33 protein-coding genes and 1 tRNA gene (1 of these 34 cut by a window edge) are annotated in these 41,699 nt (G+C 73.1%); 19 read left to right on the top strand and 15 right to left on the bottom strand.

Annotation, left to right across the window (positions count from 1 at the left end):
* Together ACIQZN_RS06425 and ACIQZN_RS06430 are read left to right on the top strand one after the other, a co-directional pair.
* Positions 1 to 45: the 3' portion of an ATP-dependent RecD-like DNA helicase gene (locus ACIQZN_RS06425; protein ID WP_403988930.1), read on the top strand. 2,277 nt of this gene lie to the left of the window's left edge; the window shows 45 of its 2,322 coding nt (coding positions 2,278-2,322); the start codon falls outside the window, past its left edge; its stop codon occupies positions 43 to 45.
* Positions 46 to 174: 129 nt separating this feature from the next.
* Positions 175 to 1,473: a citrate synthase gene (locus tag ACIQZN_RS06430; protein ID WP_018105990.1), complete on the top strand. Its 1,299-nt coding sequence runs from the start codon at positions 175 to 177 to the stop codon at positions 1,471 to 1,473.
* Between the two features lie 522 nt (positions 1,474 to 1,995).
* On the opposite strand, the gene ACIQZN_RS06435 is transcribed toward ACIQZN_RS06430, so the two are convergent.
* The 4 genes from ACIQZN_RS06435 to ACIQZN_RS06450 all read right to left on the bottom strand — a co-directional run bounded on the left by ACIQZN_RS06435 (position 1,996) and on the right by ACIQZN_RS06450 (position 6,421).
* Positions 1,996 to 4,410 carry a heavy metal translocating P-type ATPase gene (locus ACIQZN_RS06435; RefSeq protein WP_403988932.1) on the bottom strand — a complete coding sequence of 805 codons (2,415 nt, stop codon included), beginning with the start codon at positions 4,408 to 4,410 and terminating at the stop codon, positions 1,996 to 1,998.
* 104 nt (positions 4,411 to 4,514) lie between these two features.
* On the bottom strand, positions 4,515 to 4,817 hold the full coding sequence (locus ACIQZN_RS06440) for a heavy-metal-associated domain-containing protein (protein WP_403988934.1): 303 nt from the start codon (positions 4,815 to 4,817) through the stop codon (positions 4,515 to 4,517).
* Between the two features lie 122 nt (positions 4,818 to 4,939).
* On the bottom strand, positions 4,940 to 5,404 hold the full coding sequence (locus ACIQZN_RS06445; RefSeq protein WP_403988936.1) for a peptidoglycan-binding protein: 465 nt from the start codon (positions 5,402 to 5,404) through the stop codon (positions 4,940 to 4,942).
* A 99-nt stretch (positions 5,405 to 5,503) separates the two neighbouring features.
* Positions 5,504 to 6,421, bottom strand: coding sequence for a sugar phosphate isomerase/epimerase family protein (locus tag ACIQZN_RS06450; protein WP_403988937.1), 918 nt, complete (start codon positions 6,419 to 6,421; stop codon positions 5,504 to 5,506).
* Between the two features lie 122 nt (positions 6,422 to 6,543).
* Here ACIQZN_RS06450 and iolC point away from each other — a divergent pair, with 122 nt between their 5' ends.
* Genes iolC through ACIQZN_RS06470 form a run of 4 tightly spaced genes read left to right on the top strand, consistent with a single transcriptional unit; the run spans position 6,544 to position 11,818 of the window.
* The gene (iolC, locus tag ACIQZN_RS06455; RefSeq protein ID WP_403988939.1) at positions 6,544 to 7,530 is read left to right on the top strand and encodes a 5-dehydro-2-deoxygluconokinase; all 987 of its coding nucleotides are present in this window, start codon (positions 6,544 to 6,546) and stop codon (positions 7,528 to 7,530) included.
* Complete coding sequence (gene iolB, locus ACIQZN_RS06460; protein ID WP_403988941.1) at positions 7,527 to 8,408, top strand: 5-deoxy-glucuronate isomerase; 882 nt, start codon at positions 7,527 to 7,529, stop codon at positions 8,406 to 8,408. Before iolC ends, iolB begins: the two co-directional genes overlap by 4 nt.
* Entirely contained in the window at positions 8,405 to 10,306 is a 1,902-nt protein-coding gene (gene iolD, locus ACIQZN_RS06465) for a 3D-(3,5/4)-trihydroxycyclohexane-1,2-dione acylhydrolase (decyclizing) (RefSeq protein WP_403988943.1), read from the top strand. The genes iolB and iolD overlap by 4 nt, the downstream gene beginning before the upstream one ends.
* A 12-nt stretch (positions 10,307 to 10,318) precedes the next feature.
* Positions 10,319 to 11,818 carry a CoA-acylating methylmalonate-semialdehyde dehydrogenase gene (locus ACIQZN_RS06470; RefSeq protein ID WP_403988945.1) on the top strand — a complete coding sequence of 500 codons (1,500 nt, stop codon included), beginning with the start codon at positions 10,319 to 10,321 and terminating at the stop codon, positions 11,816 to 11,818.
* A gap of 38 nt (positions 11,819 to 11,856) precedes the next feature.
* Here the strand turns inward: ACIQZN_RS06470 and ACIQZN_RS06475 are convergent, their stop codons facing one another.
* Together ACIQZN_RS06475 and ACIQZN_RS06480 are read right to left on the bottom strand one after the other, a co-directional pair.
* Positions 11,857 to 12,327 (bottom strand): GNAT family N-acetyltransferase, encoded by a 471-nt coding sequence (locus tag ACIQZN_RS06475; protein WP_403988947.1) that lies wholly within the window; start codon positions 12,325 to 12,327, stop codon positions 11,857 to 11,859.
* Positions 12,328 to 12,425: 98 nt separating this feature from the next.
* Entirely contained in the window at positions 12,426 to 13,145 is a 720-nt protein-coding gene (locus ACIQZN_RS06480) for a VC0807 family protein (protein ID WP_403988949.1), read from the bottom strand.
* Between the two features lie 251 nt (positions 13,146 to 13,396).
* Between ACIQZN_RS06480 and ACIQZN_RS06485 the strand changes: the two genes are divergently transcribed.
* Together ACIQZN_RS06485 and ACIQZN_RS06490 are read left to right on the top strand one after the other, a co-directional pair.
* Entirely contained in the window at positions 13,397 to 14,218 is an 822-nt protein-coding gene (locus tag ACIQZN_RS06485) for a hypothetical protein (RefSeq protein ID WP_403988951.1), read from the top strand.
* Positions 14,219 to 14,285: 67 nt separating this feature from the next.
* Positions 14,286 to 14,900 (top strand): DUF4291 domain-containing protein, encoded by a 615-nt coding sequence (locus ACIQZN_RS06490; RefSeq protein ID WP_403988953.1) that lies wholly within the window; start codon positions 14,286 to 14,288, stop codon positions 14,898 to 14,900.
* Here ACIQZN_RS06490 and ACIQZN_RS06495 read toward each other — a convergent pair.
* Both ACIQZN_RS06495 and ACIQZN_RS06500 read right to left on the bottom strand, forming a co-directional pair.
* Positions 14,852 to 15,331: a hypothetical protein gene (locus ACIQZN_RS06495; protein WP_403988955.1), complete on the bottom strand. Its 480-nt coding sequence runs from the start codon at positions 15,329 to 15,331 to the stop codon at positions 14,852 to 14,854. The two genes, ACIQZN_RS06490 and ACIQZN_RS06495, sit on opposite strands and share 49 nt — an antisense overlap.
* A gap of 126 nt (positions 15,332 to 15,457) precedes the next feature.
* On the bottom strand, positions 15,458 to 15,994 hold the full coding sequence (locus tag ACIQZN_RS06500; protein ID WP_403988957.1) for an AAA family ATPase: 537 nt from the start codon (positions 15,992 to 15,994) through the stop codon (positions 15,458 to 15,460).
* A 165-nt stretch (positions 15,995 to 16,159) separates the two neighbouring features.
* On the opposite strand from ACIQZN_RS06500, the gene ACIQZN_RS06505 reads away from it, so the two are divergent.
* From ACIQZN_RS06505 to ACIQZN_RS06515, 3 genes are all read left to right on the top strand, one after another.
* Positions 16,160 to 18,823 carry an alpha/beta fold hydrolase gene (locus tag ACIQZN_RS06505; RefSeq protein WP_403988959.1) on the top strand — a complete coding sequence of 888 codons (2,664 nt, stop codon included), beginning with the start codon at positions 16,160 to 16,162 and terminating at the stop codon, positions 18,821 to 18,823.
* Positions 18,820 to 19,698: an ABC transporter permease gene (locus tag ACIQZN_RS06510; RefSeq protein ID WP_403988961.1), complete on the top strand. Its 879-nt coding sequence runs from the start codon at positions 18,820 to 18,822 to the stop codon at positions 19,696 to 19,698. The genes ACIQZN_RS06505 and ACIQZN_RS06510 overlap by 4 nt, the downstream gene beginning before the upstream one ends.
* Positions 19,699 to 19,830: 132 nt before the next feature.
* Complete coding sequence (locus ACIQZN_RS06515) at positions 19,831 to 21,387, top strand: von Willebrand factor type A domain-containing protein (RefSeq protein WP_403988963.1); 1,557 nt, start codon at positions 19,831 to 19,833, stop codon at positions 21,385 to 21,387.
* Positions 21,388 to 21,538: 151 nt separating this feature from the next.
* Here the strand turns inward: ACIQZN_RS06515 and ACIQZN_RS06520 are convergent.
* Positions 21,539 to 21,611 (bottom strand) — tRNA-Arg (locus ACIQZN_RS06520).
* Between the two features lie 318 nt (positions 21,612 to 21,929).
* Here ACIQZN_RS06520 and ACIQZN_RS06525 point away from each other — a divergent pair.
* The 7 genes from ACIQZN_RS06525 (at position 21,930) to ACIQZN_RS06555 (ending at position 30,904) form a co-directional block, all read left to right on the top strand.
* Entirely contained in the window at positions 21,930 to 23,582 is a 1,653-nt protein-coding gene (locus ACIQZN_RS06525) for a dynamin family protein (RefSeq protein WP_403989174.1), read from the top strand.
* Complete coding sequence (locus tag ACIQZN_RS06530) at positions 23,579 to 25,528, top strand: GTPase (RefSeq protein WP_403988965.1); 1,950 nt, start codon at positions 23,579 to 23,581, stop codon at positions 25,526 to 25,528. The genes ACIQZN_RS06525 and ACIQZN_RS06530 overlap by 4 nt, the downstream gene beginning before the upstream one ends.
* A 100-nt stretch (positions 25,529 to 25,628) precedes the next feature.
* The gene (locus tag ACIQZN_RS06535; RefSeq protein WP_403988967.1) at positions 25,629 to 26,240 is read left to right on the top strand and encodes a single-stranded DNA-binding protein; all 612 of its coding nucleotides are present in this window, start codon (positions 25,629 to 25,631) and stop codon (positions 26,238 to 26,240) included.
* 304 nt (positions 26,241 to 26,544) lie between these two features.
* Positions 26,545 to 27,915, top strand: a complete 1,371-nt coding sequence (locus ACIQZN_RS06540; RefSeq protein ID WP_403988969.1) for a Cys-Gln thioester bond-forming surface protein — start codon at positions 26,545 to 26,547, stop codon at positions 27,913 to 27,915.
* Positions 27,916 to 28,131: 216 nt separating this feature from the next.
* On the top strand, positions 28,132 to 29,796 hold the full coding sequence (gene ettA, locus ACIQZN_RS06545; RefSeq protein WP_073863553.1) for an energy-dependent translational throttle protein EttA: 1,665 nt from the start codon (positions 28,132 to 28,134) through the stop codon (positions 29,794 to 29,796).
* A gap of 5 nt (positions 29,797 to 29,801) precedes the next feature.
* The gene (locus ACIQZN_RS06550; protein WP_026171908.1) at positions 29,802 to 30,224 is read left to right on the top strand and encodes a thioesterase family protein; all 423 of its coding nucleotides are present in this window, start codon (positions 29,802 to 29,804) and stop codon (positions 30,222 to 30,224) included.
* Positions 30,221 to 30,904 carry a hypothetical protein gene (locus tag ACIQZN_RS06555; RefSeq protein ID WP_403988971.1) on the top strand — a complete coding sequence of 228 codons (684 nt, stop codon included), beginning with the start codon at positions 30,221 to 30,223 and terminating at the stop codon, positions 30,902 to 30,904. The genes ACIQZN_RS06550 and ACIQZN_RS06555 overlap by 4 nt, the downstream gene beginning before the upstream one ends.
* 33 nt (positions 30,905 to 30,937) lie before the next feature.
* Here the strand turns inward: ACIQZN_RS06555 and ACIQZN_RS06560 are convergent, their stop codons facing one another.
* From ACIQZN_RS06560 to ACIQZN_RS06580, 5 genes are all read right to left on the bottom strand, one after another.
* Entirely contained in the window at positions 30,938 to 31,987 is a 1,050-nt protein-coding gene (locus ACIQZN_RS06560) for a DUF2804 domain-containing protein (RefSeq protein ID WP_403988973.1), read from the bottom strand.
* A gap of 42 nt (positions 31,988 to 32,029) precedes the next feature.
* Positions 32,030 to 32,992, bottom strand: coding sequence for an ABC transporter ATP-binding protein (locus ACIQZN_RS06565; protein WP_403988975.1), 963 nt, complete (start codon positions 32,990 to 32,992; stop codon positions 32,030 to 32,032).
* Positions 32,989 to 35,790, bottom strand: coding sequence for an ABC transporter permease (locus tag ACIQZN_RS06570; RefSeq protein ID WP_403988977.1), 2,802 nt, complete (start codon positions 35,788 to 35,790; stop codon positions 32,989 to 32,991). The genes ACIQZN_RS06565 and ACIQZN_RS06570 overlap by 4 nt, the downstream gene beginning before the upstream one ends.
* A gap of 1 nt (position 35,791) precedes the next feature.
* Positions 35,792 to 39,115, bottom strand: coding sequence for an FtsX-like permease family protein (locus ACIQZN_RS06575; protein ID WP_403988979.1), 3,324 nt, complete (start codon positions 39,113 to 39,115; stop codon positions 35,792 to 35,794).
* A gap of 172 nt (positions 39,116 to 39,287) precedes the next feature.
* Positions 39,288 to 39,692, bottom strand: a complete 405-nt coding sequence (locus tag ACIQZN_RS06580) for a globin (RefSeq protein ID WP_020207350.1) — start codon at positions 39,690 to 39,692, stop codon at positions 39,288 to 39,290.
* Positions 39,693 to 39,857: 165 nt separating this feature from the next.
* Between ACIQZN_RS06580 and ACIQZN_RS06585 the strand changes: the two genes are divergently transcribed.
* The gene (locus ACIQZN_RS06585; RefSeq protein ID WP_403988981.1) at positions 39,858 to 40,967 is read left to right on the top strand and encodes an NAD(P)/FAD-dependent oxidoreductase; all 1,110 of its coding nucleotides are present in this window, start codon (positions 39,858 to 39,860) and stop codon (positions 40,965 to 40,967) included.
* Between the two features lie 22 nt (positions 40,968 to 40,989).
* Here ACIQZN_RS06585 and ACIQZN_RS06590 read toward each other — a convergent pair whose 3' ends face one another.
* Entirely contained in the window at positions 40,990 to 41,451 is a 462-nt protein-coding gene (locus ACIQZN_RS06590) for a MarR family winged helix-turn-helix transcriptional regulator (protein WP_403989176.1), read from the bottom strand.
* Between the last annotated feature and the right edge of the window lie 248 nt (positions 41,452 to 41,699).

The raw sequence follows: 41,699 nt of genomic DNA on the forward strand, positions 1-41,699 counted from the left end.
CACGGAGGTCTTCCGGAACCGCAGTCAAGGGGGCAGGATGGCTAAGTTCGCGGCACTCAGTGCCGCGAGTAGGTCCAATGGACGACCCCGAGTGCACTCTCCTGAGCCAAATGGGGGAGGGTGGAGACAGTCAGGGAACCTCGAAGAAGAGGCACTACGTCGGTGAGGGATGACGTGAGCGAGCACACCAACAACGCTGTGGTACTGCGGTACGGCGATGGCGAGTACACCTACCCGGTGATCGACAGCACCGTCGGCGACAAGGGCTTCGACATCGGGAAGCTCCGGGCGAACACCGGCCTGGTGACGCTGGACAGCGGATACGGCAACACCGCTGCCTATAAATCGGCCATCACCTACCTCGACGGCGAGCAGGGCATCCTGCGCTACCGCGGCTACCCGATCGAGCAGCTCGCGGAGCGTTCGACCTTCCTCGAGGTCGCGTACACGCTGATCAACGGTGAGCTTCCCAAGGTCGACGAGCTGTCGACCTTCAAGAACGAGATCACCCAGCACACGCTGCTGCACGAGGACGTCAAGCGGTTCTTCGACGGCTTCCCGCGCGACGCCCACCCGATGGCCATGCTGTCCTCGGTCGTCAGCGCGCTGTCCACGTTCTACCAGGACAGCCACAACCCGTTCGACGAGGAGCAGCGCCACCTCTCGACGATCCGGCTGCTCGCCAAGCTCCCGACCATCGCCGCGTACGCGTACAAGAAGTCGATCGGTCACCCGTTCGTCTACCCGCGCAACGACCTGGGCTACGTCGAGAACTTCCTGCGCATGACCTTCTCGGTCCCGGCCCAGGAGTACGAGCTGGACCCGGTCGTCGTCTCGGCGCTCGACAAGCTGCTCATCCTGCACGCGGACCACGAGCAGAACTGTTCGACCTCCACCGTGCGCCTGGTCGGCTCTTCGCAGGCGAACATGTTCGCCTCGATCTCCGCCGGCATCTCGGCGCTCTGGGGCCCCCTGCACGGCGGCGCCAACCAGTCGGTCCTGGAGATGCTGGAAGGCATCCAGGCCAACGGCGGCGACGTCGACTCCTTCATCCGCAAGGTGAAGAACAAGGAGGACGGCGTCCGCCTGATGGGCTTCGGCCACCGGGTGTACAAGTCCTTCGACCCGCGCGCCAAGATCATCAAGGCCGCCGCGCACGACGTGCTGTCCGCCCTCGGCAAGTCCGACGAGCTGCTGGACATCGCGCTCAAGTTGGAGGAGCACGCGCTCAACGACGAGTACTTCGTCTCGCGCAACCTCTACCCGAACGTGGACTTCTACACGGGCCTCATCTACCGCGCGATGGGCTTCCCGACCGAGATGTTCACCGTGCTCTTCGCGCTCGGCCGGCTCCCCGGCTGGATCGCCCAGTGGCACGAGATGATCAAGGAGCCCGGCTCCCGCATCGGCCGCCCGCGCCAGATCTACACCGGCGAGGTCCTGCGCGACTTCGTCCCGGTCGAGGGCCGCTGAACGCCCCCTCACGCATCACCCGGCCCTGACTGACGCCGGAACCCGCGCCCCCGCCTGCCGCGCCCTCCCCCCGAGCGACGCGGCGGTCGGGGGCGTGTGGCGTTCCGGGGGGAGTGCGTGGGGGCGTACGCCGGGCGCGCGCTGTCCGGGAGCGCTCCCGCGCAAAGAGAGAAGCGCCTCGCCATCGATCCCCCCACGGGCCGACAGCGAGGCGCTTCCCATGTCCCGGAGCGGATTCCCCCCACGGGATCCGGCCGGGCGTTCAGTGGGAGCCGTAGCTCCTGGGCTGTGCCTCGGTACTGCTTGTCCTGCTCCTGCGCTGTGGTCTGCCGGGGTACGTACCGACGGGAGGGCCGCTCAAAGCTCCCCGGTGTACGTGCCCCGGCCCACTCTTGCCCGGAGCATCCCCCAAGACGCTCCGCCGGACGTCCCCCAAGACATCCTTGGCATCGCACTCTAAGACTTACGAACCCATCGAATGGTTACCCTGAAACCGATGTGATCTGAATCTCATTGTGGAAATTACGTGAAGGACCGCAGGCGCAGGCTGTTCGTCACGACGAAGACCGATGAGAAGGCCATCGCCGCTCCGGCAATCATAGGGTTGAGCAGCCCAAATGCCGCAAGGGGTAGGGCGGCCACGTTGTAACCGAATGCCCAGAAAAGGTTGCCCCTGATGGTGGTGAGGGTGCGTCGGGAGAGGCGGATGGCGTCTGCTGTCACCTTGAGATCTCCACGAACCAGGGTCAGATCGCTCGCCTCGATCGCGGCGTCCGTGCCGGTGCCCATCGCCAGACCGAGGTCGGCGGTGGCCAGCGCGGCCGCGTCGTTGACCCCGTCGCCGACCATGGCGACGACCCGACCCTGCTCCTGGAGACCCCGGATGACGTGCGCCTTCTCCTCCGGCAGCACCTCGGCCCGGACCTCCTCGATCCCGGCCTCGCGGGCCACGGACTCGGCGACGGCGCGGTGGTCTCCGGTCAGCAGGATGGGCGTGAGGCCGAGTTCCCGGAGGGCGGCGACGGCCTCCGCGCTGGTCTCCTTGATCGCGTCGGCGACTTCCAGGATCGCCCGTGCCTCGCCGTCCCAGCCGACCGCGACGGCCGTACGCCCTTGAGCGGCGGCGTCCGCGACGGCGGCGGCCAGGGCGTCGGGGAGGGCGATCCCGGCCTCGGTGAGCAGCCGGGGGCGCCCGACGAGGACGGTGTGGCCCTCGACGGTGCCCCGGACGCCGAGCCCGGGGACGTTGGTGAAGCCCTCCGGGGCGGGGAGGGGCGCGCCGGTGCGCTCGGCGGCTCCGGTCGCCACCGCCCGGGCGACGGGGTGCTCGGAGGCGTGCTCCAGGGCGCCGGCGAGGCGGAGGGCGGCGGTCTCGGTGGTTCCGGGGGCCGTGTGGACGGCCTGGAGGGTCATCCGGCCCGTGGTGACCGTGCCCGTCTTGTCGAGGACGATCGTGTCGACGCGGCGGGTGGACTCCAGGACCTCGGGGCCCTTGATGAGGATGCCGAGCTGGGCGCCGCGCCCCGTACCGACCATCAGCGCGGTCGGCGTGGCGAGGCCCAGCGCGCAGGGGCAGGCGATGATCAGGACCGCCACCGCCGCCGTGAACGCGGCCGTCGCGTCGTCGGTGGCCAGCAGCCACCCGATGAGCGTGGCGAGCGCGAGGAGCAGGACGACCGGGACGAACACAGCCGAGATCCGGTCCGCGAGGCGCTGCACCTCGGCCTTCCCGTTCTGCGCGTCCTCGACCAGCTCGGCCATCCGGGCGAGCTGGGTGTCGGCACCGACCCGGGTCGCCTCCACGACGAGGCGGCCGGAGACGTTGAGCGTTGCGCCGGTCACCGTGTCGCCGGCGCCCACGTCCACGGGGACGGACTCGCCGGTGAGCATGGAGGCGTCCACGGCCGAGGTGCCCTCGACCACGGTGCCGTCCGTGGCGATCTTCTCGCCGGGGCGGACGGTGAAGCGGTCGCCCACGACGAGCCGGGCGACGGGCACCCGGATCTCGGCGCCGTCGCGCAGGACGGTCACGTCCTTCGCGCCGAGGTGCATCAGGGCGCGCAGCGCGGACCCGGCCCTCCGCTTGGACTTCGCTTCCAGATAGCGGCCCAGCAGGATGAAGGTGACGACGCCCGCCGCGACCTCCAGGTAGAGGGTGGACGAGGCGTCGGCCCGGGAGGCCGTCAGGTCGAAGCCGTGCCGCATGCCGGGCATCCCGGCGTCCCCGAGGAACAGCGCCCACAACGACCAGCCGAAGGCGGCGAGGGTCCCCACGGACACCAGGGTGTCCATGGTCGCCGCGCCGTGCCGCAGATTGGTCCAGGTGGCCCGGTGGAAGGGCAGCCCGCCCCAGACCACGACGGGCGCGGCGAGGGTGAGCGAGAGCCACTGCCAGGAGTCGAACTGGAGGGCGGGGATCATCGCCAGGGCGACCACGGGGGCGGCGAGCACGGCGGAGACGACGAGCCGCTGCCGGAGGGCGGTGAGGGCGGTGAGGGCGGGGTCGGGGGTGTCGTCGGGAGCCTCGTCCGGGTGGGGCGGGGCTTCCGCTTCCGGTTTCGCTTCCGGTTCCGGTTCCGGTTCCGGCCGGGGTGCGCGGGGCGCGGCCTCGGGGGCCTGCGGGGCGTCATCGGTGGTGGCGGCGGGCCCCGGGGCCCGCGCGGCGGCCCCGGGCAGCGGCTTCGCCGTGTAGCCGGTCCGTTCCACCGTGGCGACGAGATCGTGCACGGAGACGGCGGCGCCGTCATAGCTGACGCGGGCCTTCTCCGTGGCGTAGTTCACGGTGGCCGTGACGCCGTCCATCCGGTTGAGCTTCTTCTCGACGCGGGCCGCGCACGAGGCGCAGGTCATGCCGCCGATCGTGAACTCGGCCCGGGAGGGCTCCGCCGCCGGGACGTCGGCCTCCGTCGCGCTGTGGGTGTCCGATGCGCTGTGCATGTCCGAGCTCCTGGAACGCCGACCGGGCCGTACCCCACCAGTATCTGCTGGTCGGTGCGGCCCGGTCGGAACGGGGTGACGCGGGTGGGTGTTCCCCGGGGCGGTCAGGCGCGCCCGGTCAGCTCGTAGCCCGCCTCGTCCACGGCGGCGCGTACGGCCTCGTCGTCCAGGGGGGCCTGCGAGACCACCGTCACCTGCCCGGTGGACGCCACGGCCTTCACGGAGGTGACACCCTCGATGGCGGAGACCTCCTCGGTGACGGCGCCCTCGCAGTGCCCGCAGGTCATGCCGGTCACCTGGTAGACGGTGGTCACGCCGGACCGCCCGGCGTCCGCGCTGTCGTGGCAGGAACCGCTGGGCGAGCAGCAGGAGCCGGTCGCCTGGGGGAGCTGGGTCTCGGCGGTCATGGTGTTCTCCTCTTCGACGGGCACACGGGGCGGAGGGGCGCACGGGTGCTCGCACACCGGTGCGCCTCCACGATCCCCACTTTATACCCCTAGGGGGTACCGGGCGAGCCGGGTCCGGCGTGTCACGCCGCGGCGTCGACCGGGACGTCGCCCCGCCACAGCGCGGCCCAGGTGTCCGCGTCGACCAGGCCGGTGCCGAACAGGGGCGGGTGGTCGGCCTGGAAGCGTCGGACGGCGTCCAGGGTGCGCAGGCCGAACGTGCCGTCCACCGCGTCCCAGGGCAGGTAGCGCCGGTTGGCCAGCATGCACTGCACCTGGAAGGCGCGGTCGCCCTGGTCGCCGAAGACGGTGAGCCCGTCCCCGTCGTAGAAGGCGCACACGGGGCTGGAGCCGGCCGGCGGCACGTTCTCGGCGTCGGCGGCGGCCCCCGGGGCCCCGGTCACGGCGGCGGCCAGCGCGAGGGCGGCCAGAAGCCCGCCGGTCAGGACCGAGGCACCGGCGGACCGGCGCGGGGGCTGCGGAGGATTCGGGGACTGCGGGGACTGCGGGGACGGCGCGGACATCGGGGACATCGGCGTTCGGGGCATGGAAGTGGCTCCTCGGTGAGTGCGGGGGGCGGGCCCGGGGGCCCGGTCTCACCGAGGACAACAGCCCGGGCCGGCCTCACGTCACTGCCCGGGGAAGGGTCAAAACCTCCCGCAGGAGCGGAGGTAGTCGCGGGTGCGGCGGGCGATCGGGAACGGGCGGTCCGGCGGGCAGGGGTACATGTCCTGCTCGACGATGGCGAACAGATCGACGTCCAGCCGGCGGGCGGCGGCCAGGACGGGCTCCAGGGCCGGGACCCCGCCCGGCGGTTCGCACATCACGCCGCGCGCCACGGCGGGCCCGAACGGCACCTCGTCCGCCACCACCTCGGCGAGGACCGCCGGGTCCACCTGCTTGAGGTGGAGGTAGCCGATGCGCTCCCCGTACGTCTCGATCAGCTCGACGCTGTCGCCCCCGCAGTACGCGTAGTGCCCGGTGTCCAGGCAGAGCGAGACCAGGTCCGGGTCGGTGGCGTCGAGGAAGCGGGCGACGTTCTCCTCGGTGTCGATGTGGGTGTCCGCGTGCGGGTGGACGACGACGCGCAGCCCGTAACGGTCCCGGACCTCGCGCGCCAGCCGCTCGGTCTGCGTGGTGAGGTGGCGCCACTGCCCGGCCGTGAGGACCCGGTCCTCCAGCACCTCGCCGGTCTTGTCGTCGCGCCAGAAGGAGGGGATGACCACGAGGTGTTCGGCGCCCATCGCCCGGGTGAGTGCCGCGATACCGGCGACATGCTCCCAGGTCCGGTCCCAGACGTCCGGCCCGTGGTGCAATCCGGTGAAAACGGTGCCCGCCGAGACGGAGAGCCCCCGGCTGCCCGTCTCGTCCGCGAGGCGGGCCGGATCGGTCGGGAGGTAACCGTACGGACCCAGCTCGATCCACTCGTAGCCCGCGGCGGAGACCTCGTCGAGGAAGCGCCGCCACGGCACCTGCCGGGGATCGTCGGGGAACCACACCCCCCAGGAGTCCGGCGCGGAGCCGATGCGGATGCAGGGCGGAGCGGAGGCCGAGGAGGACGTCATGCCCCAGCCTCACCACGGGGGCGGAGCGGTGTCAAGAATACGTCCGTATGTCCGTACAAATGATTGACGATGATCCAAGCGGAGATGATCCAGGTACAGGCGCCCAGCCGAAGGGACGTTGCATGCCTGAGCAGCCGTACGACGTGATCACGATGGGGCGGATCGGGGTGGACCTCTACCCCTTGCGGACGGGTGTGCCGCTGGCCCGGGTCGACACCTTCGGGAAGTTCCTCGGCGGCTCCCCGTCCAATGTGGCCGTCGCCGCCGCCCGCCTCGGCCGACGCACCGCCGTGGTGACCCGCACCGGCGAGGACCCCTTCGGCGACTATCTGCGCGAGCAGTTGCGGGAGTTCGGGGTGGACGCCCGGTGGGTGACGCCCGTCGCCGTCTACCCGACCCCGGTCACCTTCTGCGAGGTCTTCCCGCCCGACGACTTCCCCCTCTACTTCTACCGGCAGCCCAAGGCCCCCGACCTGGAGATCCACGCCTTTGAGCTGGACCTCGAAGCGGTCCGCGCCGCCCGGGTGTTCTGGATGACCGGCACCGGCCTGTGCGCCGAGCCGAGCCGTACGGCGACCCTCGCCGCGCTGCGCGCCCGCGACCGCTCCGGCATCACCGTCTTCGACCTCGACTGGCGCCCGATGTTCTGGCCCCCCGGCGTCTCGGAACCGAGCCCGTCCGCCCGTTACCGCGAGGCCCTGGCCCACGCGACCGTCGCCGTCGGCAATCTGGACGAGTGCGAGATCGCCACCGGCGAGCGCGAACCGTATGCGGCGGCCCGCGCCCTCATCGAGGCCGGCGTCGAGCTGGCCGTCGTCAAGCAGGGTCCCGCCGGGGTCCTCGCCGTCCACCGGGACGGGACCGTCGCCGACGTGGAGCCGCTCCCCGTCGACGTGGTCAACGGCCTCGGCGCGGGCGACGCGTTCGGCGGCGCCCTCTGCCACGGGCTGCTGAGCGGCTGGGACCTCGCGCGCACCATGCGGTACGCCAACGCGGCGGGCGCCATCGTCGCCGCCCGGCTCGCCTGCTCCTCCGCGATGCCGTTCCCGCACGAGGTCGAGGCCGCGCTCACCGAAGGCGCGGTCACCGCACACGGCGAAAGGGCATGAGCATGCGAGGCGAACCGGCGTACCACCTCCCGGCGGGCTCCACCGCGCACGGCCCCTACGCCCTGGACATCGGCCCCGAACAGGCCGGCTGGGAGCGGTCCGGCCTGCGTGTGCTGGAGCTGGAACCGGGAGGAGTTCACACACTTGTCACCGGGGAGAGCGAGTGGATCGTACTGCCGTTGACCGGCAGCTGTACGGTGCACATCTCAGATGAGATCTTTGAACTGCTGGGCCGTAGGAGCGTGTTCAGCGGCGTTTCCGACTTCGCCTATGTACCGCGCGACGCCCACGCACAGATCGCCTCCGGCGCAGGCGGCCGCTTCGCCCTGGCAGGAGCGAAGTGCGAGCGACGACTCCCCGCTCGCTACGGCCCCGCGCCGGAGGTACGCGTGGAACTGCGCGGCGCCGGCACCTGCTCCCGACAGGTCCACAACTTCGCCGCCGCCGACGCCTTCGACTGCGACCGGCTCATCGCCGTGGAAGTCCTCACCCCCGGCGGCAACTGGTCCTCCTACCCGCCGCACAAACACGACGAGCACCTCCCCGGCGAGGAGTCCGTCCTGGAGGAGATCTACTACTTCGAGGTCGAGGACGGCGGCCTCGGCTACCACCGGGTCTCCCCGTCCCGCCCCGGGGGTACGGACGTGCTCGCCGAGGTCCGCAGCGGCGACACGGTCCTCATCCCGGACGGCTGGCACGGCCCCTCCATCGCCCCGCCCGGCCGCACCCTGTACTACCTCAACGTCATGGCGGGCCCCGGCGAGAAGCGGGAGTGGCTGATCCGCGACCACCCCGACCACCGGTGGGTGCGCGACACCTGGCCGTCCCAGCCGGTCGACCCCCGGCTGCCGCTCCACGGACCGGAGGACCACGCATGACCGCGACGCCCGGCACGACCGGGGAGGCCGTCCGCCGCCTCACCACCGCCCAGGCGCTCGTCGCCTTCCTCGCCCGCCAGTACGCCGAGCGCGACGGCGAGCGGCACCGCCTGATCGCCGCCACCTGGGGCATCTTCGGCCACGGCAACGTCGCCGGCATCGGCCAGGCGCTCCTGGAGACCGGCCCCGCGATGCCGTACCTCCAGGGCCGCAACGAACAGGCCATGGTGCACGCGGCCACCGGCTACGCCCGCCAGTCCGGCCGGCTGTCCGCCCACGCGGTCACCACGTCCATCGGCCCGGGCGCCACCAACCTCGTCACCGGCGCCGCCCTCGCCACGGTCAACCACCTCCCCGTCCTGCTGCTGCCCGGCGACACCTTCGCGACCCGCCCCGCCGACCCCGTACTCCAGCAGCTGGAGGTGCCGTACGCGGGCGACATCTCCGTCAACGACTGCCTGCGCCCCGTCTCCCGCTACTTCGACCGGATCAGCCGCCCCGAGGCCCTGATCCCGGCCGCGCTGCACGCCATGCGGGTCCTGGCCGACCCGGCGGAGACCGGTGCGGTCACCCTCGCGCTGCCGCAGGACGTGCAGGCGGAGGCGTACGACTGGCCGGCGGAGTTCTTCGCGGAGCGCGTCTGGCACGTACGCCGCCCGGCCCCCGACCCGTACGAACTCGACGCGGCCGTACGGGCGGTGCGCGCCGCCCGCCGCCCCCTCGTCGTCGCGGGCGGCGGGGTCCACCACAGCGCCGCCGAGGACGCGCTCGCCGCGTTCGCGGAAGCCACCGGCATCCCCGTCGCCTCCACCCAGGCCGGGAAGGGCTCGCTGCGCCACGACCACCCCGCCGACGTCGGCGGCATCGGCCACACCGGGACCGCCACCGCCGACGACCTCGCCCGCACCGCCGACCTCGTCATCGGAATCGGCACCCGGTACACCGACTTCACCACCGCGTCCGCGACCCTCTTCCAGCACCCCGGCGTCCGCTTCCTCAACGTCAACCTCACCGGCTTCGACGCCCACAAGCTCGCCGCGCTCCCGCTCGTCGCCGACGCCCGCACCGCCCTGGACGCCCTCACGGAGGCCCTGGCCGGACACCGCGCGGACCCCGCGTACGAGGCCGAGTACACCGGGGCCAAGGCCCGCTGGGAGCGGCGCGTCGACGCCGCGTACGCCACGCCGGACCCGCAGGCCCGCCCCACCCAGACCCAGGTCCTCGGCCTCCTGGACGAGCTGGTCACCGACGAGGACATCCTCGTCAACGCGGCCGGTTCGCTCCCCGGAGACCTGCACAAGCTCTGGCGGACCCGCTCCCCGCGCCAGTACCACGTGGAGTACGGCTACTCCTGCATGGGCTACGAGATCCCGGCCGCGATCGGCGTGCGGATGGCGGCCCCGGACCGGCCCGTCTGGGCGCTCGTCGGCGACGGCACCTACCTCATGAACCCCACCGAGATCGTCACCGCCGTCCAGGAGGACGTCCCCGTCAAGCTGGTCGTCCTCCAGAACCACGGCTACGTCTCGATCGGCGGCCTCTCCGAGGCGACCGGCGGCGAACGCTTCGGCACGGACTACCGCCACCGGTCGGCGGACGGTGACTTCACCGGCCCCCCGCTTCCGGTGGACCTCGCCGCCAACGCCGCGTCGCTCGGCATGCGGGTCCTGCGCGCCGGGACGGTGGCGGAGCTGCGGGCGGCCCTCGCTGAGGCCCGCGCGGCGGACCGGCCCGTATGCGTACACGTGGAGACCGAAACGCCCGGCGACGGACAGGGTCCGCCCGAGGCGCAGGCGTGGTGGGATGTTCCCGTGGCCGGGACGGCCACCCGCCCCGCGGCGGTCGAAGCACGGAAAGAGTACGAACGACACAGCGCCGGCCGACGCCGTCACCTCTGAAGGAGCCACAGCATGAAGACCGTGAACCACTGGATCGGTGGCAAGACCGTCGAGGGCACCTCGGGCAACTACGGCGAGGTCACCGACCCCGCCACCGGCGCCGTCACCACCCGGGTCGCGTTCGCCTCCCCTGACGAGGTGGACACGGCGGTGGCCGCCGCGAAGGACGCGTACCGGACGTGGCGCGACTCCTCGCTGTCCGCCCGTACGGCGGTCCTGTTCCGCTACCGCGCGCTGCTGGACGCCCACCGGGACGAGATCGCCGCGCTGATCACCGCCGAGCACGGCAAGGTGCACTCCGACGCGCTGGGCGAGGTGGCGCGCGGCCTGGAGATCGTGGAGCTGGCCTGCGGGATCACGACGCAGCTCAAGGGCGAGCTGTCCACGCAGGTCTCCCAGCGGGTCGACGTCTCCTCGATCCGCCTGCCGCTGGGCGTCGTCGCGGGGATCACCCCGTTCAACTTCCCGGCCATGGTGCCGATGTGGATGTTCCCGCTCGCCATCGCCTGCGGCAACACCTTCGTGCTGAAGCCCAGCGAGAAGGACCCGTCCGCCGCGAATCTGCTGGCCGAGCTGGCCGCCGAGGCGGGGCTTCCGGACGGGGTGCTCAACGTGCTGCACGGGGACCGGGTCGCCGTCGACGCCCTGCTGAACCACCCGGACGTGGCCGCCGTCTCCTTCGTCGGCTCGACGCCCATCGCCCGCCACATCCACGCCACCGCCTCGGCCAACGGCAAGCGGGTGCAGGCGCTCGGCGGCGCGAAGAACCACATGCTGGTGCTGCCCGACGCGGACCTGGACGCCGCCGCCGACGCCGCCGTCTCCGCCGCGTACGGCTCGGCGGGGGAGCGCTGCATGGCGATCTCCGCCGTCGTCGCCGTGGGCGCGATCGGCGACGAGCTGGTCGCCCGCATCAAGGAGCGGGCCGCCCGGATCACGATCGGCCCCGGCACGGACCCCTCGTCCGAGATGGGCCCGCTGATCACCGCCGCCCACCGCGACAAGGTCGCCTCCTACGTCATCGGCGCCGCCGCCCAGGGCGCCGAAGTGGTCCTCGACGGAACCGGATTCACCGTCGACGGCTTCGAGGACGGCCACTGGATCGGCCTCTCGCTCCTCGACCACGTCTCCACCGACTCCGACGCGTACAAGGACGAGATCTTCGGGCCTGTCCTGTGCGTGCTGCGCGTGGGGACGTACGAGGAGGGCGTCGCCCTCATGAACGCCTCGCCGTACGGCAACGGCACCGCGATCTTCACCCGCGACGGAGGCGCGGCCCGCCGCTTCCAGCTGGAGATCGAGGCCGGCATGGTCGGCGTCAACGTGCCGATCCCGGTCCCCGTCGGCTACCACTCCTTCGGCGGCTGGAAGGACTCCCTCTTCGGCGACCACCACATCTACGGCAACGACGGCGTCCACTTCTACACCCGGGGCAAGGTCACCACGACCCGCTGGCCCGACCCGGCGGACGCCCCGGCGGGCGTGGACCTGGGCTTCCCCAGGAACCACTGACCCGACGCCCCGAGTACGGGCCGGACCCCGGCCCGTACTCAGCCCAGCTCCAGCACCCCGACCGTCTGGTCCCCGCTCGTCTCGCCCGTGGTCCGGAAACCGAGCCCCAGATAGAAGCCCTCGGGCCCGTCGTCGCCCGGGTGCCAGGTGACGTACATGCGCGTACCGCCGCGCCGCCGGATCTCGTCGGCCACGCACCCGACCGCGAACCGCCCGTATCCGCGCCCCTGTTCGCCCGCCGCGATGTTGAGGCGCCACAGTCCCGAGCGGATGTCCCGCCCGGTGCCGTCGCCCGCGAAGTCGATGTCCAGGAAGGCCATCAGGAACCCGACGAGCCGGTCCCCGTCGAGCACGAGCCGGGGCCAGGCGGCCTCCTGATGCGCGTACGCCTCGGCGAGGGACTTCACGACCGGGGCCACCAGGTGCTCCTGGTCGGGCCGGACGCGCAGGCCGATCGCGGCATCGACATTGGCGGCGGTGACCTCGGCCAGCCTCGGTGAAGTAGTCATGCGAGAACGGTAAACGCCGAGGTCAACCGGTTTTCCGGCCGCACACATGACCGCAGGGCCACTCCCCCGGAGTGGCCCTGCGGCGTTCTGGTGGGCGGTCAGCGGTCCGAGGAGGCGGCGGTCTCCGCCTCGATCATGCGCTCCATCGGGACGACCCCGAAGCGGCCCGAGACCAGGAAGGCCAGCACCATCGAGGCGACCATGAGCACCGTCCCCGCCCACACCATCGTCTCGACCGGCACGGTGTACGCGCCCACGGCCCGCACCGCGCACTCGGTGAGCAGCGCCCCGCCCCAGATGGCCGAGAACCGGATCTCGGCCCGGTGGAAGGCAGGCGAACCGGCGGAGAGCCGTTCCCAGGCGGCCGTCTTCCCGGCCTCGCCCCGGGTCAGCCACGGCCGCAGGCCCGCCGACAGCATCGGGCGGCCCCGCAGCGCCGTCACCAGGAACGCCAGGCCGATGACGCTGCTCACCGCGCTGTCCTTGAGGAGCATCAGCCGGGGGTCCCCGGACACCAGGCCCAGCAGCAGCGAGACCGCGTTGACCGACACCATCAGCGCCGCGAGGCCGTTGAGCCGGCGCTCGCGCACCGCGCCCCACACCGTGCGGAGCGCGGGGACCACGCTGCTCCAGGCCAGTGCGCCGAAGGTGGAGAGCCCCGCCGCCTTCAGCGCGTAGTACGCGGCGAGCGGCAGCGCGACGTCCACCAGCAGCGGCTTCAGGCTGTCCACGAGGGCCTTGCGGCGCTCGATCGGGGCGGTGGCGCCGGCCGGGGCGTCGACGGCGGGGGCGGTGAGTGTGGCGGCCGGGCTGCTCATGTCGGTTCCTCCCGTTGCGGCGGCGCCTCCGTGGCTCCCGCTCTCGACACGTACAAGACTGCCGATCCGGGCCCCCTCCCCGGCAGAGCCGCGTGTACTGACCTCCGCATGACGAATGTCATGGCCTTCGCCATGCGGTTGTACGGCTCCGAGCGCGTGACCCGATCGTTGCCGTACGGCGTACAACCGCGCCGGGTCCTCCCTGGTCCCCATGACGTTCCGGTTTTCAAAGGGAGGGGACGGTCTCGCGTATGACGAAGACGATGTGGAACGCGGTGGTGGCCGGGGGAGCGGCGGCCGTGTTCACGGCGATGGCGGCAGTACCTGCGGGGGCGGCGGAGGGAGGCGCGTCCTTCTCCCGGGTGTCGTTCAACGGCGGCAAGCCGATCGTGATCGGGGTGCACGATGTGGTCGAGGTGCACGGCACCTTCCGCATGACGACCACGCGCACGTTCGACTTCGGGCCGACCGTGTATCCGTACCGGGGGAGCCTCGAAGGCGGGGACACCCTGTGGAACGTCATCACAGGAAGCGACTGCCGCCCCGTGGCGAAGGGGGTCTGCGACTTCCAGGAGTGGCTCGAGATCGACCCGCGGCACATCGACTTCGGCAACGAGGACGCGGGCACCTGGAAGTTGGCCGCCGAGGTCTCGTACGTCGGTGACGACTACGACAAGGACGACCTGAACATCCCGATCCAGGTCCAGCGCGCCACCCGGGTCACCGTCAACGCCGCCCCGGAGCCGGCCGTGTTCGGCAAGACGATCACGATCACCGGCAAGGTCACCCGGGCGAACTGGGACACGCACACCTACCAGGGGTACGCGGGCCGCACGGTCAGCCTGCAGTTCAAGGCGGACGGCGCGTCCTCGTACAAGACGGTCAAGAAGGTGACGTCCGGTTCGACGGGGGCGCTCAAGACCACCGTGAAGGCCACCGACTCCGGCACCTGGCGGTGGAACTACTACGGGAACTCCACGGCCGGCGCGAAGGCGTCGACCGGCGACCACGTCGTCGTGTCGTCCGGTGTCCGCGTGATGCACGGTCCGCGCGTGATGCACGCCGCCCGCTAGCGCCACCGGCGGGGCGCCGCCGGAAACTCGTTCGCCGTCCGCCCGCCGCCGGTGCTGGGATGGCTGCATGACCGCATCCGCAGCCATCCCGCCCCAGCACGAGATCCGCGCGCTCCACACCGGCGAGACCGTGACCGTCTATCAGGCGTACACCCCGTCGCTCGGGCTGCCCGCCGCCCGCGACGGGCGTTTCCCGGCCGCCTGGAAGCGCGACCGGATGACGTGGATCAAGCCGAGCTTCCTGTGGATGATGTACCGCTGCGGCTGGGGGACGAAGGAGGGCCAGGAGACCGTCCTCGCCGTCGAGATCACCCGCGAGGGCTTCGACTGGGCCCTCGCCCACGCCGAACTCTCCCACTACGAGAGCGGCGTGCACCCGGATCGCGCCACCTGGCAGCGCGACCTGCGCCGGGCCCCCGCCCGCGTCCAGTGGGACCCCGAGCGCGACCTCCACCTGAACCGGCTCCCGTACCGCTCGCTCCAGCTCGGCCTGTCCGGCGAGGCGGCACGGCGTTACGCGGACGAGTGGACGGTCTCGGTCCGCGACGTCACCCCGCTCGCCCGGGAGATCCACGCGCTGGTCCGGGCGGGCGGGACGGAGGCCGCGAGCGCGCTGCTGCCGGACGAACGGGTCTACCCGGCGCCGGTGGCGGTCCCGGGCTGGGCATCCTCGCCGTCGTAGGCGGCCAGCGCAGCCTGGCGGCATTCCAGCAGCTCGTCGAGGTTCTCGTGGGACACGTGCTCGCGGGCCAGCGCCACCATGGCCCTGGCCTCGACCGAGGCCCACGCGTGCCGCGCACGTTTGTTGGCGCGGCGCCTGGTGTCGCCGCGCAGGAAGGCCGCTCCCGCCGCGAACCCGGCGGAGGCGAGGGCGGATAGAGCGGCGGCCACGCGCACATCCGCCGAGGCCAGCCCTGCCGCTCCCGCCGTGCCCGCCAGCAGGGCAGCGGGGAGCCCGAGGGCGATGTCCGTCCTGGCCCAGAACTCGGCCCGACGGTGCGCGAGTTTCCTCTGCTGCGTCGCCTCGTCCCTCATCCGGACGATCTCGGCACGCAGCCGCTGCGCGAGATCGTCCGGCCCCAGGCGCGTGATTCCGTCAGTGGAATTGACCATAGAGGCATTCCAACACGCCTTCTTTGAAAGGGATTTGGCGAGCATGGACAGCCTTCGGGCGGGCGGGGAGTGAGCTTCCCACAAGGCCGCGGACACGGCCGCGCCAAGTCGTCGTACCTCCAGGGGTCAGGCCCCGGCCCACCCCGTCAGCTCCACGATCTCCCGCGCGATGTCCGGCACCGTCCGTCCGTCCGTCGCCAGCCGCGCGGTGTCCGCCGGGGTCCGGGCGTCGAGCATCCGGGCCTTGCGGTGGCTGCTGTGCAGCTCGTGGTCCAGCTCGGAGCCGATCTCGCGGCCGGTGAGCCGCCGAGCGGCCGTCGCGTCCGACGCGGTCAGCAGGACCCGTACGCACCGCACCCCGGCCCCCATTGCCCGCTCGAACATCGGCGCCGAACCGGACAGCACGCTCACCGTGTTCGTGTAGACGAGGCGGCGCACGCCCAGGGCCGCGTAGTTGGCCCAGACCGCCGCCAGATTGCGTTCGGTGATCAGGGAGCGGTGCGGGTCGTCGTCCGGCGCGGGATGCACGGCGCACATGAAGTCCCCGTCGACCACCGCGTGCACGGTCCCCGCCTCGCGCAGCCGCGCCGACACCTCCCAGGCCACCGTGGTCTTCCCCACGCCCGCGCGGCCGCCTATGAGCAGTACTTCCGGCTGTTCCATGGCGGCAGCGTTCCAGAGCGCGGGGGCGTCGCGCGACGCAATTGCCCGGCCCCGGCGCATACCGCGTCCGGAGTACGAGGGCCGCTTCCGTACGCCTTGAGGATGCCCGGGAGTTCCGCCCGGCGGCAGGTGGGACGGGGTGGCGGGCCGCATAGGGTCGTACGCATGGACTCCCCTGTTGCGCGTACGTCCCGGTGGCGGCGCCTGCTGCCCCGCACCCGAGGCCGGTGGGCGGCGGCCGGTGCCGCGCTCCTCGTGCTCGCCGGTGCGGGCACCTGGACGGCCGTTGCCGACGACAGCGGCCCCGCCGTGCACCGCCAGGACCGGATGATGCGCGTCGACGGGGTCTCCCTCGACACCTCGTACTTCACGGCCGGGGGCGACGGGCGCCGGCCCGCCGTGCTCATCGGCCACGGATTCGGCGGCAGCAAGGCGGAGACCCGGGCGCAGGCCGAGCAGCTGGCCCGCGACGGATACGCCGTCCTCACCTGGTCCGCGCGCGGCTTCGGCAAGTCCGGCGGCAGGATCGGGCTGAACGCGCCCGACCGCGAGGTCAAGGACGTGTCCGGGCTGATCGACTGGCTCGCCGGCCGCCCCGAGGTCCGGCTCGACGCCAAGGGCGATCCCCGCGTCGGCATCACCGGGGCGTCCTACGGCGGCGCGGTCTCGCTGCTCGCCGCCGGGTACGACCACCGCGTCGACGCCATCGCCCCGCAGATCACCTACTGGAACCTCGCCGACGCGCTCTTCCCGGACGGCGTGTTCAAGAAACTCTGGGCCGGGATCTTCGTCAACTCCGGCGGCGGCTGCGCCAACTTCGAGAAGGAGCTGTGCGACCTGTACGAACGGGTCGCCGTCAGCGGCAAGCCGGACGCCGCCGCCCGCGACCTGCTCACGAAGCGTTCCCCGAGCGCCGTCGCCGACCGCATCAAGGCCCCCGCGCTCATCGTGCAGGGCCAGACCGACTCCCTGTTCCCGCTCGGCCAGGCCGACGCCATGGCGAAGGCCATCGCCGCCAACGGTGCCCCCGTCTCCGTCGACTGGGCGGCCGGCGGGCACGACGGGGGCGACATGGAGACCGGCCGGGTACAGAAGAGGATCGCCGGCTGGTTCGACCGCTACCTGAAGGGGGAAGAGGGCGCCGACACCGGCCCCGCCTTCCGCGTCACCCGGACCGGCGGCATCGACTCCACGGACGGCGCCGCCCTCACCCGGGGCGCCACCAGCGACACGTACCCGGGCCTGCACAGCGGACCCGAGGCCGTCGAACTGCGCGGGCGCACCCAGAAGATCAGCAACCCCGCGGGGGCCAACCCGCCGTCGATCTCCGCCGTACCCGGCGTCGGCGGCTCGCTCGCCCAGCTCTCCTCCCTCGGCGTCGGCGGCCTCGCCCTCGACTTCCCCGGCCAGTACGCCCGCTTCGACTCCGCCCCGCTGCCCACCGCCCGCCGCGTCACCGGCGCCCCCACGGTCCGAGTGACGGTGAAGGCCGACCACGGCGACGCGGTCCTGTTCGGCAAGGTGTACGACGTGGCGCCGGACGGGAAGCGGCAGGTGCTGCCCGCCCAGCTCGTCGCGCCGTACCGGATCACGCCGGAGCAGCAGGGCAAGCCGATCGAGCTGACCCTGCCCGCCGTCGACCACGAATTCGACGCGGGCCACCGCCTCCGCCTCGTCCTCGCCGCGACCGACCTCGGCTACGCGTCCCCGGCCGAGCCCGCCACGTACACCGTCTCCCTCGACGGGGCCCTCGCGCTTCCCACCGCGCCCGGCCTGAAGACCGCCTCGGCCGCACTGCCCTGGTGGACCTGGGGACTGCCGGCCGCCGCCCTCGTGATCGCCGCAGCCCTGCTGCTCACCGCCCGGCGCCGTACCGCGACGCCCGCACCCGATCCCGCGCTCGCCGACGTACCGCTCCAGATCACCGGCCTGTCCAAGAAGTACGCCAAGTCGGCCGACAGGTACGCCGTGCGCGACCTGTCCTTCCGCGTCGAGAAGGGGCAGGTGCTCGGCCTGCTCGGGCCCAACGGCGCCGGGAAGACCACCACCCTGCGCATGCTCATGGGGCTCATCACCCCCGACGACGGCGAGATCCGGGTCTTCGGGCGGGCCATCCGCCCCGGCGCGCCCGTGCTGTCCCGGGTCGGCTGCTTCGTGGAGGGCGCGGGGTTCCTGCCGCACCTGTCCGGGCGCGCCAACCTGGAGCTGTACTGGAAGGCCACCGGCCGCCCCGACGAGGACGCGCGCATCGACGAGGCGCTGGAGATCGCCGGGCTCGGCGACGCCCTGGCCCGCGCCGTGCGCACGTACTCGCAGGGCATGCGGCAGCGGCTCGCCATCGCCCAGGCCATGCTCGGCATGCCGGACCTGCTCATCCTGGACGAGCCGACCAACGGTCTCGACCCGCCGCAGATCCGCGAGATGCGGGACGTGATGATCCGGTACGCGGCCGGCGGCCGCACCGTGATCGTCTCCAGCCACCTCCTGTCCGAGGTGGAGCAGTCCTGCACGCATCTGGTCGTCATGGACCGGGGCCGGCTCGTCCAGGCGGGCCCCGTCGCCGAGATCACCGGCTCCGGCGACATGCTCCTGGTCACCGCCGCCGACCCGCTCACCGAACCCCTCGTGGAGAAGGTCGCCGCCCTGCCGGGCATCGGCTCCGCCGTCCGCACCGACGACGGCCACGGGCTCCTCGTCCGGCTCGACGGGGCGAGCTCCCCGGAGCTGATCGCCGAGCTGGTCCGCCTCGACGTGCCGCTGACGGGCGTCGGCCCGCACCGCCGCCTGGAGGACGCCTTCCTCACCCTGATCTCCGGAGGCTCCGCATGAGCACCGCAGCCGGCCTCCCCGAGGCCCCCGAGGCGCCCGGCTACCGCGCCCGCCACACCCTCCCGCTGCGCGTCGAGGCGGTCCGGCAGCTGCGCCGGCGCCGGACCCTGCTGATGGGCGGGGTGCTGGCCGCGCTGCCGTTCATCCTGATCATCGCGTTCGCGATCGGCGGCACCCCGGACGGCGGCCCCGGCGGCGCCGACCGGATCACGCTGATGGACACGGCGACCGCGTCCGCCGCGAACTTCGCCGCGACCTGCCTGTTCGTCTCGGCGGGCTTCCTGCTCGTCGTCCCGGTCGCGCTGTTCTGCGGCGACACCGTGGCCTCCGAGGCGAGCTGGTCCTCGCTGCGCTATCTGCTGGCCGCGCCCGTGCCCCGGGCCAGGCTGCTGTGGAGCAAGCTCGTCGTCGCGCTGGGCTTCAGCCTCGCCGCGATGGTGCTGCTGCCGCTCGTCGCGCTCGCGGCCGGAGCGGCGGCCTATGGCTGGGGACCGCTCCAGCTGCCGACCGGGGGAGCGCTGTCGGCCGGGGACGCGGTGCCGCGCCTCGCGCTCGTCGTCGCGTTCATCTTCGTGTCGCAACTGGTGACCGCCGGGCTCGCGTTCTGGCTGTCGACGAAGACGGACGCCCCGCTGGGCGCGGTGGGCGGGGCGGTCGGCCTGACCATCGTCGGCAATGTGCTCGACGCCGTCACCGCGCTCGGCTCCTGGCGCGACTTCCTGCCCGCGCACTGGCAGTTCGCCTGGGCGGACGCGCTCCAGCCCACCATCGAGTGGGGCGGCATGGCGAAGGGCGCGGCCGTATCGGTGACGTATGCCCTGATCCTGCTCGCTTTCGCGTTCCGAGGGTTCAGCCGTAAGGACATCGTGTCCTGACCTTGACATTCCGCCGGTTTCGCGCTCGTCGTTGCCGCATCGAGATCGTTCCGCAACGCTTTCGTCCGGTCCGGACCGCCCGCTCGCACGTCACATTCACAAGTGCTGACGTGACGACACAGGGGGTACGGGATGGAACACCGCACACGGAAGTACCGAGGCGCAGTAGGGCTGTTGCTCGCGACGGGCGTGCTGCTCACCGGCTGCACGGGGACGGACAGCGGCGGCGGCAAGGCGACGTCCGACCAGCGGCGCGCGGGGGCGCCCGCGCCCGCCTACACGGGCGGGGCGAAGGAGGGGGGTGAGGCGGACCGGCTGAAGGAGACCCCCCGGCCCGATTACCTCTCCACCTTCGCGCTGGACGTCGACACCGCCTCGTACGGCTACGCCCGCCGCACCCTCGCCGAAGGCCGGCTGCCCGGAGCGGAGACCGTGCGGCCCGAGGAGTTCGTCAACAGCTTCCGCCAGGGCTACCACCGCCCCGAGGGCAACGGCTTCTCGGTCTCCGTCGACGGGGCCCGGGCCGCCGGCGAGGACGGCGACTGGTCGCTGGTCCGGGTCGGCCTGGCCACCAAGGCCGCGCCCTCCACCGCCGAACGGCCCCCGGCGGCGCTCACCTTCGTGGTGGACGTCTCCGGCTCGATGAACTCGCCCGACCGGCTCGGCCTGGTCAAGACCTCGCTGGGCATCCTCACGGACGAACTCCGCGACGACGACTCGATCAGCCTGGTCACCTTCAGCGACGACGCGGAGACCGTCCTGCCGATGACCCGGCTGAGCGGCCACCGGAGCAAGATCCGCGACGCGGTCGACTCGCTGGAAACCGCCGCCTCCACCAATGTCGGGGCGGGCATCGAGCGCGGTTACGAGGAAGCGGTCGAAGGCCGCCGCAAGGGGGTGAACAACCGGGTCGTCCTGCTCTCCGACGCGCTGGCCAACACCGGCGACACCGAGGCGGACGACATCCTCGAACGGATCGACTCGGCCCGCCGCGAGTACGGCATCACCCTCTTCGGCGTGGGCGTCGGCAGCGACTACGGCGACGCGTTCATGGAGCAGCTGACCAACAGGGGCGACGGCCACACCACGTACATCGCCGACGAGGAACAGGCCCGCAAGGTCTTCGTGGACCAGCTCCCCGCCCACCTCGAACTGACCGCCCGGGACGCCAAGGCGCAGGTCGCCTTCGACCCGAAGACCGTCGAGAAGTTCAAGCTGATCGGCTACGAGGACCGCAAGGTCGCCGACGACGACTTCCGCGACGACACCGTGGACGGCGGCGAGGTCGGCCCCGGCCACACCGTCACCGCCCTGTACAGGGTGCGGCTGCGCGACGGCGCCTCCGGCCATGTCGCCACCGCGACCGTGCGCTGGCTCGACCCGAAGACCCGCACGCCGCACGAGGAGACCGGTTCCGTGGCGACCGGGGCGATCACCGGCAAGCTCTGGGGCGGCCGGAGCACCCGCCTCCAGGTGGCGGCGGTGGCCGCCTACTTCGCGGAGGACCTGTGCGGCGCCGACCTGCCCGGCACCCCGGGCCTCGGCGAACTCGCCGACCGGGCCGAGAAGCTGGCCACGACGACCGAGGACGCCTCGGTCACGAAGCTGGCCGACGCGATCACCCGCGCGGACCGGCTGAAGGGCGACCGGTACCCGGTGGAGGACACGGGAGAGGGCGAGATGGACTGACGGGGAGGAGCCCCGGGGGGACGGCGCGCTCCCCCCGGGGCTCCGGCGGTGTTTACGCCGTCACTACACGGACCGCGCTAGCGTGCTGTGCCCCGCGAAAAAAAGGGACCTCCCTCGGGGGGAGGTCCGGCGCGGGCGGCTGGGGCCGATGCGCCCCCGGCAGGACTCGAACCTGCGGCCAAGTGCTTAGAAGGCACCTGCTCTATCCACTGAGCTACGGGGGCCGGGTGGTGGCTGCGGTGGTCAGGAGCCCCGGGACCCGGGCGGTCCGTGACCTTGCCGGGACAAGGATAGGGCTCCTATCGGCTCGACCTCGTTGCTTCACCTGCGTGGCACGATGTGGAGGTTCGGTGAAGCGAGACGATAATCGCAGGTAGGCCCGGATCACGCACCGCTTTTGGCGCTTCACGCCACGGGTGTTGTGCACTCGTTATGCCTGCGCCCCACTCATCCCCTCTGTCCGGACGGGGGAACCGGCGCGCAGAGGTGGCTATACGCTTCAAAAAGGCGCCAAAATTGGGCATTCTTCGCATGTGGTGACCTTGGACGTACGGCCTCAGCTCATCGACGCACTCTCCGCCCTGCGCGACTGTGTCGCCGCCGTGCGTCTCCCACTCCCGCTCCCAGGGGCCCCGCGCGCCAGGCAGACCAGGACCGAGCTGCTCGCCCAGCTCGACGACTACCTGCTGCCCCGGCTCAAGGACCCCGAGGCGCCCCTGCTCGCCGTCATCGGCGGGTCGACCGGCGCCGGCAAGTCGACGCTCGTCAATTCCCTGGTGGGGCGCCGGGTCAGCGAGGCCGGGGTGCTGCGGCCCACCACCCGCACGCCCGTCCTGGTCTGCCACCCGGACGACCAGCACTGGTTCGCGGGCGTACGGGTGCTGCCGCAGCTCACCCGGGTCTGGCTGCCGCCCGAGGAGTACGCCGAGCCCGGCCAGTGCGACGACCTCGACGGACCCGACGGCCACGCGGCCGAGGAGGGCACCGCGCTGCGCGTCGAGACCGCGCCCGGGCTGCCGCGCGGGCTCGCCCTGCTGGACGCCCCCGACATCGACTCCCTCGTCGTCCGCAACCGGGTCCTGGCCGCCGAACTCATCTGCGCCGCCGACATCTGGGTCATGGTCACGACGGCCTCCCGGTACGCCGACGCCGTGCCCTGGCATCTGCTGCGTACCGCCAAGGAGTACAACGCCTCGCTCGTCACCGTCCTCGACCGGGTCCCGCACCAGGTGATCGCCGAGGTCTCCCGCCAGTACGGGGCCCTGCTCACCAAGGCCGGCCTCGGCGAGGTGCCCCGCTTCACCATCCCCGAGCTGCCCGAATCGGCGGGCGGCGGCAGGGGCCTCCTGCCCACCACCGCCGTCGCCCCGCTCCGCGCCTGGCTCGCGCACCGCGCCCAGGACCCCGCCGCCCGCCAGCAGGCCGTCGGCCGGACGGCCGCCGGGGTCATCGACTCCCTGGACGTCCGGATGCCCGCGCTCGCCGGCGCCGTCGCCGCCCAGTACGCCGCCTCCGTACGGCTCACGGGTGTGGTCGAGGAGGCGTACGGGAAGGAGGGCGCCCGCCTCCGGCGCAGGCTGAAGAACGGCGGCGCGCTCGCCGGCGACGCCCGGACCAGGTGGCGCGGCTACCCCACGTACAGCAGCTCCGAGGAAGTGCTCGACGCCCTGGTCGAGAGCCTGGCCGCGCTCCTGGAGTGCGGCGTCGCCGCCGCCGACGAGCAGATCCGCGCCGTCTGGCGCAAGGAGCCCGCTGCCTCGGCCTTCGCCTTCGAGGCGGCGGGCCGCGAGGAGGGCGGCTGGGGACCGGCCGAGGACATCCGGGGCCGGATCGACATGACCGTACGCAGATGGCGCCGCATCCTCGAAGAACTGGCCGAGGAGGAGCTGCGCCTGATGGAGCGCAACACCGCCCCGGACCCCGAGACCGTCGCCGCCCTGCTGGCCGCCGCCCTGCTCGGCGGACGCCGCGCCCGCACCGCCGGCGAACAGCTCGCCGAACGCATGGGGGCGCAGGGTGCGCTGCGGCTGCGCGACAAGGGCGGCGCGCTCCTCACCAACTGCCTCGACCACGTGCTGAACGGCGAGCGCGACCGGCGGCTCGCCCCCCTGGACGCCCTCGACGTGGCCCCCGAGCCACAGGCCGAACTCATCGCCGCGCTGTCCCTACTGCAGAAGGAGAGGTGGCAGCGATGACTGCCGTCACTGACGAGAATCCGGGGCAGGGCGGGACCGGGGAGCAGCTGTCCGACACCTCCGACACCTCCGACGCCTCCCGTGCCGACACATCCCGTTCCGACGCCTCCCGCTCCGGCACCGGCTGGGACGACGGGCTGATCGCCCGGCGCGCGCAGGCCGGCCGCAAGGAGGTCGAACAGGCCCCCGACGAGGCCCCCGAGGAGGAAGAGGACGACGGACGGCCGCAGGTCGAGGCGTACGTGGACTCCGGCAGCCCGCTCCGGCCGCGCCTGGACGCCCTGCGCGAGCTCGTCGGCCTCTCCCGGGCCCGCCTGGACCGGGCCGCGCTCGCCGAGGCGGGCCGGGTGCTGGACGAGGCGGCGGCCCGGCAGCGGCTCTCCTCCCGGCACACCGTCGTCGCCATCGCCGGGGCGAGCGGCAGCGGGAAGTCGGCGCTCTTCAACGCGCTCGCCGGCGCCCAGCTCTCCGAGACCGGCCTGCGCCGCCCCACCACCTCGTCCCCGCTCGCCTGCTCCTGGACCGACGGGGCCGCCGGACTGCTGGACCGCCTCGCCGTGCCCGGCAGGCTCCGGCGCAGGCCGGCGCCGGGCGCGGCGGCCGACGAGGCGCTCCAGGGCCTGGTCCTGGTCGACCTGCCCGACCACGACTCGGCGGCGAAGGGCCACCGCGACCAGGTGGACCGGGTGCTCGCGCTGGTCGACGCGGTGATCTGGGTGGTGGACCCGGAGAAATACGCGGACGCCGCCCTGCACGAGCGCTACCTGCGCCCGCTCGCCGGCCACGCCGAGGTCACCTTCGTCGTGCTCAACCAGATCGACCGGCTCCCGGGCGAGGCCGCCGACCAGGTCCTGGACGACCTGCGCCGGCTGCTGGACGAGGACGGCATGGCCCTCGGCGAGCACGGCGAGCCCGGCGCGACCGTCCTGCCGCTGTCCGCCCTGACCGGCGAGGGCGTCGGCGAACTGCGCGAGCTGCTGGGCCGGTTCGTCCAGGACCGCACGGCCGCGACCCGCCGCCTGTCCGCCGATGTGGACGCGGCGGCGGCCAGGCTCCGCCCGGTGTACGTCGCCGAGGGGCGGCCGGGTCTGGGGGAGCGGGCCCGGGAGGAGTTCGCGGACCGGCTCGCGGAGGCCGTGGGCGCGGCGGCGGCGGGGCAGGCGGCCGAACGCGAGTGGCGCCGCAACGCCGGACGGGCCTGCGGCACGCCGTGGCTGCGGCTGTGGCGCTGGTACGAGGCCACGCGGCAGCCCGGCAGCCGGGACCGGGTCCCGCTCGCCGCCCCGCCCGAGGAACGGCTCACCGCACGCCAGCGCGTGGAGCAGGCCGTGCGCACGGTCGCGGACGACGCCGCCGCCGGACTGCCAGGGCCCTGGGCGCAGGCGGTGCGGGAGGCCGCGGTGCACGGGGCGCAGGGGCTGCCGGACGCGCTGGACGAACTGGCGGGGCGCGTGGCGGGCGGCGAGGCGGCCGCGCGGGGCGCGGGCGGCGGTGTGGTGTGCGCGACGGCTTCGGAGCCTGCGGGAGGCTCGGCGGGCGGGGGCGCGGGTGAGAGCCGGGGCGGTCGGGCCGCCGGGAGGCCGCCGCGGCCGGCGTGGTGGCCGGCGGCGGTGCTGGCGCAGGTCGCGATGACGTTGTTGCAGATCTTCGGGGGCCTGTGGCTGGCCGGCCAGATCATCGGGGTGCTGGAGCCGGGGCTGCTGACGCCCGCCCTGGTGATGCTCGCGGGCATCGTGGGCGGCCCGCTCGTCGAGTGGTCGTGCGCGGCGGCGGCCCGGGGGCCCGCCCGGCGGTACGGGCAGGAGGCCGAACGGCGGTTGCGCGAGGCGGCGGCGGCCTGCGGGCGGGCCCGGGTGCTCGACCCGGTCGCGGCGGAGCTGATGCGCTATCGCGAAGTGCGGGAACGCTATGTGGCGGTGACGGAGTTTTCCACAACGGGCCGTTAGTCCACAGCCCTCGGCAGGATTTCCGCCTCCCCTTCAGCATGGGACCGGTGACCGCGCGTACGGCGCGGCCACGGGATCCGGGCGAAGGGGAGGCGGAGTCATGAACGAGACCCTGGTGACGCTGGTGGGCAACGCGGCGACGGCGGTGGAGTTCCGGGAGACGGCGAGCGGGGCCATGGCCCGGTTCAGGTTCGCGGTGACGCCCCGGCGGTGGGACCGGGTGAAGGAGGTCTGGGCCGACGGGCACACGAGCTTCTACACCGTGTGGGCGTGGCGCACTCTGGCCGCGAATCTGACGGGCTCGGTCGCGGTGGGGGAGCCACTGGTGGTGCACGGCAGGCTGAAGGTGCGCGAGGAGGAGTTGGAGGGGCAGCGCCGGACCTTCGTGGACATCGAGGCGGTGGCGGTGGGCCATGATCTGACCCGGGGCACCGCCGCGTTCCGCCGGGTGGTCAGGGGCGAGCCGGGGCTGACATCGAGGTACGGTCCGGCGCCGGTCACGGCGGGGGCCGATCCGTGGGCGGTGCGGGAGGCGCCGGAACAGCCGGGCGGGGAGCCGGTGGAGGGTGGTGGACCGGCGGGCGGCGCGGAGCCGTCGGAGGAGGCGCCGGAGGAGGTGCCGGTGCGGGAGCGGCCCGCACGGCGGCGGACGGTGCGTCAGAAGGGCGGTGCGGCGCCCCGGAAGCCCGACTCCGATCTGGTGACCGCGTGACGACCGGGCGCGCCGGGGCGGGTGGTCGCAACGGGGCGCGAGGCGTTCGGGATAACGATTGCGATTCGGAATGGTTGTCGGATGGTATGACGGGGGACTGTTCATGGCTCGCTCCATAGGATCTCCCCGTACTCACAAGGCACTTGAGTAGCAGGCGGGACAATCCCCACACGCGTACCGGGCGCGAGGGTCTCGCCCGGAGGGGAAATAAGTGTTTTCTGCTTCTTCAGCGACCGCTTCGTCATCCAGGGCGACGGCCCCGACCGCACGGCGCGGGCGCATAGCCCGGCTGACCGCTTCCGCGATGGCGTCCGGCCTGGTCGTGGCCGGAGCCCTCATCGGCGCCGGCACCGCGACGGCCGACGAGGTGCCCGCGCACCAGGGCGGGGCCACCGCCGTGCTGGACGGCCTCAAGACCTATGACACCGCCTACGTCCACGCCGACGGCAAGCAGGACAAGGTGTCCGCCGGCCTGTTCGAGATGAACGTCGACGGCGGCGGCACGCTCAAGACGTACTGCATCGACATCCACAACCACACCCAGGACCAGGCGAAGTACCTGGAGACTCCCTGGGACCAGACCTCGCTCGGCAGCAACAAGGACGCCGGCAAGATCCTCTGGATCCTGCAGCACTCCTACCCGCAGGTGAACGACCTCTCCGCGCTCGCCAAGGCGGCCGGCACCGGCGCGCTCACCGAGAAGACCGCGGCGGCCGGCACCCAGGTCGCGATCTGGCGGTTCTCCGACCACGTCGACGTGACCGCCCAGGACGAGCAGGCGGAGAAGCTCGCGGACTGGCTGGAGAGTTCCGCCACCGTCATCGCCGAGCCCAAGGCGTCCCTGGCACTCGACCCGGTCGCGGTCTCCGGCCGCTCCGGTGAGCGCCTCGGCCCGGTCACCGTCCGCACCAACGCCGGCCAGGCCACGGTGACCCCGCCGGCGGACCTCGCCAGCGGCGTGAAGGTCACCGACAAGGCGGGCAAGCCCGTCACCACGGCGTCCGACGGCGACCAGCTCTACTTCGACGTTCCCGCAGGCTCCGACGAGGGCACCGCCTCGCTGACCGTCCAGGCCGCCACCTCCGTCCCGGTCGGCCGCGCCTTCGCCGGGGTCACCAAGAGCCAGACCCAGATCCTGGCCGGCTCCAGCGAGTCGACGGTCTCCGCGACCGCCACCGCCGGCTGGGCCAAGAAGGGTCCGATCCCGACGGCCACCGCCGAGAAGAACTGCGACAAGGGCGGCGTCGACATCACCGTCGGCAACCAGGGCGACGAGGCGTTCACCTTCGAGCTCGACGGCAAGCAGAACACCGTCGAGGCCGGCAAGACCGTGACCGTCACCGTGCCCGTCGCCGAGGACCAGGCGTACGACGTCACTGTCACCGGCCCGGGCGGCTTCTCCAAGACCTTCAAGGGCGTCCTGGACTGCAAGACCACCAGCAGCGGCACCGGGGGCAGCAGCACCGGTGGCACCGACACCCAGACCGGTGGCGACAAGCCCACCACGACCACGGCCACGGCCGGCGGCAGCACGGGCGGCGACGACACCAACCTCGCCGAGACCGGCAGCTCCAGCGCCACCCCGATGATCGCGGGCATCGCCATCGCCCTGGTCGTCGTCGGCGGCGGCGCGGTCGTGCTCCTTCGCCGCAAGGGCCGCACCGCCAGTGAGTGACCAGCGGTAGCACACCGTCACACGCACTGATCAAGGCCCCGGCGGGCTTCGGCCCGCCGGGGCCTTCGCGTACCCCCGCCCCACCACCCCACCCGCCCCACGCGTACCGAGACCCGGGACCGCGCGTATCGCGCACCGGACCGGTTTCCGTCAAGAGGCGGCCGTCAGGCAAGATGGGGTGTATCTGCCCACTCATCGATTGCCGGACGGTTTCTCTTGGCTGAGTACATCTACACGATGCGCAAGACACGCAAGGCGCACGGCGACAAGGTCATCCTTGACGACGTGACGCTGAGCTTCCTGCCCGGCGCGAAGATCGGTGTGGTGGGTCCCAACGGTGCCGGTAAGTCCACGGTGCTGAAGATCATGGCGGGCCTGGAGCAGCCGTCCAACGGTGACGCGTTCCTGTCGCCCGGCTTCAGCGTCGGCATCCTCATGCAGGAGCCCCACCTCGACGAGGCGAAGACGGTTCTGGAGAACGTCCAGGACGGCGCCGCCGAGATCATGGGCAAGCTCAAGCGCTTCAACGAGGTCGCCGAGCTCATGGCGACCGACTACTCCGACGCGCTCATGGACGAGATGGGCAAGCTCCAGGAGGACCTGGACCACGCCAACGCGTGGGACCTGGACGCCCAGCTGGAGCAGGCCATGGACGCCCTGGGCTGCCCGCCCGGCGACTGGCCCGTCGTCAACCTCTCCGGTGGCGAGAAGCGCCGCGTCGCCCTCTGCAAGCTCCTCATCGAGGCGCCCGACCTGCTGCTCCTCGACGAGCCCACCAACCACCTCGACGCCGAGTCGGTGAACTGGCTGGAGCAGCACCTCTCGAAGTACGCGGGCGCCGTGGTCGCCGTCACCCACGACCGGTACTTCCTGAACAACGTCGCCGAGTGGATCCTCGAACTCGACCGCGGCCGCGCCATCCCCTACGAGGGCAACTACTCCACGTACCTGGAGAAGAAGGCCACCCGCCTCAAGGTCGAGGGCCGCAAGGACGAGAAGCGCCAGAAGCGGCTCAAGGAAGAGCTGGAGTGGGTGCGGTCCAACGCCAAGGGGCGCCAGACCAAGTCCAAGGCCCGTCTCGCCCGTTACGAGGAGATGGCCGCCGAGGCGGACAAGATGCGGAAGCTGGACTTCGAGGAGATCCAGATCCCGCCGGGGCCGCGCCTCGGTTCCATCGTGGTCGAGGTCGAGAACCTCTCGAAGGCGTTCGGCGACAAGGTCCTCGTCGAAGACCTGTCGTTCACGCTCCCGCGCAACGGCATCGTCGGCATCATCGGCCCGAACGGCGCCGGCAAGACCACGCTGTTCAAGATGATCCAGGGCCTGGAGACGCCGGACAGCGGCTCCATCAAGGTCGGCGACACGGTCAAGATCAGCTACGTCGACCAGTCCCGCGCCAACATCGACCCGAAGAAGACCCTCTGGGCCGTCGTCTCGGACGAGCTGGACTACATCAACGTCGGCCAGGTCGAGATGCCCTCGCGGGCGTACGTCTCCGCCTTCGGCTTCAAGGGCCCGGACCAGCAGAAGCCGGCCGGGGTCCTCTCCGGTGGTGAGCGCAACCGCCTCAACCTGGCGCTGACGCTCAAGGAGGGCGGCAACCTGCTGCTCCTCGACGAGCCCACCAACGACCTCGACGTCGAGACCCTGTCCTCGCTGGAGAACGCCCTGCTGGAGTTCCCGGGCGCGGCCGTGGTCATCTCCCACGACCGCTGGTTCCTGGACCGCGTCGCCACGCACATCCTGGCGTACGAGGGCGACTCCAAGTGGTACTGGTTCGAGGGCAACTTCGAGTCGTACGAGAAGAACAAGATCGACCGCCTCGGCCCGGACGCGGCCCGCCCGCACCGCGCCACGTACAAGAAGCTCACGCGAGGCTGATCGTCTTGGCTCGTCACATCTACAGCTGCCCGCTGCGCTGGTCGGACATGGACGCCTTCGGCCACGTCAACAACGTGGTCTTCCTCCGCTATCTGGAGGAGGCGCGGATCGACTTCATGTTCCGGCTGGCGCCCGGGGACGGCTCGCCGTCCTTCGCGGGCGGCTCCGTCGTGGCGCGGCACGAGATCGACTACGTGCGGCCCCTGGTCCACCGGCACCGGCCGGTGACCGTCGAGTCCTGGGTCACGAAGATAGGCGCCGCGTCCCTGACGATCGCCTACGAGATCAAGGACCCGGACCAGGTCTACGTACGCGCCTCGACCGTCGTCGTGCCGTACGACCTGGCCGCCGAACGCCCCCGGCGCATCTCCCCGGAGGAGAAGCGGTTCCTCCAGGAGTATCTGGCCGAGGAGCCCGCCGCGGTATGACCGTGTCCGTACAGTCGCTGCGGTTCGCCGACGCGAGGGAGGCCGCCGATCTCGGCGCCTTCCTCGGGCGGCTGCTCCACTACGACCGTGCCGCCGCCGTCCGCCTCCAGGCGGGCGGCGGCGCGCTCGCCGTGTTCGGCAGGCCCCCGTCCTTCGACGTGCTGGCCATCCGCACGGCCCGGCTCGCCGACGCGCACGGCTTCGACGTCACGGTGTCGGCCGGCGACCTGTTGGAGACGCTGCCGAACGAAGGGCTGGAAGCCGCTCTGCCCGCCCCGGTCACCGGGCCGCCCTGGGCCGGTGTCCTCCCCCCGCGCGGCGGCTGGCGGGAGCGGTCCGGGCTGCCCGGCCCGGTCGCCCTGCGCGCCGCGCTCACCGCCGCCGTCACCGAATTCCGGGTCCGTGACGAGGCCCTGCCCGAGGATCGGCGCACCCGCGCCGAGCGGGACCGCATCGGCCACGACATCTGGTCGCGCACCCTCGCGAGCACCGAACTCCCGCTGCGCGCGGTGCACGCCGCCCAGTCCCTCGGCTTCCTGCGCGCCGACCCCGCCTTCCCGGTCGCCCTCCTGGCGGCCGGCAGCTGGCTGCGCCTGCGCACCCCGTACGGCTCCGTCGCCCTGCGCCGGGCCGGTGCGGCGGGCGGCCTGGGCAACCTCGCGGTCTCCGTAACCGGCTGAAGCCGCGCCTTTACGCCGTAAAGCCCGCCCCGCTCACCACCGCATCCGCACGTCCTCCGCCCACCCCAGCAGGCGCTCCACCGCGATCCGTGTCCCGTCGTCCGCGCGGACCGTGCCGTCGTAGTGGCCGAAACACTGGTCGGTGCGGTTGGCCAGCGCCCCCGCCTCGGTGCGGACGCGGCGGTTGTGGAACGGGGTGAACGTCAGGTCGACCTGCCCGGTCAGCGGGGTGCGGACCGTCCACGGGGCGAGCGGGTCCGAGGGCGACCAGCGCCAGTCCAGCTCCTCGCCGATCTTGCTGAGCCGGCCGTCCACGCAGAGCGCGTTCTCCGTGGAGCCGGTGCCCAGCGTCCACTGCCCGCCGAGCTGGACGCCCAGGGTGTGCCCGTCGGTGCGGCCGGACGCGGCGCCCCAGTTCCAGCGGACCGTACGCGGCCAGCGGCCCCGGCCGTGGTCCAGGACGGCCCAGGTGTCGTCCCCGTCGAAGTCCAGGAACTCGCCGCCCACCCTGACCCGGCCGGAGGCGGGCAGCGCGGTCTGCTTGGAGGTGTACTGGAAGCGGCGGCTGTCCCACGGCACGACGACGGAGAGCGATTCGTGGTCCGCCGGCCGGGCGACCAGCAGGTCCACCTCCACCGGCACCCGCTCCGGGGTCAGACAGCGGGCCCGCAGCCGGGTGCCGCCGGGCTCGTCGCGGATCTCCACGCGCACCTTGCCGCCGGTCGGGCGCGCCGGGCCCGTCACCACGTCCGGGGCGCCGGGGGAGCCGGCCACCGTGTCGGGGAGGCGGGCGCCGAGGCCGCCGGGGAGGATCGCCGTACGTTCCAGCTCAAGGCCGCCGGGCGCGTACTCCAGCAGATAGACGCTGTTCAGGGCGAGGAAGTCCAGATCGCTGACGGTCAGCGCCACCAGATGGGTGGGCGTCGTCACGCACCAGTACTCCCAGCGCTTCGTCCGGCCCCAGCCGCGCAGATTGGCGCGGTGCAGCGGGGTCCGCGACCAGCCGACCGCCGCCGGGTCGAGGCGGCCGTCGGGCAGGCACAGGTCGACCGGCTCGGTGATCTCGCGTTCGAACGTCGTCATGGCCGGATCCTAACGGCCGGTCACACGGCCTTCCGGGGCCGGTCATCCGCCCTTCGGGCCGTCCGGCCACACCCCGATGTGGTCCTGCTCCAGCTCCAGCATCACCCGGTGCTCCATGCCCAGCGCCTCGGTGTAATCGGCGGGCAGTTGCAGCCGTCCCGCGCGGTCGAGCATCGCGTACTCGCGGGCGACCTGGGACTCCTGGCCGGTCGCCGCGTCGACCTCGGTGCGGCGCAGCACCTCGAAGGACGTGCGGCCGTCGCGGATCGCGACCGTACGGCGCACCTCACTGGCGACCGCCTGGTCGTGGGTGACGATCACGATCGTCGTGCCCAGCTCCTCGTTGGCGCGGCGGAACGCGGCGAAGACCTGTTCGCCGGTGGCCGAGTCGAGTTCGCCGGTCGGCTCGTCGGCGAGCAGCACCGAGGGGGAGTTGGCGAGCGAGACGGCGATGGCCACCCGCTGCTGCTGGCCGCCCGACATCTGCCGAGGGCGCCGGTCGCGGCATTCCTCGACCTCCAGCATCTTCAGCAACGCCTCGGCACGCGCGGTCCGTTCGCGGTTGCGGCCCCGGCCGCGCAGCTGCATGGGCAGGGTGACGTTCTGGATCGCCGTGAGATACGGCAGCAGATTGCGGCCGGTCTGCTGCCAGACGAAGCCGACCACGTCCCGGCGGTAGCGGAGGCGCTCCTTCTGCCCCATGGACAGCAGGTCGCAGCCCGCCACCTTCGCCGCCCCGGCCGTCGGCTCGTCCAAGCCCGCCAGGATGTTCATCAGCGTCGACTTGCCGCTGCCGGACGCGCCGACCAGCGCCAGCAACTCGCCCTCCTCCACCAGCAGATCGAGGCCCTGGAGCGCCTGCACCTCCACCCCGTCCGTGGTGAAGATGCGCACCAGCCGGTCGCAGGCGATCAGCGCGTCATGGCCGTAGGAGGGGCGGTCGCGCCGGGCGGTGGCCCGCTGTTCGAGCTCCGCCAGCGTGGAATCGGTCGACGGCGTCGTCATCGGGAGTCTCCTGCCCTGAGTTCGGTGATCGATCCGCGGCGGCCGGCCCACCACGCCTGCACCCCGGCGACCGCGGCGGCGAGGACGATCACGCCCAGCGCCGGCAGGACCAGGGACCACGGGTCGGTCCTCAGCGGAGCGGTGGCCAGTAGACCGGAGCCGGGGCCGGTCGAGAGCGCGAGGTGCACCAGGTCGATGCCCGGTGCGAGCAGCGCGATGGTGGCCCGGCCGACGAGCAGCCCGCCCACGGCGGCGAGGAGCGCCTGCGGCATGGCCTCGAAGCCGAGGAGCCGCCCGCCCTGTCGGGAGGTCAGGCCCATGGTGCGCAGACGGGCCAACAGTGTGGAGCGCTCCGGAGCGGTCTGCAGCAGCGAGAGGAGGACGACGAGCAGGGCGTATCCCGCGCCGGCCGCGACCGCCGTGAGATAGATCCGCTCGGCGCCGCTCTGCATCGGGGTGTCGACGTACGAGGCGCGCGCCTCGGAGCGCAGCTGTACGGAGAACTGGCCGCCTGCCTTGTCGGCGGCGGCCCGCAGCGCCTCGGCGTCCAGGTGGCCGCCGGTGAGCAGCAGCGTGGTGGTGTGCCGGTTGGTGAGGGCCGACGCGTCCACGATGAGGAAGGAGGAGTCGCTCACGGCGGGTGTCCGCGTCACCGTGCCCGCCAGCCGCACCTTGAAGTGGCCGGCCACCGAACGCAGATCGCGCGGCCGGTCACCGAGCCGGCCGGCGACGGACGGTGAGGCGATCGCGGGCAGGACCCGTTCCTCGGAGGCCTGCTTCCCCTCCACGGGCCGGGCGCCGGTGGCCTTCAGCCGGTCCGCGGGGAAGGCGCCGAGGCCCACGGTACGGGCCAGCTCGGCGTACATCTCCGGGTCTACGCCGATCAGCGTGGCGCCCTTGGGGTCCGCGACGCCGGTCGCCGTGGGCGGCAGTGCGACGCCGTACTCGACCTGGACCCTGACGACCGCGCTGACGCCGGGCGCCTTCCCGGCTGCTCGGATCAGGCCGGCGGGCAGCGGGGGCAGGGCGTCCCCCTGGCCGCTGATCCGGGCGTCGGCACCGGTCGCGAGCGTGGCCGCGTCGTCCCTGGCCTCGGCGACCCCGGCGAGCACCGAGCCGCCGAACGCCGCCGTCGTCAGGGCGGCCAGCAGGGCGAGCAGGGGCAGGGTGCCGGCGGCGGACGAGCGGCCGGCCCTGGCCAGCGACAGGAAGCCCACCGCGCCGCGCAGCCGGGACGCGAAGCGCAGCGCGAGCCGCAGCGGCAACGGGTAGAGCCGGACCAGGACCACCGCGGCGACCAGCGCGACCAGCACGGGCGCGGCGCTGACCAGCAGGTCGGCGCCGCCCGCGCTGTCCGTCCCGCGCCTGCGCAGCGCGACGACGGCGCCCAGGGCCAGCACGAGCAGGGTCAGTTCGGCGACGGTGCGCCGCCGGGACGGGCGGGCGGTCGCGAGGTCGTCCCGGGCGCCGTGCGCCCGGTGCCTGCGGTGCAGCAGGGCCGTGCGCAGCGGGAGCGCGGCGCAGACCAGCGCGACGACCGCGCCCGCGCCCACGGCGGCCGGCCACAGCCGCGCCTCGCCCACCGTCAGGACCGCGAGGAGCAGCCCCAGCGCGCCGGCGGGAACGGCCGTCACCGCGGTCTCGGCGAGCAGCCGGCCCCCGATGCCGGTGAGGGAGGCGCCCCGGGCCCGCAGCAGAGCCAGTTCGGCGTCCCGGCGGCCCGCGATCAGGCCACCCGTCATGAGGAGGACGACGGCTGCGACGGCTCCGATACCGACCGCGGCGACCGTGACCACCGGTTCGATCGCCCCGCGCATCCCCTCGTACGAGGTCAGGACCTCGTCGAGGCCGGTGGAGACGGAGACCGTGTCTCCGGCGCGTTCGCGGACGGCGAGCAGCCCGGGACCGCTCTCCAGTGACGCGATCGCCGTCCGCAGCCGGGGCACGTCGCGGGTGGTCAGGCCGGAGCTCTCCGGCGCGAACTGCCAGTGGACCTCGGGCTGCCCCGTGGTGGCGAGCAGGGCGGGTGCGGCGTCCGGCGGCAGAAGCAGGGCGGCCGTCCAGAAGAACAGGGGCGCGCCCTTGCTGGGGGCGGGGACCAGGGACGGGGTGCGCAGCAGCTCGTCGGACGACCAGTAGGACGCCTCGGGCCGCTTCGGGGCGACGATGCCGGTGACGCGTACGGTCAGCGTCCCGCCGTCCCGGGTCGGGACCGCGACGGTCGCGCCCGCCTCGATGTGCAGGGCCTTCGCGGTCGCCTCGGTGACGGCCGCCTCGACCTCGCGGGTCCGCATGGTCACCTGGCCGTGGACCTTCGGCCAGGCGCCCGCGAGCAGGGTGCCGTGGTCGGCGAGACCGGACCAGGAGACGTACGTGAGTTCGGGGTCGAGACCGTAGGGACGGGGGAACCACGCCTCCGTCGCCGAGATCGTCTTCGACGTACGGACCCCGTACGCGGACTGGGCGGCGTCGGCCCGTAGCGGGGCGGGCAGCGTGCGCAGGATGCCGCGCTGGACGGCGCCCATCTCGGCACCGCGCACCGCGTTCTCGCGGGCGGACACGGGCAGTTCGAGGCCGGGCTGCGGGCCGCTCACCTCCAGGACGCCATGCCTGGGTTCGACGGTGCCGAGCTCGTGGCGCAGCCCCTGGCCCTCGTAGCGCTCCACGGACCGGGGGAAGGCGGCGGCCAGGAAGGCGGTCACCAGCACCAGCAGGGCGAACGCGAGGGACGCGCCGGGCGCGGTGCGCAGCCGGGTGCGTACCCAGGGGGCGCAGGCGGTGGCGGGGCGGGCACTCATGTCAGTTGTCCCCCTGGGTGCGCAGCGAGGTCGCGGGGTCGGAGCGGCGCAGGGTCAGAGCGGCGACGATGAGCAGGGGCAGGGCGGCGACTCCGGCCAGCAGGGCGGCGACCTGGCCGGGCGGCAGCTGCACCAGGACCGGCGGCACCGGCTGGGCGGCCTGTCCGGTCAGCACGATCAACGGCACGACCGCCCGGGTCAGCAGCGCCCCGAGCAGCGCCCCGACCAGCAGCCCGATCGCGATCAGGACGCCCTGCTCGGCGGCGGTCATCCGGGCCAGCTGGCGGCGCGGGGTGCCCAGCGCCCGGAGCACGGCGAACTCGGCGGAACGTTCCCGCTGCGAGCCGACCGCGGCCACCGCGAAGCCGACGGCGGCCAGCGCGGCGGCGATCACCGCGACGGCGAGCAGCGCGGACTGCGGGCCCGCCCCCAGCGGGTCGGTGACCAGCTCGTCGGCGATCTCGTCGCGCACCTGGACCTGGACGGGGTCGGTGTCGGGCAGCGCGCGCAGCGCGGCGGCCACCTCCGCCGTCCGGCCGGGTTCGGTGCTCAGCCACCACTCCGTGGCGGTCAGCCGGGCGGTCGGGCGGGTGGCGAAGACCTCGCCGAGGGCGCGCAGGTCCAGCAGGAGCGCCCCGCCGTCCCTGGCGCGCTGGGACTCGGCCGACGCGGCGGAGGAGCCCGAGCCGGGGCCGGTGGTGGGCAGCCGGTGCACGGTCCGGGTGATCGTCACCCGGACCGTCTCGCCGGCCAGGGTCACGTCGATCTTCTGGCCGGGCTTGGCACCGGTCGCCTTGAGGTACGCGTCGGTGGCCACGGCGTTCAGGGCCGGCGCCTTGGGCCGGGCCGCGGTGAACCGGACGCCGATCGTGGGGATCGCGTACGCCGCGTCCTCGGCGGTGACCGATCCGGTGGAGTAGCCCACGGCGAGGGGGGTCGCGGCGGACGCGGCCGGGGTGAGCGGCACGCCCGGCTTCGGCTCCTCCACGAGGGAGTCCTCGGTCCGTTCGCCCTGCCAGCGGAGGCCGTCCGGGACCGGGACGGGGTGCTCGGTGCCGTCGTCGGCGGTGGTCCGCAGCGCGGTCACGGCCAGCCGGTGCGACTCCGCGCGGTCCACGGGCTGCTTGCCGCTCAGCTCGATCCCGGTGACGGCGAACCCGCCGGCGGCCGCCACGGCGACGGAGAGCGGGTGCGCCTTCCCGTCGACCGGGACGGACCCGGCGACGACCTGGTAGGGCAGGCCGTAGCGGTCCTCCAGGAGGACGGAGACCCGGGCGGTCATGCCGGACGGCGAGACCTCGCGGGGAGCGCCCTCGGCGGATATCCGTACGTCGAAGTGGAGCCGGGTGCTGTGCTCCGGCAGCGGCAGCCCGGCGCGGGCGGCCTTCGGCGGGGTCAGCGTGTCGAAGAGCCCCGCCACCGGGCCGTTGCCGAGGTCCTCCCGCATCAGCATCCGCTCGTCGGCGTGCGCGGTGTCCAGGGCCAGGATCTCGGCGGTGCGCTCGCCGGAGAGGTCCACCGTCGTACGGAAGGCGGGCGCCGCCTCGCGTACGCCCGGCAGCTGCCCGTACGCGGGTGCCTTCGCCGGGTCCGCGTTGACGCCGGCGGTCATGCGCACCGAGGCGCCGGACCGGAAGTCGGCCTGGTCGCTCTGCGAGCGGTTCCACGAGGCGCTCTGGCCGATCGCCAGCATGCCCATCGCCACCGAGAGGACCAGCAGCAGCACGGGCCCGGCCCCCCGCAGCGGCCGGCGGCTGAACTGCCAGCCCGCCAGCGCGGTCGCCAGCCCCCGCCCGCCGGACGCGCGCCGCTCCGCGAGCCTGGCGGCGGGCGGCAGCAGACGCAGCGTCAGTACGGTGCCGGCGAGCAGGGCCAGCGCGGGCGCGGCCACCAGCAGCGGGTCGATCCCGAGCCCGCCCGCCCGGTCCCCGCTGAGCGCGCCGCTCCCCGAGCCCTTCGTCTGCCGGTCCAACTGCCAGTACGCCACCGCCGCGACGAGCAGCAGCGCGAGGTCGGCGCCCGCCCGCACCGGGCCCGGCAGCGCGGCGGACCGCGTGGTGCGCCGCCCCGCGCCGCCGGCGGTCAGGGCGGGCGCCACGACCGCGAGCGCGCAGGCCAGCGCGGTGACGGCGGCGACCAGCCAGACCTGGCCGGTGACGCCGGTGTCCAGGCGGAGCCCGATCCGGGAGAGCTCGCTGCGGTCCGCGAGGAGCCGGGTCAGCGGGCCGGAGAGCAGGGGCGCGACGACCGCCGCCGGGAGCGCGAGGAGCAGCGCCTCGGCGGACGCGAGCCCGGTGATCCGGGCCCGCGAACCCCCGCGCGCCCGCAGCAGTTCGGTCTCGCCCGCGCGCTCGCTGCTGAGCAGCCGGGCCACGAGGAGCAGGGCGTATCCGGCGAGCAGGACGAGCTGCACGGCCACGATGGTGAGCGTCGAGCGGGAGACGAGCAGGGCGCGGTCGATCTGTTCCAGGACGGTGGGCAGCGAGGTCTGCGCGGTGCCCCCGTCCTTGAACTCCGGGGCGGCCAGCAGCCTCTTCGGGCCGGCGGCCGCCGCGTCGCGCAGCGCCGCCATCCGGTCCGTGGTGACCGAGCGGAAGTCGGCGGACGCCAGCCAGGACACCTCGCCCGAGCTGGTCCGGCCCGAGCCGAGCACGGCCGGGTCGGTGAGCAGGGGACCGTACGTGGTGAAGACGACCTTGCGGACGCCGCGCCCGCCGAGCTCGTCCAGCTGCCAGTACGGGTCGGCCTGGTCGGCGGCCTTGTAGAGCCCGGTGACCGTCACGTCCACCGGCTTGCCGCCCAGCCGGTCGGAGAGCTTCAGCCGGGCGCCGGGCTTCAGCGACAGCGCCTCGGCGGCGGCCGCGGGCAGGGCCACCTCGACGGGGGCGCCGCTCTTCCCCGCTCCGGCGGCGGGCATGCGTCCGGCGGTGAGGCGGACGCGGCTGCGGTCCAGCGAGGCGAAGTGCGTGAGGTCGGGGTCACCGCGCCGGGCGGCCGGGTCCTGGAGGCTGCGCGGCAGCGCGTACGGGCCGGACGCCTCCAGCTTCCGTACGGTCACCGGGAGCCCGTCGAAGGTCTCCCGGGCGGCCTTGCGCGCCGCCGCGTCGGCCGGCCGGCGCTCGTCCGGCTCCAGCTGCGCGGAGACCACCAGCGAGGCGGGGACGGCGGAGCGGTGGGTGAGCGTGTGGCGCAGCGCGGCGTCGCCGACGGAACCGGAGAACGCGGTGAGCGCGGCCAGGACCGAGGTGGTCAGGAGCACGGCCAGCACGGCCGCCGCGAGGAGGAGCCGGTGCGCCCTCACCCGCAGAAAGACGAACCCCGTCACTTGCCCCCCAGTCACCACTCACCGCACGCGCGCCCCCCGGCGTTGTCTGGATGCTGTCAGACGGCCCGTGCCCGTGGAAACCGCTTACGGGTACAACTTGATGCATTCGTGACCGCTATCCGGCCGCAGGGCGCCGGATTCCGCACGGATGTGGGCGGTCCGTGACCGGCGGTCAGCCGTCGGTGTTCACCATCGAGGCGGCCGCATAAGTGAGGTAGTCCCAGAGCTGCCGCTCGTGCTCCGGGGCGAGGCCCAGCTCGTCCAGCGCGACGCGCATGTGGTGCAGCCAGGCGTCGTGCGCGGCGCGGTCCACCCGGAACGGCGCGTGCCGCATCCGCAGCCGGGGGTGCCCGCGCCGGTCGCTGTAGGTGCGCGGCCCGCCCCAGTACTGCATGAGGAACAGTGCGAACCGCTCCTCGGCAGGACCGAGGTCCTCCTCCGGGTACATCGGCCGCAGCAGCGGGTCCTCGGCGACGCCCTGGTAGAAGCGGTGCACCAGGCGCCTGAAGGTCTCCTCGCCGCCGACCTGCTCGTAGAAGGTCAGCTCCTGCACCGTGTCGCGCGGAATCTCAGTCACCCGTCCATGGTCGCAGACGTGCGGCGCGGCGGGCCGGGCCCGGGGGATCTTCTCCGCTTCAGGCCCTTTCCGTCTTGTCAGTTCGTTGTGCGAACTACTATGGTTCGTGTAACGAACGAAATGGCGTGTCCATTCAAACGTGTCCATTCAATGGTTGGAGTCGGCATGGCAAACGGAACAGGGAATCGCACCGTCGTCGTCATCGGCGGCGGATACGGCGGCTCCGCCGTCGCGAAGGCGCTCGACGAGGAAACCGATGTGGTGCTGGTCGACCCGAAGGACGCATTCGTCCACGCGGCGGGCTCCCTGCGGGCGCTGGTCGAGCCCGACTGGGCGGAGAACATCTTCTTCCCGTACGACACCCTGCTGAAGCGCGGCACCGTCCGCCGCGAGCGGGCCGTCGCCGTGGACCCCGGCGGGGTCACCCTGGCCGGCGGCGAACGCGTCGTCGCCGACTACCTGGTGCTCGCCTCCGGGTCCGACTACCCCTTCCCGGCCAAGACCGACACCGACCTCGCGGGCGACGCGCTGGCCCGGATAAAGGAGGCGCACCAGGAGCTGGCCGGCGCCGGGCGGGTCCTGATCACCGGCGCCGGACCGGTCGGCATCGAACTCTCCGGCGAGATCAAGGCGGTCTGGCCCGAGAAGCACGTGGTCATCACCGACCCCGCCGATGAGCTGCTGCCGGGCTTCCTGCCCGAGCTCCGCGAGGAGCTGCTGCGCCAGCTGGACGCGCTCGGCGTGGAGCTGCGGCTCTCCACCGCGCTCACCGGCGAACCGGCGGCCGTCCCCGGGCGGCTCGACCCGTTCACGGTGACCACCGACGGCGGCGGGCGCATCGCGGCCGACATCTGGTTCCGCTGCTACGGCGTGCGCTCCAACGGCGACTACCTCGCCGACGGCCGGGTCGCCGAGCGCGACGCGCAGGGCCGGGTGCCGGTGGACGAACGGCTGAACGTCACCGGGCACCGGCACATCTACGCCCTCGGCGACCTCACCGACCTGGCCGAGGCCAAGATGGCCGGGTACGCGATGAAGCACGCCGAGGTGGTCGCGGCCAACATCCTCGCCCAGGTGCGCGGCGAGGACCCGGCGGCCGTCTATCTGCCGTCCCCGGTGCCGTCCGCGCTGCTCCCGCTCGGGCCCGGCGGCGGGGTGGGCCAGGTGCCCTCGCCGGACGGCCCTGTACTGCTGCCCGCCGAGCAGGTCAGCGCGTACAAGGGCAAGGACCTGTTCACCGGGCGCTTCGCGGAGCTCTTCGGCATCGCGCGCTGAGGTCCCGGCGGCGGGGCGGGGCTCAGCAGCCGGGGGTGGCCGCCGGGGCGTTCTCGCAGGACTCGCGGAAGACCATGGGCACCTTGTTCTCCAGCACCAGGCGGCCCAGGAGTGCGGTCAGCTGCTCGCGGTCGGCCCCGTCGAGCCCTTCCGCCAGGGCCTCGACGCGCCGGCAGGTCTCCGCGTAGAACACCTCGGCGAGCTCGCTCCCGGCCTCGGTCGTGGCGACCCGCACCGCGCGCCCGTCCTCCGGGTCGGCCTCCCGGCGCACCAGGCCCCGCTGCACGCTTCGGTCCACGAGGCCGGTGAGGCTGGACTTCGCCAGACCAAGGACGGTGCCCAGCTCGCGCATGCCGTACGGCTTCACCATCAGCACGCAGAGCAGCTGGCCCTGCTGGGCGGTGATCCCGTGTTCGCGGCCGGAGTCGGCGTACACGGCATTCACCAGGAATGCGGAGCGCACCAATGCGGTGGCGATCCCCATCTGCCCCTCGTCGGCCTTTCGCATGTGAACAGAATATGACAGGCGCGAGCGGTACCGACCCGTCCGGACCGGACATTCGTGGTACGAACTACCGCAGGCGGAAGCGGGGGGGGGGGGGGGGGGGGGGCCCGCCCCCCCCCCCCCCGGGGGGGGGGGGGGGCGCGGGCGGGGGGGGGGGGGGGGGCGCCCCCCGGGGGCGGCGGGGGGGGGGGCGGCGCCCCACCCACGCAACACTAAGAGAAGCATAA

The sequence above is a fragment of the Streptomyces sp. NPDC097595 genome, assembly GCF_044761525.1.
GTDB lineage: Bacteria > Actinomycetota > Actinomycetes > Streptomycetales > Streptomycetaceae > Streptomyces > Streptomyces drozdowiczii_A.

Excerpts from the sequence above, each read along its gene's own strand:
- ACIQZN_RS06435 (WP_403988932.1), bottom strand. The coding sequence starts at position 4,410 with ATGCACAGCGCATCGGACACCCACAGCGCGACGGAGGCCGACGTCCCG.
- ACIQZN_RS06440 (WP_403988934.1), bottom strand. The coding sequence starts at position 4,817 with ATGACCGCCGAGACCCAGCTCCCCCAGGCGACCGGCTCCTGCTGCTCG.
- ACIQZN_RS06445 (WP_403988936.1), bottom strand. The coding sequence starts at position 5,404 with ATGCCCCGAACGCCGATGTCCCCGATGTCCGCGCCGTCCCCGCAGTCC.
- ACIQZN_RS06450 (WP_403988937.1), bottom strand. The coding sequence starts at position 6,421 with ATGACGTCCTCCTCGGCCTCCGCTCCGCCCTGCATCCGCATCGGCTCC.
- iolC (WP_403988939.1), top strand. The coding sequence starts at position 6,544 with ATGCCTGAGCAGCCGTACGACGTGATCACGATGGGGCGGATCGGGGTG.
- iolB (WP_403988941.1), top strand. The coding sequence starts at position 7,527 with ATGAGCATGCGAGGCGAACCGGCGTACCACCTCCCGGCGGGCTCCACC.
- iolD (WP_403988943.1), top strand. The coding sequence starts at position 8,405 with ATGACCGCGACGCCCGGCACGACCGGGGAGGCCGTCCGCCGCCTCACC.
- ACIQZN_RS06470 (WP_403988945.1), top strand. The coding sequence starts at position 10,319 with ATGAAGACCGTGAACCACTGGATCGGTGGCAAGACCGTCGAGGGCACC.
- ACIQZN_RS06475 (WP_403988947.1), bottom strand. The coding sequence starts at position 12,327 with ATGACTACTTCACCGAGGCTGGCCGAGGTCACCGCCGCCAATGTCGAT.
- ACIQZN_RS06480 (WP_403988949.1), bottom strand. The coding sequence starts at position 13,145 with ATGAGCAGCCCGGCCGCCACACTCACCGCCCCCGCCGTCGACGCCCCG.
- ACIQZN_RS06485 (WP_403988951.1), top strand. The coding sequence starts at position 13,397 with ATGACGAAGACGATGTGGAACGCGGTGGTGGCCGGGGGAGCGGCGGCC.
- ACIQZN_RS06490 (WP_403988953.1), top strand. The coding sequence starts at position 14,286 with ATGACCGCATCCGCAGCCATCCCGCCCCAGCACGAGATCCGCGCGCTC.
- ACIQZN_RS06495 (WP_403988955.1), bottom strand. The coding sequence starts at position 15,331 with ATGGTCAATTCCACTGACGGAATCACGCGCCTGGGGCCGGACGATCTC.
- ACIQZN_RS06500 (WP_403988957.1), bottom strand. The coding sequence starts at position 15,994 with ATGGAACAGCCGGAAGTACTGCTCATAGGCGGCCGCGCGGGCGTGGGG.
- ACIQZN_RS06505 (WP_403988959.1), top strand. The coding sequence starts at position 16,160 with ATGGACTCCCCTGTTGCGCGTACGTCCCGGTGGCGGCGCCTGCTGCCC.
- ACIQZN_RS06510 (WP_403988961.1), top strand. The coding sequence starts at position 18,820 with ATGAGCACCGCAGCCGGCCTCCCCGAGGCCCCCGAGGCGCCCGGCTAC.
- ACIQZN_RS06515 (WP_403988963.1), top strand. The coding sequence starts at position 19,831 with ATGGAACACCGCACACGGAAGTACCGAGGCGCAGTAGGGCTGTTGCTC.
- ACIQZN_RS06530 (WP_403988965.1), top strand. The coding sequence starts at position 23,579 with ATGACTGCCGTCACTGACGAGAATCCGGGGCAGGGCGGGACCGGGGAG.
- ACIQZN_RS06535 (WP_403988967.1), top strand. The coding sequence starts at position 25,629 with ATGAACGAGACCCTGGTGACGCTGGTGGGCAACGCGGCGACGGCGGTG.
- ACIQZN_RS06540 (WP_403988969.1), top strand. The coding sequence starts at position 26,545 with ATGGCGTCCGGCCTGGTCGTGGCCGGAGCCCTCATCGGCGCCGGCACC.
- ACIQZN_RS06555 (WP_403988971.1), top strand. The coding sequence starts at position 30,221 with ATGACCGTGTCCGTACAGTCGCTGCGGTTCGCCGACGCGAGGGAGGCC.
- ACIQZN_RS06560 (WP_403988973.1), bottom strand. The coding sequence starts at position 31,987 with ATGACGACGTTCGAACGCGAGATCACCGAGCCGGTCGACCTGTGCCTG.
- ACIQZN_RS06565 (WP_403988975.1), bottom strand. The coding sequence starts at position 32,992 with ATGACGACGCCGTCGACCGATTCCACGCTGGCGGAGCTCGAACAGCGG.
- ACIQZN_RS06570 (WP_403988977.1), bottom strand. The coding sequence starts at position 35,790 with ATGAGTGCCCGCCCCGCCACCGCCTGCGCCCCCTGGGTACGCACCCGG.
- ACIQZN_RS06585 (WP_403988981.1), top strand. The coding sequence starts at position 39,858 with ATGGCAAACGGAACAGGGAATCGCACCGTCGTCGTCATCGGCGGCGGA.
- ACIQZN_RS06590 (WP_403989176.1), bottom strand. The coding sequence starts at position 41,451 with ATGGGGATCGCCACCGCATTGGTGCGCTCCGCATTCCTGGTGAATGCC.